The sequence below is a fragment of the Kitasatospora sp. GP82 genome (genome assembly GCF_029892105.1).
Taxonomy (GTDB): domain Bacteria; phylum Actinomycetota; class Actinomycetes; order Streptomycetales; family Streptomycetaceae; genus Kitasatospora.
Genome location: NZ_JARZAJ010000008.1, coordinates 1 through 57,671, shown reverse-complemented (window position 1 = coordinate 57,671; position 57,671 = coordinate 1). Strand labels below are relative to the sequence as shown.

43 protein-coding genes, 2 tRNA genes, 2 rRNA genes, 2 pseudogenes and 1 riboswitch are annotated in these 57,671 nt (G+C 70.0%); of the genes and pseudogenes, 13 read left to right on the top strand and 36 right to left on the bottom strand.

Annotation, left to right across the window (positions count from 1 at the left end; translation table 11 throughout):
• The first annotated feature begins 59 nt into the window (after positions 1-59).
• Positions 60-1,556: a glycosyl hydrolase family 18 protein gene (locus P3T39_RS10435; RefSeq protein ID WP_280697144.1), complete on the top strand. Its 1,497-nt coding sequence runs from the start codon at positions 60-62 to the stop codon at positions 1,554-1,556.
• Positions 1,557-1,596: 40 nt separating this feature from the next.
• Here the strand turns inward: P3T39_RS10435 and P3T39_RS10430 are convergent, their stop codons facing one another.
• The 3 genes and pseudogenes from P3T39_RS10430 to P3T39_RS10420 form a co-directional block, all read right to left on the bottom strand.
• Positions 1,597-2,133 carry a hypothetical protein gene (locus P3T39_RS10430; protein ID WP_280697143.1) on the bottom strand — a complete coding sequence of 179 codons (537 nt, stop codon included), beginning with the start codon at positions 2,131-2,133 and terminating at the stop codon, positions 1,597-1,599.
• Between the two features lie 183 nt (positions 2,134-2,316).
• Positions 2,317-2,538 (bottom strand): annotated as a pseudogene (locus P3T39_RS37535) (hypothetical protein); the annotation flags it as partial.
• A gap of 277 nt (positions 2,539-2,815) precedes the next feature.
• The gene (locus P3T39_RS10420; protein ID WP_280697140.1) at positions 2,816-5,455 is read right to left on the bottom strand and encodes a valine--tRNA ligase; all 2,640 of its coding nucleotides are present in this window, start codon (positions 5,453-5,455) and stop codon (positions 2,816-2,818) included.
• Positions 5,456-5,632: 177 nt separating this feature from the next.
• Here P3T39_RS10420 and P3T39_RS10415 point away from each other — a divergent pair, with 177 nt between their 5' ends.
• Together P3T39_RS10415 and P3T39_RS10410 are read left to right on the top strand one after the other, a co-directional pair.
• Positions 5,633-6,496, top strand: a complete 864-nt coding sequence (locus tag P3T39_RS10415; protein ID WP_280697137.1) for a hypothetical protein — start codon at positions 5,633-5,635, stop codon at positions 6,494-6,496.
• A gap of 43 nt (positions 6,497-6,539) precedes the next feature.
• Positions 6,540-7,373 (top strand): hypothetical protein, encoded by an 834-nt coding sequence (locus P3T39_RS10410; RefSeq protein WP_280697135.1) that lies wholly within the window; start codon positions 6,540-6,542, stop codon positions 7,371-7,373.
• 99 nt (positions 7,374-7,472) lie between these two features.
• On the opposite strand, the gene clpX is transcribed toward P3T39_RS10410, so the two are convergent.
• From clpX to P3T39_RS10380, 6 genes are all read right to left on the bottom strand, one after another.
• Positions 7,473-8,762, bottom strand: coding sequence for an ATP-dependent Clp protease ATP-binding subunit ClpX (gene clpX, locus P3T39_RS10405; RefSeq protein WP_280697133.1), 1,290 nt, complete (start codon positions 8,760-8,762; stop codon positions 7,473-7,475).
• 291 nt (positions 8,763-9,053) lie between these two features.
• The gene (locus tag P3T39_RS10400) at positions 9,054-9,710 is read right to left on the bottom strand and encodes an ATP-dependent Clp protease proteolytic subunit (RefSeq protein WP_280697131.1); all 657 of its coding nucleotides are present in this window, start codon (positions 9,708-9,710) and stop codon (positions 9,054-9,056) included.
• Between the two features lie 56 nt (positions 9,711-9,766).
• A complete protein-coding gene (locus P3T39_RS10395; RefSeq protein ID WP_280697130.1) occupies positions 9,767-10,390 on the bottom strand; it encodes an ATP-dependent Clp protease proteolytic subunit in 624 nt (207 codons plus the stop codon).
• Between the two features lie 274 nt (positions 10,391-10,664).
• Complete coding sequence (tig, locus tag P3T39_RS10390; RefSeq protein WP_280697129.1) at positions 10,665-12,041, bottom strand: trigger factor; 1,377 nt, start codon at positions 12,039-12,041, stop codon at positions 10,665-10,667.
• 224 nt (positions 12,042-12,265) lie between these two features.
• Positions 12,266-13,747: an MDR family MFS transporter gene (locus P3T39_RS10385; protein ID WP_280697127.1), complete on the bottom strand. Its 1,482-nt coding sequence runs from the start codon at positions 13,745-13,747 to the stop codon at positions 12,266-12,268.
• Positions 13,748-13,883: 136 nt separating this feature from the next.
• A tRNA-Pro gene (locus tag P3T39_RS10380) sits at positions 13,884-13,957 on the bottom strand.
• Between the two features lie 175 nt (positions 13,958-14,132).
• Here P3T39_RS10380 and P3T39_RS10375 point away from each other — a divergent pair.
• Positions 14,133-14,206 (top strand) — tRNA-Gly (locus P3T39_RS10375).
• Positions 14,207-14,370: 164 nt separating this feature from the next.
• Here the strand turns inward: P3T39_RS10375 and P3T39_RS10370 are convergent.
• Positions 14,371-14,766, bottom strand: a pseudogene (locus P3T39_RS10370) (M23 family metallopeptidase); the annotation flags it as partial.
• 136 nt (positions 14,767-14,902) lie between these two features.
• A riboswitch (cyclic di-AMP (ydaO/yuaA leader) is annotated at positions 14,903-15,053 on the bottom strand.
• A gap of 426 nt (positions 15,054-15,479) precedes the next feature.
• Between P3T39_RS10370 and P3T39_RS10365 the strand changes: the two are divergent.
• Positions 15,480-16,262, top strand: a complete 783-nt coding sequence (locus P3T39_RS10365; protein ID WP_280697126.1) for a DUF6348 family protein — start codon at positions 15,480-15,482, stop codon at positions 16,260-16,262.
• A gap of 12 nt (positions 16,263-16,274) precedes the next feature.
• Here P3T39_RS10365 and P3T39_RS10360 read toward each other — a convergent pair whose 3' ends face one another.
• Both P3T39_RS10360 and P3T39_RS10355 read right to left on the bottom strand, forming a co-directional pair.
• A complete protein-coding gene (locus tag P3T39_RS10360; RefSeq protein WP_280697125.1) occupies positions 16,275-16,469 on the bottom strand; it encodes a hypothetical protein in 195 nt (64 codons plus the stop codon).
• A gap of 437 nt (positions 16,470-16,906) precedes the next feature.
• Positions 16,907-18,139 carry a PP2C family protein-serine/threonine phosphatase gene (locus P3T39_RS10355; protein ID WP_280697124.1) on the bottom strand — a complete coding sequence of 411 codons (1,233 nt, stop codon included), beginning with the start codon at positions 18,137-18,139 and terminating at the stop codon, positions 16,907-16,909.
• A 212-nt stretch (positions 18,140-18,351) separates the two neighbouring features.
• Between P3T39_RS10355 and P3T39_RS10350 the strand changes: the two genes are divergently transcribed.
• Entirely contained in the window at positions 18,352-19,182 is an 831-nt protein-coding gene (locus P3T39_RS10350) for a sterol carrier protein domain-containing protein (RefSeq protein WP_348534330.1), read from the top strand.
• Positions 19,183-19,214: 32 nt separating this feature from the next.
• On the opposite strand, the gene P3T39_RS10345 is transcribed toward P3T39_RS10350, so the two are convergent.
• Complete coding sequence (locus tag P3T39_RS10345; RefSeq protein WP_280697123.1) at positions 19,215-19,700, bottom strand: ribose-5-phosphate isomerase; 486 nt, start codon at positions 19,698-19,700, stop codon at positions 19,215-19,217.
• Between the two features lie 180 nt (positions 19,701-19,880).
• Positions 19,881-20,483, bottom strand: coding sequence for a biotin transporter BioY (locus tag P3T39_RS10340; RefSeq protein WP_280697122.1), 603 nt, complete (start codon positions 20,481-20,483; stop codon positions 19,881-19,883).
• Positions 20,484-20,888: 405 nt separating this feature from the next.
• On the opposite strand from P3T39_RS10340, the gene P3T39_RS10335 reads away from it, so the two are divergent.
• Complete coding sequence (locus P3T39_RS10335; protein ID WP_280697321.1) at positions 20,889-22,190, top strand: amino acid permease; 1,302 nt, start codon at positions 20,889-20,891, stop codon at positions 22,188-22,190.
• 56 nt (positions 22,191-22,246) lie between these two features.
• On the opposite strand, the gene P3T39_RS10330 is transcribed toward P3T39_RS10335, so the two are convergent.
• Positions 22,247-22,882 (bottom strand): DsbA family protein, encoded by a 636-nt coding sequence (locus tag P3T39_RS10330; protein ID WP_280697121.1) that lies wholly within the window; start codon positions 22,880-22,882, stop codon positions 22,247-22,249.
• Between the two features lie 191 nt (positions 22,883-23,073).
• Between P3T39_RS10330 and pepN the strand changes: the two genes are divergently transcribed.
• Complete coding sequence (pepN, locus tag P3T39_RS10325) at positions 23,074-25,635, top strand: aminopeptidase N (RefSeq protein WP_280697119.1); 2,562 nt, start codon at positions 23,074-23,076, stop codon at positions 25,633-25,635.
• A 46-nt stretch (positions 25,636-25,681) separates the two neighbouring features.
• Here the strand turns inward: pepN and P3T39_RS10320 are convergent, their stop codons facing one another.
• The 4 genes from P3T39_RS10320 to acnA all read right to left on the bottom strand — a co-directional run bounded on the left by P3T39_RS10320 (position 25,682) and on the right by acnA (position 32,174).
• The gene (locus tag P3T39_RS10320; protein ID WP_280697118.1) at positions 25,682-26,632 is read right to left on the bottom strand and encodes a carbohydrate ABC transporter permease; all 951 of its coding nucleotides are present in this window, start codon (positions 26,630-26,632) and stop codon (positions 25,682-25,684) included.
• A gap of 13 nt (positions 26,633-26,645) precedes the next feature.
• Positions 26,646-27,578 carry a sugar ABC transporter permease gene (locus P3T39_RS10315; RefSeq protein WP_280697117.1) on the bottom strand — a complete coding sequence of 311 codons (933 nt, stop codon included), beginning with the start codon at positions 27,576-27,578 and terminating at the stop codon, positions 26,646-26,648.
• A 131-nt stretch (positions 27,579-27,709) separates the two neighbouring features.
• Entirely contained in the window at positions 27,710-29,116 is a 1,407-nt protein-coding gene (ngcE, locus tag P3T39_RS10310; protein ID WP_280697116.1) for an N-acetylglucosamine/diacetylchitobiose ABC transporter substrate-binding protein, read from the bottom strand.
• Between the two features lie 412 nt (positions 29,117-29,528).
• Complete coding sequence (gene acnA / locus P3T39_RS10305) at positions 29,529-32,174, bottom strand: aconitate hydratase AcnA (protein ID WP_280697115.1); 2,646 nt, start codon at positions 32,172-32,174, stop codon at positions 29,529-29,531.
• Positions 32,175-32,598: 424 nt separating this feature from the next.
• Here acnA and P3T39_RS10300 point away from each other — a divergent pair, with 424 nt between their 5' ends.
• A complete protein-coding gene (locus tag P3T39_RS10300; RefSeq protein ID WP_280697113.1) occupies positions 32,599-33,003 on the top strand; it encodes a type II toxin-antitoxin system VapC family toxin in 405 nt (134 codons plus the stop codon).
• A 309-nt stretch (positions 33,004-33,312) separates the two neighbouring features.
• Here the strand turns inward: P3T39_RS10300 and argF are convergent, their stop codons facing one another.
• The 3 genes from argF to P3T39_RS10285 form a co-directional block, all read right to left on the bottom strand.
• Entirely contained in the window at positions 33,313-34,314 is a 1,002-nt protein-coding gene (gene argF, locus P3T39_RS10295; RefSeq protein ID WP_280697112.1) for an ornithine carbamoyltransferase, read from the bottom strand.
• A 94-nt stretch (positions 34,315-34,408) separates the two neighbouring features.
• The gene (locus P3T39_RS10290) at positions 34,409-37,012 is read right to left on the bottom strand and encodes a polynucleotide kinase-phosphatase (protein WP_280697109.1); all 2,604 of its coding nucleotides are present in this window, start codon (positions 37,010-37,012) and stop codon (positions 34,409-34,411) included.
• Entirely contained in the window at positions 37,009-38,643 is a 1,635-nt protein-coding gene (locus P3T39_RS10285) for a 3' terminal RNA ribose 2'-O-methyltransferase Hen1 (protein WP_280697108.1), read from the bottom strand. Before P3T39_RS10285 ends, P3T39_RS10290 begins: the two co-directional genes overlap by 4 nt.
• A gap of 215 nt (positions 38,644-38,858) precedes the next feature.
• Here P3T39_RS10285 and dapD point away from each other — a divergent pair, with 215 nt between their 5' ends.
• Entirely contained in the window at positions 38,859-39,857 is a 999-nt protein-coding gene (dapD, locus tag P3T39_RS10280; RefSeq protein WP_280697107.1) for a 2,3,4,5-tetrahydropyridine-2,6-dicarboxylate N-succinyltransferase, read from the top strand.
• 297 nt (positions 39,858-40,154) lie between these two features.
• Here dapD and P3T39_RS10275 read toward each other — a convergent pair whose 3' ends face one another.
• From P3T39_RS10275 to P3T39_RS10250, 6 genes are all read right to left on the bottom strand, one after another.
• A complete protein-coding gene (locus tag P3T39_RS10275) occupies positions 40,155-41,273 on the bottom strand; it encodes a DUF6099 family protein (protein WP_280697105.1) in 1,119 nt (372 codons plus the stop codon).
• 192 nt (positions 41,274-41,465) lie between these two features.
• Entirely contained in the window at positions 41,466-41,810 is a 345-nt protein-coding gene (locus tag P3T39_RS10270; protein WP_280697104.1) for a nucleotide pyrophosphohydrolase, read from the bottom strand.
• Positions 41,811-41,856: 46 nt separating this feature from the next.
• Complete coding sequence (locus P3T39_RS10265; RefSeq protein WP_280697103.1) at positions 41,857-43,257, bottom strand: ATP-binding protein; 1,401 nt, start codon at positions 43,255-43,257, stop codon at positions 41,857-41,859.
• A 120-nt stretch (positions 43,258-43,377) separates the two neighbouring features.
• Positions 43,378-44,196 (bottom strand): putative RNA methyltransferase, encoded by an 819-nt coding sequence (locus P3T39_RS10260; RefSeq protein ID WP_280697102.1) that lies wholly within the window; start codon positions 44,194-44,196, stop codon positions 43,378-43,380.
• Between the two features lie 89 nt (positions 44,197-44,285).
• Positions 44,286-44,717, bottom strand: coding sequence for a fic family toxin-antitoxin system, toxin component (locus P3T39_RS10255; RefSeq protein ID WP_280697101.1), 432 nt, complete (start codon positions 44,715-44,717; stop codon positions 44,286-44,288).
• The gene (locus P3T39_RS10250) at positions 44,714-44,950 is read right to left on the bottom strand and encodes a toxin-antitoxin system HicB family antitoxin (RefSeq protein ID WP_280697100.1); all 237 of its coding nucleotides are present in this window, start codon (positions 44,948-44,950) and stop codon (positions 44,714-44,716) included. The genes P3T39_RS10255 and P3T39_RS10250 overlap by 4 nt, the downstream gene beginning before the upstream one ends.
• Before the next feature lie 398 nt (positions 44,951-45,348).
• Between P3T39_RS10250 and P3T39_RS10245 the strand changes: the two genes are divergently transcribed.
• Complete coding sequence (locus tag P3T39_RS10245; RefSeq protein ID WP_280697099.1) at positions 45,349-46,827, top strand: hypothetical protein; 1,479 nt, start codon at positions 45,349-45,351, stop codon at positions 46,825-46,827.
• A 227-nt stretch (positions 46,828-47,054) separates the two neighbouring features.
• Here P3T39_RS10245 and P3T39_RS10240 read toward each other — a convergent pair whose 3' ends face one another.
• Both P3T39_RS10240 and P3T39_RS10235 read right to left on the bottom strand, forming a co-directional pair.
• Positions 47,055-48,410, bottom strand: a complete 1,356-nt coding sequence (locus tag P3T39_RS10240; RefSeq protein WP_348534329.1) for a class I SAM-dependent RNA methyltransferase — start codon at positions 48,408-48,410, stop codon at positions 47,055-47,057.
• A gap of 275 nt (positions 48,411-48,685) precedes the next feature.
• Positions 48,686-50,740, bottom strand: a complete 2,055-nt coding sequence (locus P3T39_RS10235) for an APC family permease (protein WP_280697319.1) — start codon at positions 50,738-50,740, stop codon at positions 48,686-48,688.
• Positions 50,741-50,986: 246 nt separating this feature from the next.
• On the opposite strand from P3T39_RS10235, the gene P3T39_RS10230 reads away from it, so the two are divergent.
• Both P3T39_RS10230 and P3T39_RS10225 read left to right on the top strand, forming a co-directional pair.
• The gene (locus P3T39_RS10230) at positions 50,987-51,655 is read left to right on the top strand and encodes a TrkA family potassium uptake protein (protein WP_280697098.1); all 669 of its coding nucleotides are present in this window, start codon (positions 50,987-50,989) and stop codon (positions 51,653-51,655) included.
• Entirely contained in the window at positions 51,655-52,326 is a 672-nt protein-coding gene (locus P3T39_RS10225; protein ID WP_280697097.1) for a TrkA family potassium uptake protein, read from the top strand. Before P3T39_RS10230 ends, P3T39_RS10225 begins: the two co-directional genes overlap by 1 nt.
• A 56-nt stretch (positions 52,327-52,382) precedes the next feature.
• Here P3T39_RS10225 and P3T39_RS10220 read toward each other — a convergent pair whose 3' ends face one another.
• The 6 genes from P3T39_RS10220 to P3T39_RS10195 all read right to left on the bottom strand — a co-directional run.
• On the bottom strand, positions 52,383-53,225 hold the full coding sequence (locus P3T39_RS10220; protein WP_280697095.1) for a DUF3159 domain-containing protein: 843 nt from the start codon (positions 53,223-53,225) through the stop codon (positions 52,383-52,385).
• A 2-nt stretch (positions 53,226-53,227) separates the two neighbouring features.
• The gene (locus P3T39_RS10215) at positions 53,228-53,632 is read right to left on the bottom strand and encodes an OB-fold nucleic acid binding domain-containing protein (protein WP_280697094.1); all 405 of its coding nucleotides are present in this window, start codon (positions 53,630-53,632) and stop codon (positions 53,228-53,230) included.
• A 72-nt stretch (positions 53,633-53,704) separates the two neighbouring features.
• Entirely contained in the window at positions 53,705-54,385 is a 681-nt protein-coding gene (locus tag P3T39_RS10210) for a response regulator (protein ID WP_280697093.1), read from the bottom strand.
• The gene (locus P3T39_RS10205; RefSeq protein WP_280697092.1) at positions 54,382-56,970 is read right to left on the bottom strand and encodes a sensor histidine kinase KdpD; all 2,589 of its coding nucleotides are present in this window, start codon (positions 56,968-56,970) and stop codon (positions 54,382-54,384) included. The genes P3T39_RS10210 and P3T39_RS10205 overlap by 4 nt, the downstream gene beginning before the upstream one ends.
• Positions 56,971-57,377: 407 nt before the next feature.
• Positions 57,378-57,494: ribosomal RNA gene (gene rrf, locus P3T39_RS10200) — 5S ribosomal RNA — on the bottom strand.
• Positions 57,495-57,578: 84 nt separating this feature from the next.
• Positions 57,579-57,671: ribosomal RNA gene (locus P3T39_RS10195) — 23S ribosomal RNA — on the bottom strand; the annotation flags it as partial.

Below are 57,671 nucleotides of genomic sequence, written 5' to 3'. Positions count from 1 at the left end.
TTCAGAACACGGGACTTGACCCTGCACCGCACCCATCGACATCCCCCACTGGAGATGGCATGCGCGCAAGACCCCGTCGTACCGTCAGTGCCCTGGCCGTTCTGGTGGCGGCCGCCCTCGTCCTGGTCGGGCTGTTGCTGGCCACCCCCGGCGCCCAAGCCGCCGATGTCGACCTGATTGCCAACGGCGGCTTCGAGAACGGTCTCACCGGCTGGTCCTGCACGGCCTCCTCCGGCCAGGTGACCGGTACTCAGGCCCGCTCGGGCAGCTCCGCCCTCCAGGCCACGCCCAGCGGCAGTGACAACGCCCAGTGCAGCCAGAGTGTCACCGTCACCCCGTCCTCGACGTACACGCTGAGCGCCTGGGTACAGGGCCCGTACGTCTACCTCGGCGCCACCGGGACGGGCGGCGCCGACCCCAGCACCTGGTCCAGCGGCACCAGTTGGAACCAGCTGACCACCACCTTCACCACCGGCCCCTCGACCACCACGGTCACGGTGTACCTGCACGGCTGGTACGACCAGGGCCCCTACCTCGCCGACGACGTCTCGCTGACCGGCCCCGGCACCCCGCCGCCGAGCCAGTCCCCCACCGGATCCCCCACGCAGTCCCCGTCCCCGTCCCCGTCCCCGTCCCCCACGGTGACGCCGCCCAGCACCGGACTGCCCAAGCACATCCTCACCGGCTACTGGCAGAACTTCGACAACGGCGCCACGGTGCAGCGGATCAGCGACGTCCCGGCCGCGTACGACATCATCGCGGTCTCCTTCGCCGACGCCACCACCACGCCCGGCGCGATCAGCTTCACCCTGGACAGCGCACTGGCGAGCAAGCTCGGCGGCTACACCGACGCCCAGTTCAAGGCCGACATCGCCGCCAAGCACCAGGCCGGCAAGCGGGTGGTGCTCTCCATCGGCGGCCAGAACGGCACCATCTCGGTCGCCGACGCCACCTCCGCCGCAAACTTCGCCAACAGCGCCTACGCCCTGATCCAGAGCTACGGGTTCGACGGCGTGGACATCGACCTGGAGAACGGAGTCAACGCCGCCTACCTGGGCCAGGCCCTGCACTCGCTGGCCGGCAAGGTGGGCAGCGGCTTCGTCCTCACCATGGCACCGCAGACCATCGACATGCAGTCCACCGGCATGGAGTACTTCAAGCTGGCGCTGAATGTGAAGGACATCCTCACCATCGTCAATATGCAGTACTACAACTCGGGTTCGATGAACGGCTGCGACGGCAACGTCTACTCGCAGGGCACCGAGGACTTCCTCACCGCCCTCGCCTGCATCCAGCTGAAGGGCGGACTCGCCCCGAGCCAGGTCGGCCTCGGCGTTCCCGCCTCCACCAGCGCGGCCGGCAGCGGCTACGTCAGCCCGAGCGTGGTCGACGCGGCACTGGACTGCCTTGCCTCCGGCACCGGCTGCGGCTCCTTCAGGCCCGGCCAGACCTGGCCGGGGATCGGTGGCGCGATGACCTGGTCCACCAACTGGGACGCCAAGAACGGCGGTGGCATCGCCGGGACCATCGGCAGCCATCTGCACGCCATGCCGTGATTTTCGAGCGGGCGTGACCCCGAACAGGCCTGTTGAGCCGTCAGTACTGCCGGGCCTCCGGAATACCGGGGGTCCGGCTGCCCGTCCGACTGCTGTGCCGCAGCCGCAACTCGGCCGCCACCTCCTCGGCCTCCCCCTCCGGCAGCAGCGGCAGCATCATCGCCACCGCCTGCAACAGGCCGCCCAGCAGGTAGGTGGTGTCGGCCGTGGAGGCCACCACCGCCCGCACCGCTGCGACATCGCCGGCCCCGACCGCCTCGATGAGCCGGGCCGCGTCCGCCCCCTCCTCGTCCACCGCGACCGCCCCGGTGTCCGTCGGCGCCCGCCTGGCCAGCGCCCGCAGCACCCGGTCGCCCACCTCGGGCGCGTACGCCTTGCGCACCGCCTCGGCGGCGATCCACGCCAGCAGGGTGGTCACCTCACGCTCGGCCCGTTCCTCCAGCAGGCAGTCCAGTTCGTGGTCGAAAGCCAGCTGATTGCCGTGCCGGAAGGCGAGCAGCAGAGTCGCCACACGGGCTTTGGCCGCCTCGACCTCCTCCACAGGCAGCTCGTCGGCCAACTCCTTGGTCACCGCCACGCCATGCCCTCCCGTCAGTCGCAACACCCGCTGCCGAACTTCTGCTCACCGTACACAGTGAAACTGCAAAATTCAGTGACCCGCGCGTACAACAGGCGCGGACGACAACGGGACTTTGACCGGTGGCAATACCCGGGAATGGGCACAGTATCCCGGGTATCGCCGCCAATTCGCTTCAGCAGTTCAGGTGCTGACCGCGAACACCCGCCGCAGCGACTCGATTTCCCCGACGCACATACCGGTACCGACCGCGACGCAGCGCACCACCGCCGGTGGACCGGCCCTGCTCCGGCGAGTGATCGCGACCGGGATCGGCCCTCTGGTGACGATGCTGCCGAGCGAGACCCCGGCCACACCGGTGGTGCCGCCGCCGATGTCGACCGCCATGCCGCCGGTGGGCTCCCATTGGCCCGTCCTTCTGCCGTTTCCATCTCTTCGTGCACATCTGCCTTCGGCAGGGGGTACGTGATGGAATTCGGCCGAACGGGCTATCAGGAACTGTCGCAGCGACTCCGAATGGCGCCCCCGGACCAAATGTCCGCAGTGTTCGGGGCTTTAAGTCCCCGACATCGCCGGCCACCCTGCTATTTCTTCAACTCCCTTTGCCCACAAGCAGTCGAGGGCCGTACCGGCCCGCTCGGTGAGCGGGTGGTACGGCCCTCGGGGAGTGCCGGGTCGGGGATCAGCCCTGCGGCAGCGCCGCCAGCTGGGCGGTGATCCGGACGATGTCGGCCTCGGCCGCGGCCTGGCGGGTGCGGATCTTGGCGACCACGTCGTCCGGGGCCTTGGCCAGGAAGGCCTCGTTGCCGAGCTTGCCGGAGGTCTGCGCCTTCTCCTTCTCGGCCGCCGCAAGGTCCTTGGCCAGGCGCTTGCGCTCGGCCGCGACATCAATGGTGCCGGAGAGGTCGAGTGCGACGGTGGCACCGGCCACCGGCAGCGAGGCGGTGGCGTGGAAGCCGGCCTCCGGCTCGGTCAGGCGCAGCAGCGAGCGGATCGCGTCCTCGTGCGGGACGAGCACGGTACCGGTCAGCTCCAGCTGGGCCGGGACTCGCTGGCCGGGCTTCAGACCCTGGTCCGAGCGGAACCGGCGGACCTCGGTGACCACCTGCTGGAGAATGGCGATCTCCGACTCGGCCGCGGCGTCACGGAAGCCACTGTCCTTGGGCCACTCGGTGACCACCAGCGACTCGGCGCCGGTGAGCGTGGTCCACAGGGTGTCGGTGACGAACGGGACGATCGGGTGGAGCAGTCGCAGGGTGACGTCCAGGACCTCGCCGAGGACGCGGCGGGAGGCGTCGGCCTGCGCGCCGCCCTTGGCCAGCGTGGTCTTGGAGAGCTCGACGTACCAGTCGAAGACCTCGTCCCAGGCGAAGTGGAACAGCAGGTCGGCCAGCTTGGCGAACTGGTAGTCCTCGTAGAGCGCGTCGGCCTCGGCGACCGTCGCGTTCAGCCGGGACAGGATCCAGCGGTCGGCGGCGTTGAGGTCCTCGGCTGCGGGGAGCTCGCCGGAGACCGTCGCTCCGTTCATCAGGGCGAACCGGGTGGCGTTCCAGATCTTGTTGCAGAAGTTGCGCGAGCCCTGGACCCAGTCCTCACCGATCGGCACGTCCGCGCCGGGGTTGGCGCCACGGGCCAGGGTGAAGCGGACGGCGTCCGCGCCGTAGGCGTCCATCCAGTCGAGCGGGTCGACGGCGGTGCCGGAGGACTTGGACATCTTCTTGCCGAACTGGTCGCGGACCAGGCCGGTCAGCGCGATGGTGTGGAACGGCGCCTGGCCGTCCATCGCGTACAGGCCGAACATCATCATCCGGGCGACCCAGAAGAAGATGATGTCGTGGCCGGTGAGCAGGACGTCGGTGGCGTAGAACTTCTCCAGGTCCGGGGTCTGCTCCGGCCAGCCGAGGGTGGAGAACGGCCACAGGCCGCTGGAGAACCAGGTGTCCAGGACGTCCGGGTCCTGGTGCCAGCCCTCGCCGGCGGGCGGCTCCTCGTTCGGGCCGACACAGACGACCTGGCCCTCGGGGCCGTACCAGACCGGGATCCGGTGGCCCCACCAGAGCTGGCGCGAGATGCACCAGTCGTGCATGTTGTCGACCCAGGCGAAGTAGCGGCCCTCCAGCTCCTTCGGGTGGATCTGCACCCGGCCGTCGCGGACGGCGTTGCCGGCTTCCAGGGCCAGCGGCTCGACCTTGACCCACCACTGGAGCGACAGGCGCGGCTCGACGACGGTGTGGCAGCGCGAGCAGTGGCCGACGGCGTGCATGTAGGGGCGCTTCTCGGCGACGATGCGCCCCTGCTCGCGCAGGGCACCGACGACGGCCGAGCGCGCCTCCAGGCGGTCCAGGCCGAGGAACGGGCCGTGGACGGTGATCACGCCGTGCTCGTCCATGACCGTCATGGACGGCAGGCCGTGGCGCTGGCCGATGGCGAAGTCGTTGGGGTCGTGCGCCGGGGTCACCTTGACGGCGCCGGTGCCGAACTCCGGGTCCACGTGGGTGTCGGCCACGACCGGGATCTCCCGGTCGGTGAGCGGCAGCTTGACGGTGCGCCCGACCAGGTGTGCATAGCGCTCGTCGTCCGGGTGGACGGCGATCGCGGTGTCGCCCAGCATCGTCTCGGCGCGGGTGGTGGCGACGACGATGGAGTCCTCGCCCTCGCCGTAGCGGATGGAGACCAGCTCGCCGGGGCTGTCCTCGTGCTCGACCTCGATGTCGGAGAGCGCGGTGAGGCAGCGCGGGCACCAGTTGATGATGCGCTCGGCGCGGTAGATCAGGCCGTCGTCGAAGAGCTTCTTGAAGATGGTCTGGACGGCCTGCGAGAGGCCCTCGTCCATGGTGAAGCGCTCACGCGACCAGTCGACGCCGTCGCCGAGCCGGCGCATCTGGCCGAGGATCCTGCCGCCGTACTGCTCCTTCCACTCCCAGACCTTCTCGACGAAGGCCTCCCGGCCCAGGTCGTGACGGGAGAGGTTGGACTCGGCGAGCTGCTGCTCCACCTTGTTCTGGGTGGCGATACCGGCGTGGTCCATACCGGGCAGCCAGAGCGTCTCGTAGCCCTGCATGCGCTTACGGCGGGTGAGCGCGTCCATCAGCGTGTGCTGGAAGGCGTGGCCCAGGTGCAGGGCACCGGTGACGTTCGGCGGCGGGATGACGATGGTGTACGCGGGCTTGTCGCTCTTGGCGTCGGCGGTGAAGTAACCGCGGTCCACCCAGCGCTCGTACAGCTCGCCCTCTACCTCGGCCGGAGTGTAGGTCGTCGGGAGGGTGGCTGCGTTGTCCCCGGGGTAGGAGGCGTCGGGGCGCTGGTTCGTCGTGTCGGTCACGACGCACAGTTTACGTACGCCGGGGCGCGCCTTACTAACGCGATTCGAGTAGGCCACCCGGACGGGCCGACAGTCCGGTACGGTACCGTGCCCCGATACTCGTGCACCCATTCGTACGAGTGCTGACGATATGTACACAGAGACAGGCCGCGGACGCGGCGGGGGAGATCGAAGCCGATGTACGGCCAGGGTCAGCAGTATCCGCAGGGTCAGCCGCAGCAGCCGCCGCAGTACGGCCAGCCGCCGGCACCGCCCCAGTACGGCGCGCCGCAGCAGCCGCCGCAGTACGGCTACCCGCAGCAGCCGCCCGCCGCGCAGCCGTACGGCGCGCCGCAGCAGCCGCAGTACGGGCAGGCGCAGCCCCAGTTCGGTTACCAGCAGCAGCCCACGCCGCCGCAGAAGAGCAACACCGGGGTGATCGTCGGTGTGGTGGTCGGTGTGCTGGTGCTGGCCGGCGGCGGTCTCGGCGCCTACGCGCTGATGGGCGGCAAGAGCGGCGGCGGCGGCCTCGGGGGCGGTGGCGGTGGCGGCGGCTCCACGGCGGGCCAGTACAAGCTCTCGGCCCCGGCCAGCCTGCCCGGCGGCTACATCCAGAAGTCGGCCAAGGACGCTCCCGGCGACCCCTCCAAGACGGGCCACGGCTTCACCAAGGTCGACGGCGCCCTGTTCGCCATGTACAGCAAGGGCGCGGACAGCACCGACATGATCAGCGTCGGTGGCTCGTACGGGACGATCCCCGACCCGGCGTCGGTCATCGCCGAGACCAGCACCGAGATGACCTCCAACGGCAAGCTGACCTGGAAGACACCGCTGGCCGCCGTGGACGCCAAGGACAGCAAGGACGCGGGCGGCAAGCTCTCCTGCGGTGTCGCCACCAGCAGCGGCATCGACATCCCGGTCTGCGTCTGGGCCAACCACTCGACCCTCGGCTCGGTCACCTTCACCCATATGTCGCTGACCGGCGCGACCCGGCCGCTCGCACCGTCCCAGGCGGCCGAGGAGACCCGCGCCGTCCGTGACGCCTCGGTCGTCTCGAAGTAGCCCGGCCCGCTCCACAGCCCATCTCACCGACTCGAAGGCAACCGTGTCCGAGCAGAACCCTTTCGGCGCGCCCCCGCCGCCGGCCCAGCCCTTCGGCGCCCCGCCCCCGCCGCCTCCGTACGGTGCACCGCAGCAGCAGCAGCCCGGCGGGTACGGCCAACCGCCGCAGTTCGGCGCGCCCCAGCCTCAGGGTGCGCCGCAGCCTCAGTACGGAGCGCCGCAGTACGGAGCACCCCAGTACGGCGCTCCGGCCTACGGGGCACCCCAGTTCGGTGCGCCGCAGCCGCCGAAGTCCCGCAGGACGCTGTGGATCGTGCTGGGCTCGCTGGCCGCCGTACTGCTGATCGGCGGTGGCACGCTGGTGTACTTCATCGCCGACGTGGCGTCAAAGACCGGTAACTACAAGCTTGTTCTGCCCGAGGACTTCCACGGGCTGAAGCGGGACGACAACGACCCGACCGCCAAGCAGCTGGGTACCGAGCTGGCCGCGGACTTCTCCAAGGGCTCCAACGCCTGGACGCCCACTCCCGTGAGCACGATCTACCACAACGGGGACCGCACCAAGGCCCTGATCGTGGCCGGTGGCTGGGGCAATGTGCTGTTCCCCGACAAGCAGGTGGACGCCGCGTTCAGGGGGGCGGCCGGCAGCGACGCCCCGATCAACGACCGCCGCAGCTTCGACCCGGGACCGCTGGGCGGCAAGCTGGACTGCGCCCAGTCCGACACCAGCGGCACCAAGTTCGGCTTCTGCGCCTGGGCCGACGGCAGCACCGTGGTCATGGTGCTGGAGATCGAGGCCAATGCCAGCTCGGTGAACCTGGACCAGCTCGCCGCCGACGCCCGCGAGTTGCGCCAGCTCTCCGAGGTCAAGAAGTAACCACCGCACAGCCGCAGACGCGAAGGGGCCCCGCCGATCAACTCGGCGGGGCCCCTTCGCTGTTGAGCACTGTTGCACCCGGGTTTGCCCGGTTGCGCCTCAGGCGCTCTTCTCGCGGCGCTCACGCTTGATCATGTCGCGCGGGACCAGGGTCGGGATGGCGTGCTTGGAGACCACGTCCCCGGTGACCACCACGCGGGCGACGTCCTGACGCGAGGGCACCTCGTACATCACGGACATCAGCACCTCCTCCATGATGGCCCGAAGCCCTCGGGCACCGGTGCCGCGCAGGATCGCCTGGTCCGCGATGGCCTCCAGCGCGTCCCGGGTGAACTCCAGCTCCACGCCGTCCAGCTCGAAGAGCTTGCGGTACTGCTTGACCAGCGCGTTCTTCGGCTCGGTGAGGATCTGCAGCAGGGCCTCGCGGTCCAGGTTGTGCACGCTGGTGATCACGGGCAGACGACCGATGAACTCGGGGATCATCCCGAACTTCACCAAGTCCTCCGGCATCACCTGGCGGAAGTGGTCGCTGGCGTCCAGCTCCCGCTTGGAGCGGATGTTGGCGCCGAAGCCGATGCCCTTGGCGCCCGCCCGGCCCTCGATGATCCGCTCCAGACCGGCGAAGGCACCGCCCACGATGAACAGCACGTTGGTGGTGTCGATCTGGATGAACTCCTGGTGCGGGTGCTTACGGCCGCCCTGCGGGGGCACCGAGGCCGTCGTACCCTCCAGGATCTTCAGCAGCGCCTGCTGCACACCCTCGCCGGAGACGTCGCGGGTGATCGACGGGTTCTCGCTCTTTCGCGCGACCTTGTCGATCTCGTCGATGTAGATGATCCCCGTCTCGGCCTTCTTGACGTCGTAGTCGGCCGCCTGGATCAGCTTCAGCAGGATGTTCTCGACGTCCTCACCGACGTAACCCGCCTCGGTGAGCGCGGTGGCGTCGGCGATCGCGAACGGCACGTTGAGCATCCGGGCCAGGGTCTGCGCGAGCAGCGTCTTGCCGGAGCCGGTCGGGCCGAGCAGCAGGATGTTGGACTTGGCCAGCTCGATCGCGTCCTCGCGGCCGTTCCCGCCGCTGCGGCCCGCCTCGCCGGCCTGCACCCGCTTGTAGTGGTTGTAGACCGCGACGGACAGTGCCTTCTTCGCCAAGTCCTGGCCGACCACGTACTGGTCGAGGAACTCGTAGATCTCCCGCGGCTTCGGGAGCTCCTCGAAGCGCACCTCGGAGCTCTCCGCGAGCTCCTCCTCGATGATCTCGTTGCACAGGTCGATGCACTCGTCGCAGATGTACACGCCTGGCCCGGCGATCAGCTTCTTCACCTGCTTCTGCGACTTGCCGCAGAACGAGCACTTGAGCAGGTCGCCACCGTCTCCGATGCGTGCCACGAGGTGCTTCCCCTTCGCCAGGGGCCCCGCGAGGGTCCGGGGCCTGGTGCTGTGGACCGGCTGCGCCGTCGGCGGTCGGTCTCGCTATCCGACGGTACTCTGCTGAGCCGGTGAATCCGCCGACTTCGGCAGCTCTGCCCTACGCCGTGGGCGAATTGATACCGAACAGATGCCGTCTGGCGGGCATGAGGCCCGCACTAGATTGTGCCGGGCCAGGGGCCCGTCCGGAACAGAACGAAGGCGGGGCGTACATCACGTGAGTCATGTACGCCCCGCCCGGGGCCGCCGAGGTCAGTCGGTCAGCGAGGTCTTGCGGGTCGAGATGATCTGGTCGATCAGCCCGTACTCCAGGGCCTCCTCGGCCGTCAGGATCTTGTCTCGCTCGATGTCGTCGCGGACCTGCTCGACCGGCTTGTTGGAGTGCTTGGAGAGCATCTCCTCCAGCTGCTCGCGCATCCGGAAGATCTCCTTGGCCTGGATCTCCAGGTCGGACACCTGGCCGCGGCCGGTCTCGGTGTACGGCTGGTGGATCAGGATCCGCGCGTTCGGCAGCGCCATCCGCTTGCCGGGCGTACCGGCGGCCAGCAGCACCGCGGCGGCGGAGGCCGCCTGGCCCATGCAGACCGTGGTGATGTCCGGCTTGACGTACTGCATCGTGTCGTAGATGGCCGTCAGCGCCGTGAAGGAGCCGCCGGGCGAGTTGATGTACATCTGGATCTCGCGGTCCGGGTCCATCGACTCCAGGCACAGCAGCTGGGCCATGATGTCGTTCGCCGAGACGTCGTCCACCTGCGAGCCGAGGAAGATGATGCGCTCCTCGAACAGCTTGGCGTACGGGTCGTACTCGCGGATGCCCTGCGAGGTGCGCTCGACGAAGCGCGGGACGATGTACCGGCCCTCAGCGCGGGCTCCGTAGAACTCGGCGCGGGGCGTCTGGGGGGTGTTCATGGGTGTTCCGGCCTCCGGATGCGTACCGACGGGTGTGGTGGGGTGCTGGCGGGCGCTCAGGCGCCGGTGCCGCCGCCGCCGGGGACATCCGCGGCGCTGTGCATGATCTCGTCGATCAGGCCGTACGCCTTGGCCTCCTCCGGCGTGAACCAGCGGTCGCGGTCGGAGTCCGCGGTGATCTGCTCGAAGGTCTGGCCGCTGTGCTGGGCGATCAGCTCGGACATCCGCTTCTTGGTGCGCAGCAGCTGCTCCGCCTGGATCCGGATGTCGGTGGCCGAACCACCGAGGCCCGCGGAGGGCTGGTGCATCAGGATGTTGGCGTTCGGCAGCGAGAAGCGCTTGCCCGGGGCGCCGGCGGTCAGCAGGAACTGGCCCATCGAGGCCGCCATGCCCATCGCAATGGTGACCACGTCGTTCTTGATGTACTGCATGGTGTCGTAGATCGCCATGCCGGCCGAGATCGAGCCACCCGGAGAGTTGATGTAGAGGAAGATGTCCTTGTCCGGGTCAGCGGCCAGGAGCAGCAGCTGGGCGGTGATCTTGTTGGCGATGTCGTCGTCGACCTGCTGGCCGAGGAAGATGATGCGCTCGTTGAGCAGCCGGTTGTAGACCTGGTCCCCCAGGCCGCCGAGCACGTCACCAGCGGCGGCGTGCGGCGCCATCAGGCCAGGCATCTGCATCTGCGGGAACGTCACTTAGCCACCTGCTCAGTCGAATTGGACGGCCGCCGAGCAGCCGTCGCTTGTCGCACAGCTCTGGAAAATCACTGCGCCCCGCCCGCGAAGCAAGACCGCAGTGTCGCTGTCTAAGGACCCTAACGCGCAGGCCGGGCCTCAGAATCCCCCACGCAGAACTGTTCGCTGTGAGCGCAGGGTCAGCGGGGGAAACCGTGAGCCCGGGTACCAGTTCGGTACCCGGGCTCACGGTCGGAAACTACTGAGGACTACTGAGGACTCAGGCCTCGGTCGTCTCGGCGGCGGCCGCGGCCGACTCCTCGGTCTCGTCCTCGTCCTCGTCGAAGGAGACGACCTCACCGTTGGTGTCCGTGACCTTGGCGGCCTCGACCACGGCGGCCAGCGCCTTGCCGCGGGCGACCTCGCCGACCAGCAGCGGCACCTGGCCACCCTGGACGACCTGCTGGGCGAACTGGTCCGGGGTCAGGCCCGAACCGGCGGCACGGCGGATCAGGTGCTCGGTGAGCTCTTCCTGGTTGACGCCGAGCTCCTCCTTGGCGACGATCTCGTCGAGGACGAACTGGGTCTTGATGCCCTTCTTCGCCTGCTCCTCGGTCTCCGCCTGGAACTCCTCCAGGGTCTTGCCCTGGGTCTCCAGGTAGGTCTCCAGGGTCAGGCCCATGGGCTCCAGCTGGTGGTGCTCGAGGTTGTGGCGACGGGTCTCGATCTCGTCCTTGAGAAGCTTCTCCGGGTACTCCATCTCGACCAGCTTCAGCAGCTCGTCCAGGACGCGCTCCTGAGCCTGGGTGGCCTGGTCGAACTCGCGCATGCGCTCGAGGCGCTTGCGGGAGTCCTCCTTCAGCTCCTCCAGGGTGTCGAACTCGCTCGCCAGCTGGGCGAACTCGTCGTCCAGCTCGGGGAGCTCCTTCTCCTGGACCGCGGTCACGGTGACGGTGACCTCGGAGCTCTTGCCGGCCTGGGTGCCGCCCTTGAGCTCGGTGGTGAAGGTCTTGGTCTCACCGGCGGACAGGCCGACGACGGCCTCGTCGATGCCGTCCAGCAGGCGGCCGGAGCCGATCTCGTAGCTCACACCGGTGGCGGTGCCGTCCTCCGGCACCTCACCGTCGACCTTGGCCTCCAGGTCGACGACGACGACGTCGCCCTCGGCGGCGGCGCGCTCGACGTCCTTGACCGAGGAGAAGCGCTCACGCAGCTGCTCCAGGGACTTCTCGACATCGGCGTCCTCGACCACGATCGGGTCGACGGTCACCTCGATGGTGGAGAAGTCGGGGAGGGTGATCTCCGGGCGGACGTCGACCTCGGCGGTGAACTTCAGGTCGCCACCATCGGCGATCTTCTCGACACCCTCGATGTCGGTGATCTCGGGCTGGCCGAGGACCTCGATCTTGCCCTCGTCGACGGCCTGCGTGTAGAAGCGCGGCAGGGCGTCGTTGACGGCCTCCTCCAGCACGGCCGCACGGCCGAAGCGCTGGTCGATCACCTTGGCCGGGATCTTGCCCTTACGGAAGCCCGGGACCGTGACCTGCTGGTTGATCTTCTTGTACGCCGCGTCGAGGCTGGGCTTGAGCTCCTCGAAGGGCACCTCGACGGTGAGTCGAACCCGGGTCGGGTTCAGAGTCTCGACGGCGCTCTTCACGGTTAGGTCTCCTAGGGGCTTGCGGTCAGGTTGTCTCCGCCCGGCCGGATGGTCCAGCGCGGGCGAGACGGGCGATGGGCGGTTGGAGCTGCATCTCCCGTGCGTGGTGGACGGTGAGCGTGACTCCTCGCCCTCGGGCGGTGGAGCTGTGCATGGCACAGGCACTACCGCCAGCGGCCCATCCTACCGGTACCACGAAAGGCGGACGCCAGGCCCGCCCGCGATCAGTGTGCCGCGGCCTGCGCCCGCTCGACCTGCGGCTCGCCCGCGGGGGCCGGTCGCATGGTGGCCACAGCGTCCGAATCCCGGACGAACAGCGCCGTCACGGCCGCCGCCAGGGCCAGAGCGGCTGCCACCAGGAAGGCGGCGTGATAGGCGGCGAGGTTCGCCGTGGGCGTACCTCCGGACGTGGTCGTGACGGTGCCGATGGCCGCCAGCACGGTGCCGAGCACGGCCACCCCGAGCGCCGAGCCGAGCTGGCGCTGGGCGTTGTAGAGGGTCGAGGCGCCGCCGGTGGAACGGGCGGGGACGGTCGCGAAGGCGGCGGTCTGCGAGGGCATGAAGACGTGCGCCATGGCGAAGCCGGTGGCGAAGAGCAGCACCCGGACCGCCCAGAGGTTGCTGTCCTGACCGATGGTCGCCATCAGTGCCAGGCAGAGGGCGACGGCACCGGCCCCGGTCACCAGCAGCCTGCGCGGGCCGACCCTGGGGTAGAGCCGCCCGGCCACCTGGGAGGCCACCATCACACCGATCGCCTCGGGGAAGACCATCAGTCCGCTGTGCAGGGCGTCCATACCGAGCGCGTCCTGCATCAGCAGCGGGAAGAGGTAGAGCATGCCGAGGAAGGCGGCACCGGAGAAGAGCGAGAGCAGGTTGGCGGTACGGAAGATCCGGTCGTGGAACAGCCGCAGGTCCAACATCGGCTGCGGGAGCCGGAGTTCGACCACCACCAGGGCCGCCAGGGCGAGTGGGCCGAGGACGGCGGAGAGCAGGATGCCGGTACTGCCCCAGCCCTTGCCGGCACCCTCGGAGAGCGCGTACATCAGCAGGCCGAGACCGAGCGCGGCGAGCAGGAACCCGGCCGCGTCGAAGCGGTGGGCGGCGTCCGAGCGGTAGTCGGGGAGAAAGAGCAGACCGAAGACCAGTGCCAGGACGCCGATCGGGACGTTGACGATGAAGACCCAGTGCCAGGACCAGCTGTCCACCAGCCAGCCGCCCAGTACCGGACCGAGCGCGGGCGCGACGGCAGTCGGCAGCATCAGCACCCGGGTGGCCCGCATCCGCTCCTCCTGCGGGAAGGCCCGGAAGAGCATGGTCATCCCGACCGGGGTGAGCAGGCCGCCTGCCGCGCCCTGGAAGATCCGGTAGACGGTCAGCTGGTCGAGGCTGCCAGCGGCGCCGCAGAGCAGCGAGGCGATCGTGAAGAGGGTGAGGGCGGTCAGGAAGACCCGGCGGGTGCCGAAGCGGTCGCCGAGCCAGCCGGAGAGCGGGACGAAGACGGCAAGGCTCACCAGATAGCCGACGTTGACCACGCCGACCGAGGCCGGGTCCACGGAGAACTGCCGTCCGATGGACGGCAGGGCCACATTGACGATCGTGGTGTCCATGATCGACATGAAGAGTGCTGCGACGAAGACGACACCTACGGCGACCTTCGGATCGAGTCCCCTCCGACGGGTGCTGGCGGGCTGGTCGGCGGCAGTCATGGTGTGCGGTCTCGCTGTTCTCGCGACGGGTGCTCTCTGACCGCAACACTTGGTGATCGATCAACATTCCAGGTTGCCCGAAACGCCCCGAAAACGCCAACAGGGCCCCGTCCTTCGACGAGACCCTGCCGCACTGTCGGGGTGACCGGATTCGAACCGACGGCCTTCCGCTCCCAAAGCGGACGCGCTACCAAACTGCGCCACACCCCGTGGTGCCGAGAGGAAGCGTACACGTCGGCCGGACCCCGCTCGCCGCTATATCGACAGCCCGCCGGACATGCCCGAAACCGAAAGCAGTGTGCAAGCAACCGACCGAACCAGGTAGGCTGACCCCGTCCTCGTGACCGACAGAGTCCCGGGGGCGTCGTGTGCGCAGTACCGGCATGCGGGTGTAGCTCAATGGTAGAGCCCCAGTCTTCCAAACTGGTCACGCGAGTTCGATTCTCGTCACCCGCTCCAGCACTTCGGCCCCGGGCCGACGGATCATCCGTCGGCCCGGGGCCGAAGTCGTCTGAGGTGCGGTCAGGGCGGCGGGATTCCGCACCCCGCCCTCGACTCGCCCAGCCACCCCTCCCCCGCCGCAGCGGGGAGTGCTGCGGCGGGGGGATCGGGCTGAACGAGCGTCAGACGCTGACGCCGTGGGCGGCCAGGTAGGCCACCGGGTTGATGTCGGAGCCGTAGGCCGGGCCGGTGCGGACCTCGAAGTGGAGGTGCGGTCCGGTGACGTTGCCGGTGGCGCCCGAGCGGCCGATCTGCTGGCCGGTTGCCACGGACTGGCCGGCCTTGACGGTGATGGCCGAGAGGTGGGCGTACTCGGAGTACTTGCCGTCGGCGTGCTTGATGACGACCTGGTTGCCGTACGAGCCGCCCCAGCCGGTGGTGACCACGGTGCCGGTGGTGACCGCCTTGACGGTGGTGCCGGTGGAGACCAGGAAGTCCACGCCGGTGTGGTAGCCGCTGGCCCAGTTGGAACCGGTGGCGTGGTACGGCGTGCCGAGGTGGGGGTTGACCACCGGGGAGGTGTAGGCGGGGGCCGCCTGGGCGGTCACCGTGGTCGCAGGGATCGCGAGGGAGGCTCCGGCGATACCCGCGACAAGCGCGAGGCGGGCGAATCGGGGCATGCGCGAACGACGGCTGTCCTGTGCGGACATGAGGGAGTCCTCTCCGACGCCTGCGAGGTGAGCTGTCGGGTTCGGGCAGGGAGTAGCCCGGCCGCATGGAAGCGGCTTCACCCCGAGCCGTCCCGGTCATCCGGGCTCGGCGACTTACCTGTGGGTCCCCCGCTCCTGCCGTGCACTGCTGAAGTGCGGCCCCGGGCGGCGGCAGGACTTGGCGTTCCACCCGATGGACCGACCCGGACGGTGGCCGGGCTGGATGAGAACAAAAGCCGATCCGACGTGCACAGAGCAAGTCCGCCCACCTGGTGGGATAAGGAACGCATAAGGACGACAGGGCCTGAGGTCACTCTCCGGTCGGGTCGGACTGCCCAGCGCAGCGCCGACCGTCACACTCGGGCGGACAGATCGGTACACATCGTCATTAATTGCACGCTTTGCGCCCGTCCGACCACGCTCCGGCGCACGCTGGAGAATCTCCGGTGACCTCCGTCACCCCCTCCGTCACAGTGTCCGCACCCCGCGTAACTGACGGTCCGTTTCCCGCCTGGGCCCGGGGCCGATAATCTCGCTCGCGTCCCACGTACCGATCATTTATTCGAGCTAGGAGCCCGCCCGTGCGTCCGCAGGACCGAATGGCCGTGATCCACCGCAGTGTGGTCCGCGAAATGGCGCAGTTCGGCGCGGAGTTCACGGTGGACGGCGAGGTGGTACGCGGTCCGGGCACGACGGCGGTGGCCGTCCGCGAACACCCGGGCGACGGCGGGAACGGCCATGTGGACCTCGGCTTCGTCCTCGATCTCGGGCGCGCGGACTCCCCGGTGGTCTGGGACTGCGCGGCCGGCCTCGGCAAGACCGAGGAGGAGAAGCTCGACAACGCCGTGAAGATGTGGGCCACCACCACGGCCTCGACCATGGTGGAGCTGCTGGAGCACCGGGGTGAGCACGGTGACCACTACCGGCCCGCCGAGCTGGCCGGCTGGCACGCGATCCAGGGCCCGGCGGCCGTCTTCGGCTTCGGCAACGAGCAGCTCGCCGGCTGGCTCGCCGACCACCAGCCGCTGCCGGCGCTCGCCGAGGCGCTCCGCCCCGAGCTCACCGCCCCGCGGCTGAACGGCGTGAAGCTGTTCCTGGGCGGGCGGGCCGGGGACGACATCGCCGAGGTCCGGGTGAACGGGCAGGTCTCGGAGGCCGCTTCGGCCGCGCTGCACGCACTGGACTGGCCGCGCGGCGAACGGCTGTGCTGGGCACGCCTGTTCGTCCTGCTGGTCGCCGAGGGCGGCGTCCAGCCCGAACCGGTACGCCCCGTACCGGCCCTGGTGCCCATGCCCGCCGCGGCGCCCCGGCGCAGACTGCTGGGCCGCGTCCGGCGGGCTCTCCGGGCAGCGGGCAGGCGGTAGTCCGACGAGTCGTCAGCCGGAGAACGACTGAAGGCTCTTGGCCACCGAGGAGAGGAAGTTCTTGATCGGCTCCGCCGCTGTGGACGCACTGAGCATGAATCCGAAGAGGGCCGAGATGACCGCGTGACTGGTCTTCAACTGCTTGTTGCGGATGAAGATGAAGACGATGGCACCGAACAGCACCAGCGCGGAGACGGAGAGCACCACCCGGACTCACTTCCTTATTTCGTTGCGGGATTTCACCTGGAAACCCTGTGGCGACGCCGGAGCCCGGCCTGTCAGGCGGGGCACAGCCGCCGTACGTCGCTGACCGAGCGCCGCATGCAACGCCCCCATCCCCCGAGTACCGACCAGTCCCGCCCCGACTCAGTGTGGTCGGTCGTGCCGACTGCGTAAAGGCATAGCCGGAAGGCCGGCACGAACTTCCTGGGATGTGAGACGAATTTCCGCCGACCGAGACGATAGCCGAGACCCTCTGACGGCACGTCGGCAGGGGCGGGCCTACCAGCCCCGCTGACGGTGATCGACCCGCCACGGGCCTCCCGCCACGCTCCGCCCACGACCCGTCAGGATTGGCCGAAGATCGGCTGCCGGACTTGACACACCACGGCGGCCGCCCGGTTCACTGCTTCCACCCCAGTGCCTCACTGCCGCCAGAGCAGCAGCACCGCCCGGTCGTCGTTGACGTCCTTGGCCACCGTCTCGATGAGCCGGACCGCCGCACCCCGGCTGCCGCCCTGCAGCAGCGACCCGGCGACCAACCGGTCGGCCTCCCCCATCAACCGGTCCATCCCCTCGGCGAGATCGCGCCCCGGCACCTCGACCATTCCGTCGGTGCAGAGCATCAGCAGATCGCCCCGGTTCAACCGGCCGCGTACGCCCTCGAACTTGGCGCCGTCGTAGATCCCGAGCAGCGGCCCCTCGGCGGCCTCCATGACCTCCCACCGCCCGGCACCCGACAGCCGCTGCATACCCGGCAGATGCCCGGCCGAGAGCAGTTCGTACTCTCCGGTGTCCAGGTCGAGCACCAGATGGACGGCGGTGGCGAAGCCCTCCTCCCAGTCCTGCCGGAGCAGATAGCCGTTGGCGGCGGGCAGGAACTCGTGCGCGGGCAGCGAGCCGAGCAGCCCGCCGAAGGCCCCGGAGAGCAGCAGTGCGCGCGAGCCCGCGTCCATGCCCTTGCCGGAGACGTCCGCCAGCACGGCCTCCAGCACCCTGCGGCCGGGGCCCGTCCTGGCCGCCACCACGAAGTCGCCGGAGAAGGACTGGCCGCCGGCCGGGCGCAGCGCCATGTCGGCGTACCAGCCCTCGGGGAGCACGGGCACCTGGCTCTGCACCCGCAGCCGTTCGCGCAGGTCGAAGAGCATGGTGCCGCCGCCACGCCACGGCACGCCGACCCGGCTGCGGAACTGGGCGAGCAGCAGTCCGGCCACCCCGACCGCGCCGACCACCAGGGCCGCACCCGGGGTGACGCCGAAGACGTACGCCTCGGGGTGGTCGCTGGCCACCCGCTCGCCGGTGTGGATCACCGACTCGGTGGAGAGGCCGAGCGCGGCCGCCGCGTACAGCAGGACCAGGGTGCCGGGGCGCAGCAGCAGGGCTCCGGCGAGGATCGGCAGGACCAGGGCGCTGGGCGGTACCCAGGCGGGGATCCAGATGTTGAGCAGGACGAGCAGCGGGATCATCGCCAGAAAGGCGCCGAAGGCGAGCCAGTCGGAGGCATCGCCCCTGAAGTAGTCCACCCCGGTTCGGCGCAGCCTTCGCCGGGCCCGGTACAGCCTGGTGCGCAGCCGGGCCGTCCAGGGGTCCGCAGCCGCTGTCGCGGCGGGCCCCTTCGCAGTCGTCTGGGGCGGTGCGCCCGGCGTGCTGCCAGCCATGGGCTCTGACCTTATCCACCGGTCCGGGGCGGCGTCGATGGGTACGCGGTGTCGGGCGGGTTGCCGGGTGGCCTTCCAACGGGTTTCGGCCGCCTGCCGAGCGGGCCACCGCGCCTGTGTCGGACAGGAGTTGGGCAACATTGCGAAAATCGGTCGCGCCCGGCGAAACCCGGTGATAGCTCTGGCCGTATGGCTCCCGACCTTAGTCCTCTCTGCGGATCGAAAGCCGTCGGATCACGCTGCCCGCGCCGCCCGAGGACGGCGTCCGGCTGCGGCTGACCGACCCTGGGGAGAGCAGCCTTGCCTGCGAGGAGGTGTACGCGGCCGGGGTGCCGCTGCGCCCGGCGATGATGGAGCGCCGTCCTGGCTGGGAGCGGCTGCCGCTGCTGGACGGGCCCGGCATGCGCCAGGGCGCCTCACCGCTCCAGGTGGTGCTGGCCGAGGACGCGCAGAGCGGTCGGCCGCTCGGCTATGCCCGGTACCGGGTCAAGAACGAGTCGACCGGCCAGTCCGCGGCCGGGGTGGTCGTGGTGCGCGACGTCGAGGCACTCTCACCGCAGGTGTACGCCAGGCTCTGGTCGTACCTGCTGGAGATCGACCTGACCGACACCGTCCAGGTCCGCAACCGGCCGGTGGACGACCCACTGCTGCACCTGGTCTCGGACACCCGTCGGCTCTCGCCGACGCTCGGCGACGCGCTCTACGTGCGGTTGGTGGACGTCGGTGCGGCGCTTCGGCTGCGCCGGTACGCGGCACCCCTCGACATGGTGCTCGAAGTGACGGACGGGTTCTGTCCGTGGAACACCGGGCGCTGGAAGCTGCGGGCGGGCGGGCCCGACGAGGACGCCGCCTGCGCACCCACCGCCGAGGCTGCCGACCTGGCCCTGACGGTGCGTGAGCTGGGCTCGGCGTATCTCGGCGGGGTGACGCTGGCGTCGCTCGGCGCGGCCGGGCGGGTCACCGAGCTTCGCGAGGGCGCGCTGGGGGAGGCGTCACGGGCCTTCGCCTCCCAGGTTGCGCCCTGGCTGCCGCACGGGTTCTGACGACCCGTACGGCAGCCGCCGTCTCGGGGCTGTCAGCCCTGCGGGTGGTGGGCCGGGATCGGGGGGAGCTCGCCCGTGGTCTCGTACTCGCTGAGCATGGCGATCCGGCGGGTGTGGCGCGGCTCGCCGCTGTACGGGGTGTTGAGGAAGATCTCGACGAAGCGGGTCGACTCCTCCACGGTGTGCATCCGGCCGCCGATGCTGATCACGTTGGCGTTGTTGTGCTCGCGCCCGAGCTCGGCGGTCTGCTCGCTCCAGGCGAGCGCGGCACGCACGCCCTTCACCTTGTTGGCGGCGATCGCCTCACCGTTGCCCGAGCCACCGATCACGATGCCCAGCGCCTCGGGGTCGGCGGCGGTGCGCTCGGCGGCGCGCAGACAGAACGGCGGGTAGTCGTCCTCGGCGTCGTAGATGTGCGGACCGCAGTCGATCGGCTCGTGGCCGTTCTCCTTCAGCCACTGGACGAGGTGGTTCTTGAGGTCGTATCCGGCATGGTCGGAACCCAGGTACACGCGCATGCGTATGAGTGTGGCATGCGGGCAACCCCGTACCTCCGCAGGGGCGCGGGAAGAACTGCACGTGCAACCGCGCACTCCGCCGAACCTCCGGGAGCGAGGGGCAACCCTTCAGGGGCGCGGGGCTCTGAAGGGTTGCCCCTCGCTCCCGGGATGCGCAGCTCAGCCCCCGGGATGCGCGGCTCAGCCGCGGCGACCGAGCAGCTTCCAGGCGAGCGGGAGGGCGCCCATGGCGAACAGGACCTTGAGGCCGTCCCCGACCAGGTAGGGGTAGAGACCGAGGTCGGCGGCCTTGGCCAGCGGGATGTGCAGCGAGGCGGCCAGGTAAGGGACACCCACCGCATAGATCGTCAGGTTGCCGAGCACCATCGCCAGCGCCGTCCGCAGCGGGCTGCGGTCGGCGCCGCGCCGCGCGAGCGCACCGGTGAGGGCGGCGGCGAGCACGAAGCCGAGGACGTAGCCGAGGCTCGGCATCGCCCAGCCCGAGGTGCCCTCGGCGAACCACGGCATCCCGGCCATGCCTGCCAGCAGGTAGAGGCCGAGCGAGGCGACGCCCCGGCGGGTGCCGAGGGCGGTGCCGACCAGCAGGGCGGCGAAGGTCTGGCCGGTCACCGGTACCGGCGAGCCGGGGACGGACACGGAGAGCTGGGCGGCGAGGCCGGTCAGCGCGGCGCCCCCGGCGACCAGGGCCAGCTCGCGCACCTGGCCGCCGAGGCGGGTGGTCGCGCGCGGGACGAGGTCGGCGAGGACCGTGGCGGACGGTGCGGGCGTGGCGGCAGTGGCCATGGGGCAGGTCTCCAGTTCTGGCACGGCGTGATCCGTCGTGAATGCTTGTGAACAGTTGTGAACCTATGTCCTGCGGCGGACCTCGGGGGCATCAAATCCGACAAGCGTCGACCCCTCGGCTTGTCGGATTCCCTCGCGCTCGGGGCCATCCCATGGTCATTCGAGTAGGAGACAGATCACTTTCGGTCACTCTGGTGTCCGGAATCCGGTCCTTAAGCGCCAGTTCTTGGCATGACCAGCCGCTGTACCGAATAGTGGACGGACTGCTCCATCATCCGCACATGTCTGGACCTGTCTATGCCGACCCCCACCGCCCAGCCGACGCTGGACCCCGCCTCGCAGGCGTCCGGCTCCGGCGACGAGGGCCAGCACCTCTCCCACGGCCTCAAGCAGCGCCATCTGTCGATGATCGCGCTCGGCGGCGTGATCGGCGCCGGGCTGTTCGTCGGCTCGGGCTCCGGTATCGCCGCCGCCGGTCCGTCCATCGTGCTGGCCTTCGCCGGCTCCGGGCTGCTGGTCATGCTGGTGATGCGGATGCTCGGCGAGATGTCGGCGGCCCGCCCCGCCAGCGGTTCCTTCTCCGTGCACGCCGAGCGGGAGATCGGCCCCTGGGCCGGCATGGCCGTCGGCTGGATCTTCTGGACGCTGCTCTGCGTCGGCGTGGGCGCGGAGGCGATAGGCGCCTCGCACGTGATGAGCGGCTGGTTCCCCGGCATACCGCTCTGGGTCTGGGTCGCCGTCTTCATGGGCTTCTTCTGCGCGACCAACCTGGCCGCCGTGAAGAACTTCGGCGAGTTCGAGTTCTGGTTCGCCGCGGTCAAGGTCACCGCCATCGCCGCCTTCCTGGTGATCGGCGTCCTGGCCATCTGCGGCGTACTGCCCGGCACTCCGGCCCCCGGCACCGCCAACCTCACCGGCCACGGCGGCTTCTTCCCCAACGGCTCGACCGGCCTGATCACCGGCCTGCTGGCCTCGGTCTTCGCCTACGGAGGCCTGGAGACCGTGACCATCGCGGCCGCGGAGTCCAAGGACCCCCGGCGCAGCGTGGCCACCGCCGTGCGCACCTCGATGTGGCGGATCGCCCTGTTCTACGTCGGCTCGATGGCCGTGATCGTCACCCTGGTGCCGTGGAACGACCCCTCCGTGAAGGGCTCGGGCCCGTACGTCTCGGTGCTGAACACCCTGGGCATTCCGGGCGCCGGCCAGCTGATGAACGTGGTGGTGCTGATCGCGCTGCTCTCCGCGATGAACGCCAACATCTACGGCGCCTCCCGGATGGCGCACTCGCTGGTCGAGCGCGGCCAGGGCCCGAAGCTGCTGGCCCGGGTGCAGGGCGGGGTGCCGCGGCTCGCGGTGCTGGCCTCCTCGGCCTTCGGCTTCCTCGCCGTGCTGCTCAGCTACTGGTGGCCGACCACCGTCTTCACCTGGCTGCTCAACATGGTCGGCGCGGCCGTGCTGGTGGTCTGGGCGTTCATCGCCGTGGCCCAGCTGCGGATGCGCCGCCGCCTGGAGCGCGAGGCACCCGAGCAGCTCACCGTGCGGATGTGGCTCTTCCCGTACCTGACCTGGGTGGCACTGGCCGCGATCGTGGCGGTGCTGGCCCTGATGACGGCGGACGCCGACAACCGGATCCAGCTGTACTTCACGGCCGGTCTGACCGTGGCACTCTCCGCCCTCGGCTGGCTGAAGCAGCGCCGCAGCGCCTGACCCACGAACACGACGAGAGGCCCGGCACCCAGGTGCCGGGCCTCTCGTCGTCGCCGCTACTCGAAGGACGGCGCGGCCGTACGAGTGCGCTTGATCTCGTAGAAGCCGGGGGTGGAGGCGACCAGGATGGTGCCGTCCCAGAGCCGGGCGGCGGCCTCACCGCGCGGGGCCGGGGTGACCACCGGGCCGAAGAAGGCGACCCGGTCGCCGCCGTCCGGGCCGTCCACCGCGATCACCGGGGTACCGACGTCCTCGCCGACCAGCGAGATGCCCGCCTCGTGCGAGGCGCGCACCTGCTCGTCGTACGCATCGGAGTCGGCCGCGTCGGCCAGGCCGACCGGGAGGCCGGCCGCCTTCAGCGCCGCCTCGATGGTCGAACGCTCGTTGGGCAGGCCCTGGTTGTGGAAGCGGGTGCCGAGCTCGGTGTAGAGCGGGCCGAGCACGTCCTCGCCGTGCGCCTGGGCAGCGGCGATCAGCACCCGGACCGGACGCCACGCGTTGGCCAGGTTCTGCTTGTACTTCTCCGGCAGGTCCTCGCGGTTCTCGTTGAGGACGGCCAGGCTCATCACATGCCAACGGGTCTCCACCGGGCGGAGCTTCTCGACCTCCAGCATCCAGCGTGAGGTCATCCAGGCCCAGGGGCAGATCGGGTCGAACCAGAAGTCGGCGATCTTGCGGTCTGCGGTCGTCACTGGCGGCGTCCTTCGCTCGGCGTAGAAGTGCGGTGGGCACATGGGTGCTTGTGCGGATCACAACGCCGCCGCCCCGGACCTGATTCCGTGTGACCTGTGCAATGGCACGGCGGGGACTGCGTGAAAGGATGCCCCCAAGGAAGACCTCCGAGCACCCCGTGTGCGAGCAGCCGGACAAAGGAGTACCGCCAGTGCCGGGCAAGAACCTGAGCCGCGAGGAAGCCCAGCAGCGGGCCGGCATCCTCAGCGTGGACAGCTACCGGGTCCACCTCGACGTGACCTCCGCCGTGGATCCGACGGCCGCCACGTTCCGCTCCACCACCACGATCTCCTTCCGCAGTTCCGCCCCGGGCGCCGCCACCTTCGTGGACCTGCTGGCCCCCGCGGTACGGTCCGTCACCCTCAACGGCCGTGCCCTGGACCCGGCCACGGCCTTCGACGGCGCCCGGGTCGCCGTGGACGGACTCGCCGAGCAGAACGTCCTGGTGATCGAGGCGGACTGCGCGTACAGCCGGACCGGCGAGGGCCTGCACCGCTTCGTGGACCCGGTGGACGGGGAGACCTACCTCTACACACACTTCGAACCGGCCGACGCCCGGCGGGTGTTCGCGAACTTCGAACAGCCGGACCTGAAGGCGCCGTTCAGCTTCACCGTGACCGCACCGGCCGCCTGGGACGTCTACAACAACGCGGTGCACGAGGACGTCACCGCCGAAGGGGGCGCCCGCGTCTGGCGGTTCGCGCCCACCAAGCCGATCTCCACCTACCTCACCGCCGTGGTGGCCGGCCCCTACCACGTCGAGCGCGACCACTACAGCCGCAAGCTCGCCGACGGCAGCACTCTGGAGATCCCGCTCGCCGCGACCTGCCGCAAGTCGCTGGCCCGCTACTTCGACGCGGACGAGATCTTCACCGTCACCAAGCAGGGCCTGGACTTCTTCCACCAGGAGTTCGACTTCCCCTACCCGTTCGGGAAGTACGACCAGTGCTTCGTGCCCGAGTACAACATCGGCGCCATGGAGAACCCGGGCTGCGTCACCTTCCGCGAGGAGTTCGTCTTCCGCTCGAAGGTCACCGAGGCCGCCTACGAGGGCCGGGCCAACGTCATCCTGCACGAGATGGCGCATATGTGGTTCGGCGACCTGGTCACCATGAGGTGGTGGGACGACCTCTGGCTGAAGGAGTCCTTCGCCGACTTCATGGGGTCGTTCTCGCAGGTCGAAGCCACCAGGTACCGGTCCGCCTGGACCACCTTCGCCAACCGGCGCAAGGCGTGGGCCTACCGGCAGGACCAGTTCCCCACCACCCATCCGATCACCGCGGACATCCGCGACCTCGAAGACGCCAAGCTGAACTTCGACGGCATCACCTACGCCAAGGGCGCCTCGGTGCTCAAGCAGCTGGTCGCCTATGTCGGCCGGGACGCCTTCTTCGAGGGCGCCCGCCAGTACTTCAAGCGGCACGCCTACGGCAACACCGTGCTCGGCGACCTGCTCGGCGTACTGGAGCGGACCAGCGGGCGCGACCTGACCGCCTGGTCCGCCGCCTGGCTGCAGACCGCCGGGGTCAACTCGCTCACCCCGCAGCTCACCACCGATGCCGAGGGGCGGATCACCGAGTTCGCCGTCGCCCAGGACGGCGCGACGCCGCGCCCGCACCGGGTCGCGATCGGCCTCTACGACCGCGACCCGGCCGGTGCGCTCACCCGCACCCACCGGGTCGAGCTGGACGTCCACGGCGCCCGCACCGTCGTCTCCGAGCTCGCCGGACTGCCCCGGCCCGCGCTGGTGCTGCTCAACGACGACGACCTGACGTACTGCAAGATCCGCTTCGACGACCGCTCGCTGGAGACCCTGCGCTCCGGACTCGGCGAGATCACCGACGACCTGTCCCGGGCGCTCGCCTGGTCGGCGGTCTGGAACCTCACCCGGGACGCGCTGATGCCGACCCGCGACTACCTCGCCCTGGTGCTGCGCTTCGCCGGGCAGGAGTCGGACATCGGTGTGCTGCAGTCGCTGCACCAGCAGGCCAAGACCGCGCTCGACGTGTACGCCGACCCGTCCTGGCGCGCCGAGGGCGCACGGCTGCTGGCCGAGGGCGCGCTGCGCGAACTGCGCGCCGCCGCACCGGGCAGCGACCACCAGCTGGCCTGGGCCCGCTTCCTGGCGCAGACCGCCGGCACGGACGAGCACCTCCAGCTGCTGCGCGGCCTGCTGAACGGGAGCGCCAGGATCGACGGCCTGGAGGTGGACCAGGACCTGCGCTGGTCGCTCTGGCTGGCGCTGGCCTCCAACGGCGCCGCGAATGCCGACGAGCTGAACGCCGAGCTGACGGCGGACAACACCGCCAGCGGCAAGCAGCACCTGACGGCGTGCCTGGCCGCACTGCCGACCGCCGAGGCCAAGGCCGCCGCCTGGTCGGCGGTGATCGACTCCGACGAGCTGCCCAACGCCCTGGTGGAGGCCCAGATCTCGGGCTTCAACCAGCCGGGGCAGCGCGAGCTGACGGCCGGCTACACCGACCGCTACTTCGGCCTGCTGGAGGACATCTGGGCCCAGCGCAGCATCGAGATCGCGATGCGCATCGTGGGCGGCTTCTTCCCGCGGTACCAGACCGACGAGCAGACGCTGGCCGACGCCGACGCCTGGCTGACCGGGCACCCCTCGGCGGCACCCGCCCTGCGCCGACTGGTCCTGGAGTGCCGCGACGACCTGGCCCGCGCCCTGCGCGCGCAGGCCTGCGACCGGGGCTGACGCCGGCAGCCGGGCAGCGCCCCCGGGTGGCTGCCCGGCTGAGCTCCTACTTGAGCGTGGCGGACGTGAGTCCGGACTGCACCTGGCGCTGGAAGGACAGGTACACCACCAGTACCGGCAGCATCGCCATCGTCATACCGGCGAACAGTGCCGGTGCGTCGCTCTTGTACCCCGACTGCAGAGCCAGGTTGACCAGGCCCTGGGCGAGCATCGAGTGGTCGGCCTCGCCCGCCGAGGTCGGCTGCATCAGGGTGACCGGCAGGATGTACTGGTTCCACTGGCCGAGCACATTGAAGATGCCGACGCTGATCAGGCCGGGCTTGGCCAATGGCACCATCACCTGGAAGAACGCCCGGGTGTGCGAGCAGCCGTCCAGCATCGCGGCCTCGTGGACGGCGGTCGGCAGCGACCGGAAGAAGGAGTGCAGGAAGAACACGGTGAACGGCAGCGAGTACGCCACGTACACCAGGATCAGGCCCAGATAGCTGTTCAGGCCGAGCAGCGGGGAGATCTCACCGAGGTTCCTGACCATGAAGAACAGCGGGACCAGGGCCAGGTAGACCGGGAACATCGCACCGGCCACGAAGAAGAAGTAGATCAGCCGGTTGCCCTTGAACTCGTACCGGGCGAGCACATAGGCCGCCATCGCACCGAGCAGCATGGTGAGGGTGAGCGAACCGGCCAGCACGATCAGGGTGTTGGCGAAGAATCCGCCGATGTGGCCCTTGGTCCAGGCACTGCCGAAGGCCTTGAAGCTCCAGTGGCTCGGCCAGCTCCAGGCACTGCCGTTGATCTGGGCGTCGGTCTTGAAGGAACCGAGCACGACCCAGAGCAGCGGGAAGACGATCAGCACGGCCCAGAGGGCGAGGAAGCCGTGCGAGAAGACGTTCAGCACTCCCCCGCTGTCGGCGAAGCGCTCCGCCCGGCCGGCCGGCCTGCTGCCGCTGGCCCGTTCGGGGGCCGTGACGGGGGCGGTCTTTTCGATGCTGGTACTCATGCCATGGCCCCGCTCAGTACTCGATCCGCTCGCGCCGGGTGACCCGCAGCGAGACGACGGACAGGATGAGGGTGAAGAAGAAGATCACGACACCCATCGCGCAGGCGTAGCCGGCCTCACCGAAGGCGAGGAAGTTGCGCATCAGATAGGTGGACATCAGCTCGCTGTGGTGGTCGGGGCCACCGCCGTAGGTACGGCCCGGCGTCATACTGGCCACCAGCGCGAAGGCGTCCATCGCCACGATCGCCAGGTAGACCCAGGCGGTCTGCACGGTCTCCCAGAGCAGCGGCAGGGTGATCCTGAAGAAGGTCTGCCCGCGCCCCGCACCGTCCAGCAGGGCGGCCTCGTAGATGTCCCTGGGGACCGACTGCATCGCCGCCGAGAAGAGCACCAGGTAGAAGCCGACACCGCTCCAGACCAGCACCCCGAGGATGCACCAGAGCACCAGGTCGGGGTCGGAGAGCCAGGCCACCGGGTGCTGGGCGTCCGCCAGGCCGAGCTTGATCAGGACGCCGTTGGCCAGTCCGCTGCCGTCCGTGCGGTAGACCGCCTGCCAGAGCACGGCGAGGATGGCGATCGAGAGCACCTGGGGGAAGAAGAAGACCACCTTGTAGAACCCGGCCCCGCGCACACCCTGCACGCCCCCCGTGCCGCCCCTGCCGCCGACGTTGAGCATGAAGGCGAAGAAGAGCGCGATCAGGATGGTCACGATCGGCAGGACGGCGAGCAGGAAGACGTTGTGCCACAGCGCGCCGAGGAAGACGTCGTCATCGAGGAGCTTGCTGTAGTTGTCCAGCCCGACGAAGTCCATCTGCTGGCTCTGCCCCGACCAGTCGGTCAGGGAGTATCCGAAGGTCTGCAGGTAGGGCCAGAGCACCAGGCCCACGTACAGCACGATCGGAAGAATGAGAAACCCCACGATGAAGGGGTACTTGCCGTGACGCATCGCCACATCTCCTGTCCGTCAGGCGCAGACACGCCGGGGGCCGCCATCGGCCGGCCCCCGGGTGCCACCGGTTCCCCCTCCTGCCCGCCGACGGGCGGGAGGGGCCCTTCGCCGGTCTGAGACCGACCGGCCTAGGCGGTCTTGTTCTTGGTCGCCGACTCCTTGGCACGCTTGATCCACTCGTCCGGACCGATGCGCTTGGCCATCAGCTCGCCCGAGGCGTTCTGCAGGTCCTCGTCGAACTTGCTGGCGGTGTTCGGGTACTGGTAGTTGAAGGTGTTGGCACCGGCCGCCTTCAGGGCCACCACGGTGGACTGGGTTCCGGGGCGCAGCTTGACCTCCGGGCCGACGCCGTCCTTGAGGCAGGTGAGGCTGTTGGCGACCTCGGCGAACTTGCCGGAGGCCTCCTTGGTCAGCATCATCCTCAGGAACTCCAGCCCGCCGGACACGTTCTTGGCCTGCCTCGGCACGATGAACGGCTCGCCCGCGCCCGCCCGGATCGCTTCGAACGGCAGCTTGTCGCCGGGCAGCGACGGCATCGGCAGGAAGGTCATGCCGAAGTCGGCCGGGGTGGAGGGCAGTTGCTCGTTCTCCAGCCAGGATCCACTGGGGATGAAGGCGGCCTTGTACTGGTTCCAGGCGGTCTGCGCCTCGATGTGGGTCATGCCGTTGGTGCCGGGGAGCAGGAAGTCCTTGTCGACGACCTGGTAGAACGCGTCGATGGCCGTCTTGACGGCCGGGTCGTCCCAGGCCGACGCGTCGAGGCTGTCGATCCGCTTCATCAGGTCGAGACCGCCCTGCTTGGCGATCATGTCCAGCATGGCGACGTTGATGTAGTACGGGTACTTGCCCTGGTGGGCCAGCGGTGCGATGCCGGCCGCCTTGATCTGACCGCAGAGCGTGATGAAGTCGGGCCAGGTCTTCGGCGCCGTCCAACCGTGGTCCTTGAAGAGCTTGTCGGAGTACCAGAGGCCGAAGACGGTGTAGACGTAGGAGAGGTTGTACACCTTGCCCTTGATGGTGCCCGAGTCGATGGTGCCGGGCATCAGCACGTCGCGGACCTTCTTGGACGGGTCGTCGAGGTACGGGGCGTCCAGCAGCGGCTGGAGATCGGTCAGCTGGTTGGACTCGACCAGCACGTCCAGCTTGATCTGCTTGTTGCCGGAGTCGTCGATGACATCCGGCGGGCTGCCGGCGTTGAAACGCGGCTGGAGCTTGCCGGTGACGTCCTTGTCGGCCTGCTGGTTGATCTTCGCGTCGGGATAGGTCTTGGCGTAGATGGCCGCGAACGCCTTGAGGTACTCGCTGCCGAAGCCGCCGTCGAAGATGAAGGCCTCGAGACCCGCCTTGCTGTCCACGTTGAACGGGTTCTTGGTGTCGGCCAGGTCGTAACCGCCGCTCTTCGCCCCCTTGGTGCCACTGCCGCCGGTGCCACCGGCACAGGCGGCGAGCACGGAGCCGCCACCGGCCACGAGCACGGCGATACCGGCGGCGCGCTTGAAGATGTCACGGCGGTTGTACTCGGTTGCAGAGCCCATAAGTGCCCTAACCCCTCGCTGTCCGGAGATGCAGTCAGGTTATGACGGTTCGTCAATTCCCGCTGTTGGGGCGCGCCCAGCGGCGAAAGTGCCGGTCAGGGGCGGTTGCTTTGATGCGCAAAGGTATAGTCCAGCGTTCACCTGGCGGCAATAGCCCGACCGCCCGATGTGACCTGTGACGGTCAAAGCGTTGTCGGCGGTGCAGCATGTGCAATCCGCAGGGAGCCTGCATATTTGCCCCGGCGCCCCGCCGACACCCGAGAAGTTAGCGCGTTTATGCGCAGTTGACCATAGAAACGAACAGTTTCGCGCAGCAAGCGTCAAATCGTGATGCCTGGGGCCGGAAAGCACAAGAGGCCGGTACCCGCTCGAGTCGAGCGGGTACCGGCCTCCTGGCCTGGCTAGAGCATGCTCAGCCGATGAGGCTGCGCAGCACGTACTGCAGGATGCCGCCGTTGCGGTAGTAGTCCGCCTCGCCGGGGGTGTCGATGCGCACGACCGCGTCGAACTCGATCTCGCCCGCCTTGACCTTGACGGTCGCCGGGGTGCGGCCCTCGTTGAGCTCGGTCACGCCGGTGATGGAGAAGGTCTCCTCGCCGGTCAGGCCGAGGGAGTCGGCGGTCTGGCCCTCGGGGAACTGCAGCGGCAGGACGCCCATGCCGATCAGGTTCGAGCGGTGGATGCGCTCGTACGACTCGGCGATGACGGCCTTGACACCCAGCAGCGCGGTGCCCTTGGCGGCCCAGTCGCGGGACGAGCCGGAGCCGTACTCCTTGCCCGCCAGAACGACCAGCGGGATGCCGGCGCCCTGGTAGTTCTGCGAGGCGTCGTAGATGAACGACACCGGCGCGTCGGCCTGGGTGAAGTCGCGGGTGTAGCCGCCCTCGGTACCCGGCGCGATCTGGTTGCGCAGACGGATGTTGGCGAAGGTGCCGCGGATCATCACCTCGTGGTTGCCACGGCGGGAACCGTACGAGTTGAAGTCGCGCTTCTCCACACCGTGCTCGGTGAGGTACTGCGCCGCCGGGGTGCCCGGCTTGATGTTGCCGGCCGGGGAGATGTGGTCGGTGGTGACCGAGTCGCCCAGCTTGGCGAGGACGCGGGCGCCGGCGATGTCGGTCACCGGGCTCGGGTCCTTGGCCATGCCCTCGAAGTACGGGGGCTTGCGGACGTAGGTGGACTCGGCGTCCCACTCGAAGGTGTTGCCGGTCGGGATCGGGAGCGACTGCCAGCGGTGGTCACCGGCGAAGACATCCGCGTAGTCCTTGGCGAACATCTCCTGGTCGATCGAGCCGGCGACGGTCTCGGCGACCTCCTGCTCGGTCGGCCAGATGTCGGCGAGGAAGACGTCGTTGCCGTCGGCGTCCTGCCCCAGGGCGTCGCGGGTGATGTCGACGTTCATGTTGCCGGCGAGGGCGTAGGCGACCACCAGCGGCGGGGAGGCCAGGTAGTTCATCTTGACGTCGGGGTTGATCCGGCCCTCGAAGTTGCGGTTGCCGGAGAGCACCGAGACGACGGCCAGGTCGGCGTCGTTGACGGCCTTGGAGACCTCCTCGGGCAGCGGGCCCGAGTTGCCGATGCAGGTGACGCAGCCGTAGCCGACCAGGTTGAAGCCCAGCTTCTCCATGTAGGGGAGCAGGCCGGCCTTCTCGTAGTAGTCCATGACGACCTTGGAACCGGGCGCCAGGGTGGTCTTGACCCAGGGCTTGACGTGCAGGCCCTTCTCCACGGCCTTCTTCGCCAGCAGGGCGGCACCCAGCATGACGGAGGGGTTGGAGGTGTTGGTGCAGGAGGTGATCGAGGCGATCACGACCGCGCCGTTGTCGATCTCGTACGAGGTGCCGTTCTCGGCGGTGACCGCGGTCGGCTTGCTGGCCTCGGCCGAGTAGGTCGGCAGCGCCTCGGCGAACCTGTCAGCGGCCTCGGCCAGGACCACGCGGTCCTGCGGGCGCTTCGGGCCGGCGATCGACGGGACGACGGTGGAGACGTCCAGCTCCAGGTACTCGGAGTAGACCGGCTCGACCGACGGGTCGTGCCACAGGCCCTGCTCCTTGGCGTACGCCTCGACCAGGGCGAGCTGCTGCTCGCTGCGGCCGGTGAGCTTGAGGTAGTTCAGGGTCTCGGCATCGATCGGGAAGATCGCGCAGGTCGAGCCGAACTCCGGCGACATGTTGCCGATGGTGGCGCGGTTCGCCAGCGGGATGGAGGTGACACCCTCGCCGTAGAACTCGACGAACTTGCCGACCACACCGTGCTTGCGCAGCATCTCGGTGATGGTGAGCACCAGGTCGGTGGCGGTGGCACCGGCCGGCAGCTGGCCGTTGAGCTTGAAGCCGACCACGCGCGGGATCAGCATGGAGACCGGCTGGCCGAGCATCGCGGCCTCGGCCTCGATGCCGCCGACGCCCCAGCCCAGCACGCCCAGGCCGTTGACCATGGTGGTGTGCGAGTCGGTGCCGACGCAGGTGTCGGGGTACGCCTGGCCGCCACGGACCATGATGGTGCGGGCCAGGTGCTCGATGTTCACCTGGTGCACGATGCCGGTGCCGGGCGGGACGACCTTGAACTCGTCGAAGGCGGTCTGGCCCCAGCGCAGGAACTGGTAGCGCTCCTTGTTGCGGCCGTATTCGATCTCGACGTTCTGGACGAAGGCGTCCGGGGTACCGAACTTGTCGGCGATGACGGAGTGGTCGATGACCAGCTCGGCCGGGGCCAACGGGTTGATCTTGGCCGGGTCGCCGCCCAGCTCCTTGACGGCCTCACGCATGGTGGCGAGGTCGACCACACACGGCACACCGGTGAAGTCCTGCATGATCACGCGGGCCGGGGTGAACTGGATCTCCTGGCTCGGCTGGGCACCGGCGTCCCAGTTGCCGAGCGCGCGGATGTGGTCGGCGGTGATGTTCGCGCCGTCCTCGGTGCGGAGCAGGTTCTCCAGCAGCACCTTGAGGCTGTACGGCAGCCGCTCGGAACCCTCGACGGCGGAGAGCTTGAAGATCTCGTACGACTCGTCGCCCACCTGCAGCGAGCTGCGGGCGTCGAAGCTGTTCGCGGACACGACTGACTCCTTCTAGGTGCTTCGTGCGGTGCGTGGGGTTGGTGTGGACCACACGATCCGAACCGAACGGCCCGTCAATCCCACCCATCGAGCGATACAGTGAGATAAGGTAAGCCTTAGCTAACTCACCCTCGCAAGGATGGGAGGCCTGTGCCTCTCGGCAAGTATCTTGACGTCAAGATAAATCATAGTGCGGAGTTATCTCGATGTCGAGATAAACCATAGTGCATGCCCACGCGAGTCTGACGTACAGGCATGCCCTTGAAGCCGATCCGACGGCGCCACCGCGATACGTCTCCAAAACTTCCCTCGCCGGTCCCGTCGCGCAAGTCCTGAGCGCGCGGGCCCCGGCCCGCCCGACCTGCGACCGGTCCGGTTACGGTGGGCCGAGTCCGCCGATCGCCGCCGCCCAGGGAGCCCGCCCGTGATTGTTGTCGATGCCTCCGCGCTGGTGCTGGCGCTTGCCGACGAAGGCGAGCGGGGCGACGCCGCGCGGGCCGAACTCGCGGCGGACGGCGAGTGGGCGGCCCCGGAGCATGTGGTGATCGAGGTGATGCAGTCGCTGCGCGGGCTGTACCTCGCCCGGGAACTCGACGCGGCGCGGGTGGCCGAACTGGCGGCCGAGCTGCCCGGCCTGGCGATCCGCAAGGTGGAGGTCGCACCGCTGCTCGGGCGGATCTGGGAGCTGAAGGACAACCTGACGCCCGACGACGCGGCCTATGTCGCCGTCGCCGAGCAGCTCGGGGCACCGCTGGTGACGGCCGATCTACGGCTGATGCGAGCGAGCGGTCCGCGCTGCGAGATCCGGGGCATCGCTCCGGCCCGGTGACGCGGCTCGGCGCACTCCGGGCGGTGCGGGGCCGACCCGGCCTCCCCGGGTCCGCGCTACCAGAACATGGCGGACCCGGTGCGACCCTCCGCCGCTCCGGCCCGTCCGGACGACCGCAACGAAGTACGGATCACGGTCCGCACCGACCAGCAGGGCGGCGGAGCGGCGAGCGCCGCCGTCGGGTGGGCCTTTCGGCCGGGGCGAGGCGAAGTCGCTCGTGTTCCACGCCGGCACCCCGGTCGGCCCGCGTACTGCGAGCGACCGGGCAGCCTGCGTGAACGTGGACTTCTGACCGCCCGAAGGCGTCGGTCAGGAGCCCAGAGTGGCGACCAGGACGGCCTTGATGGTGTGCAGCCGGTTCTCCGCCTGGTCGAAGACGATGGAGTGCTCGGACTCGAACACCTCGTCGGTGACCTCCAGTTCGGTCATGCCGGTGACCTCGTGCAGCTGCCGACCGACCTCGGTGCCGAGGTCGTGGAAGGCCGGGAGGCAGTGCAGGAACTTCACGGCCGCGTTGCCCGTCGCCCGGACCGTCTCCATGGACACCTGGTACGGCTTCAGCAGCGCGATCCGCTCGGCCCAGACCTCCTTGGGCTCGCCCATCGAGACCCAGACGTCGGTGTAGAGGAAGTCGGCACCGGCCACCCCGGCGGCGATGTCCTCGGTCAGGGTGATCCGGGCACCCGTGGACTCGGCGAGCGAGCGGGCCGCCTTCTGCACGTCCTCGGCGGGCCACAGCTGCCTGGGCGCGACGATCCGGATGTCCATACCCAGCAGGGCGCCGGTGACCAGCAGCGAGTTGCCCATATTGGAGCGTGCGTCGCCGAGGTAGGCCAGGGCGACCTCCCCGAGCTGCTTGGTGGTGTGCTCCTGGATGGTCAGCACGTCGGCCAGCATCTGGGTGGGGTGCCACTCGTCGGTGAGCCCGTTCCACACCGGGACGCCCGCGTACTCGGCCAGCTCCTCGACGATCTCCTGACCGTGGCCCCGGTATTCGATTCCGTCGAACATCCGGCCGAGAACCCGGGCGGTGTCCCTGACCGACTCCTTGTGGCCGATCTGCGAGCCCGCCGGGTCCAGGTAGGTCGTGCAGGCACCCTGGTCGTGGGCGGCCACCTCGAAGGCGCAGCGGGTGCGGGTCGAGGTCTTCTCGAAGATCAGCGCCAGGTTCTTGCCGCGTAGCCGCTGCTGCTCCGTCCCGGCGTACTTGGCGGCCTTGAGCTGCGCGGAGAGATCGAGCAGGTGGTGGAACTCCTTCGGGGAGAAGTCGAGCTCCTTGAGGAAGTGCCGGTTCCGGAGGTTGAAGGCCATGCCGGGCTCCTGAAGTGACGGGGACACTGAGACGGGAAGTGTATACGACACTATGAATTTCTATGCAGAATAGGTCAGGAGCCCGGCCGGGTCGTCACAGACGCGGGTCCACCGGCTCCGACTCCAGGGCCAGGACGGCGAACACCGGCTCGTGCACCCGCCACAGCGGCTCACCCGCCGCCAGCCGGTCCAGCGCCTCCAGACCGAGGGCGTACTCGCGCAGGGCGAGCGAACGCTTGTGGCCGAGCGAACGCTGCCGCAGCTGATCCAGGTGCTGGGTGTAGTCCGGGCCGTAGATGATCCGCAGATACTCCCGGCCGCGGACCTTGACACCCGGCTGGACCAGCCCGCCGGGCCTGCCCTCGCCGGCTCCGCGCCGGACCAAGGAGGCCAGCGGCTTGACCACCATGCCCTCACCTCCGGCGGCGGTCAGTTCCTCCCACCAGGCGATGCCGGCCGCTGTCGACGCCTCGTCCGAGGTGTCGACCACCAGGCGGCCGGTGCGCTGCAGGATCGGCGCCTTCGGGTCGTCCGCCGCGACCAGCCGGTCGATCCGGGCAAGGTGCTCGTCGTGCGGGCGCACGGCGAGGTTCGCCCCCTCGGCGGCCAGGACCTGGAACGGCGCGAGCCGGATGCCCGCCAGGCCGTCGGTCGGCCAGCAGTAGCGGCGGTACGCCGCGGTGAACGCCTCTGCGTCCACCGCCCGCTGCCGCTGCCGGTCCGTCAGCTCGCCGAGCTCCAGGCCACGGCCGGACGCCTGCTCCAGCGCGGCCAGTACCTTCGGCAGCGTCGCACCCGCCGCCGCGCCGACGGCCGCGTACTGGCGGCGCAGCAGCTCGGCGGCCTTGAGCGACCATGGCATCAACTCGGCGTCCAGCAGCAGCCAGTCACTGGCCAGTTCCTCGAACAGACCAGCCCGCTCGGCGGCGGCGCGGACCCGGTCCAGCACCGCACCGGTCAGCTCCTCGTCGCTGAGGAAGGCCCGCCCCGTCCGGGTCCAGATCGCGCCGGGCCCCTCGACACCGAACCGCTTCTCCAGCGCGGCACCGTCCCTGGCGACCAGGACGACCGCGCGGGAGCCCATGTGCTTCTCCTCGCAGATCACCTGCTGCACCCCGTCGTGGCGGTAGGCGAAGAACGCCTCCTCCGGGTGCTCCAGGTAGCCCTCGCGGCGTGAGGTGGAGCTGGGCGCCATGGTCGGCGGCAGATAGGCGAGCAGCCTGGGGTCGAGCGCGAAGCGGCTCATCACCTCCAGTGCCGCCGCGGCGTTCTCCTCCCGTACGGCGACCCGCCCGTGGTGGGCCGTCTCCACCGCCCGGCGCCCGGCCACGTCGGCCAGGTCCAGCGGGCGGCCCTCCCGCGCGCCGGGGGCATCGCTGTGCATCGGGCGGACGGGGGCGTACCACTGCTGCTCGGCCGGCACGCCGACCAGCTCGCGCTCCGGGTAGCGCAGCGCGGTGAGACTGCCGCCGAAGACGCAGCCGGTGTCCAGGCAGATGGTGTTGTTGAGGAAGCCCGCCGACGGGACCGGGGTGTGTCCGTAGACCACCAGGGCCCGCCCCCGGTACTCCTCGGCCCACGGATAGCGGACCGGCAGACCGTACTCGTCGGTCTCACCGGTGGTGTCGCCGTAGAGGGCGTGCGAGCGCACCCGGCCGGAGTTGCGGCCGTGGTACTTCTCCGGGAGCCCGGCGTGGCATACCACCAGGTTGCCGCCGTCCAGCAGGTAGTGGCTGACCAGGCCGCGCATGAAGGCGCGCACCCGGGTGCGGAACTCCTCGCTCTCCCCCGCCAACTGGTCCAGCGACTCCTGGAGGCCGTGCGAGACGGTGACCTTGCGGCCGTCCATCCAGCGGCCCAGCTTGTTCTCGTGGTTGCCCGGCACGCAGATGGCGTGACCGGCGGCGACCATGCCCATCACCAGACGCAGCACACCCGGGGTGTCCGGGCCGCGGTCCACCAGGTCGCCGACGAAGACCGCCGTCCGTCCTTCGGGGTGCACGGCATCGACCGAGCGCCCCTGCTCGTCCCGGTCGAGGGTGTAGCCGAGGCGCACGAGCAGCGTCTCCAGCTCGGACCGGCAGCCGTGGATGTCTCCGATGATGTCGAACGGACCGGTGAGGTGGCGCAGATCGTTGTAGCGCTTCTCGATGACGATCTCGGCGGCGTCCACCTCGGCCTCACCACGCAGGATGTGGACCTTGCGGAAGCCCTCTCGCTCCAATCCCTTGAGCGAGCGGCGCAGTTCACGCTGCTGGCGGGTGATCACATGCGCGGGCAACCGGCGGTCCGGGCGGCTGCTGTTGCGCTCGGCGCAGACGCCCGGCGGGACGTCGAGGACGATCGCGATCGGGAGCACATCGTGCTCCCTGGCGATCTGGACCAGCCGACGGCGGGACCCCGGCTGGACGTTGGTGGCGTCCACCACGGTCAGCCGTCCGGCGGCCAGCCGCTTGCCGAGGATGTAGTTCAGCACGTCGAAGGCGTCGCCGGAGGCCGACTGGTCGTTCTCGTCATCGGCGACCAGACCGCGGCAGAAGTCGGAGGACACCACCTGGGTCGGCCGGAAGTGCTTACGGGCGAAACTGGACTTGCCCGAACCGGTGGTGCCGACCAGCACGACCATCGAGACATCGGTGACGGGCAGGCGGCGGCTGTGGGCCCCGGTCGTGGCGGGTGCCGCGGTCGTGGCGGTCATCGGGTCACGCTCCCTTCGGTGGTGGCCACGCGCTCGGTTTCCAAGGACCGGCTCTCGGAGACTCCGAGCCGGAAGAGGGCGAGCTGGGTCGGCGCACCGACCTCCTCGTCGTACGGGCCGACGGGACGGACGGTGACGCTGTAGCCGTACGTACGCGCCACCCGCTCCACCCAGGCCAGGAACTGAGCCCTGTCCCACTCGAAGCGGTGGTCCGCGTGCCGGACGTGTCCGGCCGGGAGGGTCTCCCAGCGGACGTTGTACTCGGCGTTGGGCGTGGTCACCACGACCGCACCGGGGCGGGCCGCACCGAACACCGCGTACTCCAGAGCGGGCAGTCTGGGCAGATCGAGGTGCTCGACGACCTCGGAGAGCACCGCCGCGTCGTACCCCTTGAGGCGCGCATCGGTATAGGTGAGCGCCCCCTGGACCAGCCTGACGCGGGACGACTGACGCTCCGGCATGCGCTCGATCCGCAGTTTGCGGGCCGCCGCCGAGAGCGCCCGCGAGGACACGTCCACGCCGAGCACCTCGGTCACCCGGGTGTCCTTGAGCAACTCGCCCACCAACTCGCCCTGTCCGCAGCCGAGATCGAGCACTCGGGCTGCACCTGTCTCGCCCAGGGCGGCCAGGATCGCCGCCCTGCGCCGGACCGCGAGCGGGACGTGCTTCTCGCCCTCCTCGTCCGCTGCCCCCTCGCTGATCGGCCTCTTCCCGCTCTCCGCTCCCTCCTCGGTCTCCGCGCCCTCCTCGGTGCTGTCCTCCACCGCGTTGTCGAGTTCCTCGGCCTCACGGTCGTCGGCCTCGGCGAGCCGGGCGAGTTCCAGTCGTTCCAGCGCCGTCCGGGCCAGCGACCAGCGGCGTGCCAGGTAGCGACGGATGATCAGGTTGAGCTCCGGGTGCTCGGCGAGCCAGCCCTCCCCGGCATCGAGCAGCTTGTCGACCTCGTCCGGCGCGACCCAGTAGTGCTTCGAGCCGTCCAGCACCGGCAGCAGCACATAGAGCTGCTGAAGCGCGTCGGCCAGCCGCACGGTGGCGGTCAACTCGACCCTGACGTAGCGGGACTCGCCCCACTCCGGGAAGGTCTCGTCCAAGGGGATCGCCTCGGCCTCGACCTGCCAGCCGAGCGGCTCGAAGAGCCGACCGACCAGCGCCGCACCGCCCGTCTCGCCCGCACCCGCCGCACCCGCCGCGCCTCGTGCGCCGCTCGCCGGCACGGCCGGCACGGCCGGCAGCGAGATGCGCAGCGGCAACGGTTGATCGGCCAGCCCCGGCCTGGTCTCGCAGACGCCCTTCATCGCCGTACGGAATACCGTCCGCAGGGCCACCGCGAGCAGCGAGGAGGCAGCATAGGGGCGGTCGTTGACGTACTGGGCGAGCGCGCCCGCACCCGAGGCTGCCGTCGGCGAGCCGCCGCGCCCCTTGCCGCGGCCCTTGCGCACCAGCGCGATCGGGTCGACGTCCAGGAGCAGCACCGCCGTGCAGGCTTCCTCGGTCGCCTCGGGGTAGAAGACGTGGGCCTCACCGTGGGAGGTCGAGAACCGCTGCACCTTGTCGGGGTGTTTGTGCAGCAGAAATCCCAGGTCACTGGCGGGGCGCTCGGCCGTTCCTGTGGTGGAGATCGAGATGAACACCCGTGCGAGTATCGCCGACCTCCGGCCGCCTCAGCACGCGGTTTTACCCGTGTCTTCCTTGCAAGTCCCGTCCCAGCCGCTGCCGCGCCACTTTCTGCTCCTCCTTCACTTCCTCCCTTGCTCGGCGATCTCCCGGACGGTCTCCCCGATTCCGTCCGGCCCAGCGCTGTCCGCTCGGTGAGCGCATTCGGCAGCCGGGGCCGGGATTCGTTAACGTGCACGATGTGACTGCTGAAACCTCCACCCTCGCAAGCGGTGCCGTCGCCGTCGGTCTGGCCACCATCGCCACCGACGGGACCGTCCTCGACACCTGGTACCCCGCTCCCGAACTCGTCGCCGAGGCCGGCCCGGCCGGCACCGTCCGGCTGTCCGCCGAGGAGGCCGAGGCGGCTCTCGGCGCAGGCGCCTCGGACGCGCTGCGCAGTGACGCCCGCCGGGGTGTCGAGGTGGTCGCGGTGCGCACCACCATCTCCTCGCTCGACGAAAAGCCGCTGGACGCCCACGACGCGTACCTGCGCCTGCACCTGCTGAGCCACCGCCTGGTCAAGCCGCACGGCCAGAACCTGGACGGGATCTTCGGCCTGCTCGCCAACGTCGCCTGGACCAGCATCGGCCCGGTGCCGGTCGAGAACGTCGAGCAGGCCCGGCTCGCCGTCCGCGTCCAAGGCGGCCAGCTGGCCGTGTACGGGATCGACAAGTTCCCGCGGATGACCGACTACGTCGCCCCGTCGGGTGTCCGGATCGCGCACGCGGACCGAGTCCGCCTCGGCGCGCACCTGGCCGTCGGCACCACCGTGATGCACGAGGGCTTCGTCAACTTCAACGCCGGCACCCTGGGCACCTCCATGGTCGAGGGCCGGATCAGCGCGGGCGTCGTGGTCGGCGACCACAGCGACATCGGCGGCGGCGCCTCGATCATGGGCACCCTCTCCGGCGGCGGCAAGCAGGTCGTCGCGGTCGGCGAGCGTTGCCTGCTCGGTGCCAACGCCGGCATCGGCATCTCGCTGGGCAGCGACTGCGTGGTCGAGGCCGGTCTGTACGTGACCGCCGGCACCCGGGTCACCACCCCCGACGGCAAGATTGCCAAGGCGGTCGAGCTCTCCGGCCAGGACAACCTGCTGTTCCGCCGCAACTCGCAGAGCGGCGCGGTCGAGGTGATCGCCCGGTCCGGCTCGTGGGGCGGTCTCAACGCGGAACTGCACGCGCACAACTGATCTCCTCCTCCTGCCGGGCCCTCGGCGCCGTCTCCGCGACGGCACCGGGGGCCCGGTGTCATTTCCTGGACGGGGCTCTCACCGCAGCCACAACCGCAGGCCCAGCCCCAGCCCCTGTGCACACCCGTGCTCCCGGCGGCCACGCCACGCGCATGCCCTAGCCGAGCCCGCCGCCGTGCCGCAAACCGCTCTCACCCCTGCGGCTTACGGGAGGCGGGGGTTGGACCTCATCGAGTGGTCGGGGGTGACCGTGCACCACAGCCGCTCGTTCAACCGACGGCGTCGACATCCGCCGCCTCACACCGCACTACCGAGCTGGAGGGGTCCCCTCATGTCCGAGATCTGGTCCGAGGCGCCCGTCGCACCGCAGACAGCAGCCGACACAGGCGTGCCCGCCGCCACCGCCGCTTCCGCCCCCACGCCCAAGAGCCTGCTGGAGCAGATGCAGGAGCTGCTGGCCTCCGTCAACGACTCCCTGGCCGGGCTCGGCGCCGATCTGCGTTCCTCCGGGACGCAGTCGGCCGGTGACCGGCCCTCCGGCTCCCAGCCGATCGGTGCCCAGCCCGTCGATGCCCAGTTCTCCGGCGGCCGGGCCGTGGACAGCGTCGGGGCCGCCGAGGAACCGGCCTCGGCCGACAGCTCCACCGATTCGTCCGGCCCGGGCCGGTAGCCGCACGCCGCTCCCGGCGGGGCCAGCGGGATGACCAGGGTCGGCAGGCTCCCTTCCGAGTACCGGTCGATGACCGGCCCGGTCCCCGCAGCACCCGGCTCCGCAACCAGGCCCAGTCCCCCGCCCGCTGCGGCACCGTGCCGGTGCCTGTCACGGCGCTCGTGGTCCTGCCGCTGTCGGCGGTGGTCCCAGTCCTCGCCGTCGTCGTCCTCGTACCAGTCCTGCCCTTCGTCCGGGGACTCCGCTCCGCCGTCCTCCGACTGCTTGCGCACCGTCCTGAGCAGCTCGGCCACCAAGTCCTTGCACTCGGCCCCGGCGTCCACCCCGTCGATGCACCGCCAGTAGAGGCTTTCGGCGTCCGCGCCGCAGGCCAGCACCACCAGCGTCTCGGCGACCTCGTGCAGGAGCCGGCCGAGCTCGTCGAGCACCGGTTCCAACTCGCCCAGCTCATCCAGCCGGGCCGCCCGCCCGGTGCCGCCCCACTCGCCCCGGCTCCACTCCTGGTCGGCACCGTCGTCGGCAGCTGCCTCCGTGGTCGGCTGCTCCAGGCAGCCGACCGTATGGGCCCCGGCATCGCAGAGCAGCTGGCCCAGCGCGCCGGTCTCCCCGGACTCGCGTTCGGCGATCCGCGCCCCGACGGCCTCGGTGAGCAGCCCCGCCTGCCAGGCTTCGGCGAGTGCGTCCGGCACACTTCTGGCCTCCGCCAGCGCATGTCGAGCCGTCTTGATCAATCGCAGCGCGTCCATAACCCGGCCGCTCCCCTCGCTTGCGTCGAACCGCCATTCCGACGGTGGGTCACGGCGCAAGCGTGCTGCGGGCATCGGCTCCGCGCAGCACTCCCTCAGAACCTGTGGACAACTCGGCCCTGTGGAAAACTCATGTCACCCACGGGAGTGAAAATCACTGCGCTCCAGCAGGTCATTCCGATGATCCGACAACTATCCGACCCGATCGTCGCCCGCCCGCGGACCCCGTTCCGCCACCGGAAAACGCACTTCGTTCCGCTCGATCTTCGCCGCCAGCGCATCCAGCGGATCCACTCCCACCGCCGTGCAGAACTGCAACAGGTACGCCATCACATCGGCGACCTCGTCCCTGACCCGGTGCGCACGATCGGGCTCGGCCATGACCGTCGACGCCTCCTCGGTCGTCAACCACTGGAAGATCTCCAGCAGTTCGCCCGCCTCCACGCTCAGCGCGGCCGCGAGGTTCTTCGGTGTGTGGAACGGCTGCCAGCCACGGGCAGCCGCGAAATCCGTGAGCCGCTGCTGCAGCTCTCCCAAGGTCGGGCCCGCCGGGCCCGTCGTCTGATCACTCACGCACTCAGGTCTACCCCATCGCCGAAGCCTCGGCGGCACCGTCCGCTGCGGTCCCGTCGGCCACCGCCTTCGCAGCACCCGACGCACCCGACGCAGCACACCCGTCGGCCCCGTCCCCACGCGCCGACTGCACCGGCACCCTGGACGGTTCGGGCCGCAGCACGCTGTGCCCGGTGGCCGGATCCCGGCGGCACTCGACCAGCTCAGCACCGCCGACCTCCCGCGCGGCCGCGGGATCATGCAGGGCGGCGAGCAGTCGGACATCCCCCTTCTCGCACACCTCGCGCGCCACCCGCAGCAGGGCGGCGATCTGATCGTTCGCCAGCCCGGCACCCAGGTCCTCTGCCAGTACGGTGAGTTGGCGGTGTGCCAGTGGAACCTCGGCGGCCGGTTCCACATCCAGCACCCCCGCCCCGGTGAGCAGCACGGCGGCGAAAGCGAGCAGCCGCAGCATGCCGTCCGAGGCCTGGTCCGCGCCCGTCCGCCCGAGCACGCCCTCGTCGAAGACGGCGAGCAGCCGCTCCTGCGCCTCGGGACCGCGACGGGCCACGTCGAGGCCGAGCAGCGGGTGTGGAGCCGCCGCCTGGACGGCCTTGAGCAGCCTTCCGTAGCGGCGGGTGCAGTCGCTCTTGACCCTGGCCAGGACGGGGGAGATGTTGGCGGCCGAACCGAGCAGTCTGGCGTCCGGATCCGGCTGGGCCCAGTCGCGCATCAGGGCCGGTACGGGGTGCAGCGGGAAGACCTCGCGCAGGGCGGTGAGAAGTTGCTCGGCGGCCGCGAGCACCTTGCACTCCCCCGCGGAGGAACCGGCCACCCGGAGCGGAATCTGGGTGACGATCAGACTGTCGCTGGGGAACGGCGCCCGGATGTCGCCCTGCCGAGTGTCGTTGTGCCACGTGACGTTGACCTTTCCGTGGGCCACGTCCTGCTCGCCGGTCTCGACCAGCGTCTGCCCGGCGCAGGTGAGCCACTCCCGGGCGACCCTGACCCGGCCGTCGGTGCGCACCACCAGCTCCAGCCTGATCGGCCCAGCGCAGGAGCGGACCGTGCAGCCGAGGATGATCGCGTTGCGGCCGTGCGGCACACAGCCGAGCAGCCCGCCCCTCACGGGCAGGGCCAGCGGTCCCGCAGTGCCGCCGAGACCGTCCAGCGACGGTCCGACCGGCTCCCCCAGCGCCAGCCGGGAGAGCACGGCCAGCGCGTCCAGCGCATTCGACTTGCCGACCCCCGATGGCCCGTACAGAACGGTGAACGGGGAGAGCGCGAGCGTCGTCCGGCGGTACGACTTGAAGGAGGTGAGCCGGAGCTCCTCGACGGCGGGGCGGGCCGAGGGCTTCCCTGCCGGGATTCCGACCCCCTGAACGGCTTTTCCGACCGGCTGGACGGCGGACTTGACGGCATCGCTGGTCACCCGGGGCACCTTAGCCCGCAGCGGGAGAGGCGAAACGTCCCTGCGCGCACCATTCATCCCAATGGGGTGTCAGGTCAGTCCGTCGCGACCAGCCGGACGGCCTCACCGGCACGTCCGGCCTCACCGATACGTCGTCACCTGGACCGAGCCGGTGACCTCGACCGGCTCCGGCAACTCGGCCAGGGCGGCGGTGAGGGCATCGGGGTCGGTGTGCCAGGCGTTGGGGCCCATCGCCACGACGGCTGCCGCGTCGGCCCGGGACAGGCTGAGCCGGAACTCGACCTCGACGCGATCGGTCCTGTCCAGCCAGGGGCTCAGCTTCTCGTCGATCCGGCGTTCCTTCTCCTCGTCCACCGACAGCAGGCCCAGGGCTGCGACCAGTTCGCGCAGGTGCCGGGAGGTCGGCGAGACGAGCAGCAGCCGGCCGCCCGGGCGCAGCACCCGCCGGATCTCCGGCCCGTTACGGGGCGCGAAGACGTTGAGTACCAGATCGGCGCAGGCGTCCTGGAGCGGAAGCGGCCGCCAGGCGTCGCAGACCACCGCACCGATCCTGAGGTGCGCCTTGGCGGCCCGGCGCAGTGCGTACTTGGAGATGTCGAGGGCGGCGCCCACGCCCTGGACCTGCTCCAGGACGTGCGCGAGGTAGTAGCCCGTACCTGCTCCGAGGTCCACCACAAGGCCGTCGGTGGGGCCTGCCGCCGTGGCGAGGGCCTCCGCGATCGGACGGTAGTGGCCGGCGGTCAGGAAGTCGCCGCGGGCCGCGACCATGGCGGCGGTGTCCCCGGTGCCGGTGTGCGCGTCACCTGCCAGCAGGCTGACGTATCCCTGCTTGGCCTGGTCGAAGCTGTGACCTGCGGGGCAGCGCAGGGTGCGCCCGTCGAGAGCCAGCTGCTGTGCGCAGTGCGGGCAGGCCAGATAGCGCTCGATGTCCTGCAGCAACGTCCGTGGTTCCTCGCCGTGTGGGGTGAAACCCCCAGCCTAGTCGGCTGCCGTCGCCACCCCGCGCGCGGAGCGAGCGCGGGGTTGGCTCAGTCGGCGTCGCCCTCGTCGCCGTCGTCGTCCCCCCGGACCTCTTCCCCCTCGGCCTCGTCCACCACCCAGGCGGCCAGCCGCTCGGACACCCCGCCGACGCCGAGCTTGCCCTCCCGGATCGCCCGCGCGAGGCTGCGCACCTCGCGCGCCGTGGTGGCGACGCTGCAACCGCTGGCCACCAGGTACGCATAGGCGACGGCGGTGGCGAAGAGCTCATTGCTCCGCTCCAGCGCCGGGACGCGGATCAGCTGGTGCATCAGCGCGGCCGCCCGGTCCTGCGGCTCGGGATAGACGGCGATGTCGAAGATCTGGGCCTGGTGGCGGGCTACCGCCGCGAGCAACGATCCGTAGTCGGTGACCTGCGGATCGCCGGGGGTGTACTGCTCGGCCGTCATGAGCAGCCACGAGAGGTCCACCTCCAGGTTCAACGGTGCACATCCTGAAGGTCGCCGCCGGACCCGAATTCGGCGAGGAAGGCCGACTCGTACTCCTTCATGAACTGCGCGGCGGCGTCGACGAACGTGCGCCCGCTCTCGCCCATGTCCTGCCTGACGAGCCGTTCGATGTACTGGTTCATGCTGATCCCCTGCTGCTCGGCGCGCTCACGCGCGATCTCGGCGGTGGCCGCATCCACCCGAACGTTCAGCTGCTTCTTCGCCATGGACTCAAGCTAGCGCTCAGGTGCTAGCACAACAAGGGCGCATTCCAGCCTCCCCGCGCCCCCCAGCGCCGGACGGCGCGAAGGAACCTCCCCTCCGAATCACCTGCCGAGACCGGATTCCGGCCAACGCCGGACGCACTCGGGAGGTCTCATACCCATGGCCACCGAAGATCAGCCGCCCGACCGCGAGGGCCCGCCCCACCGGAACGACGGCCGACGCCCCGTCGGACACACAGGGCCGCAGCCGAGCCGACAACGCGCTTCCGGCCGATGGACTTTGCATGTCTTCGACAGATTGATGACCCGTCAGTAACATCGCCTCAGCGGCCGTCCCACGCCGCCTGCCTCTACTGATCTCGCGCGGTCGTGTCCTGGTCCGCCGCGCCGGAGGGCTCTTGTTGAACAGTTCCGCACGTACCGTCGTCCTGCCTGCCCTCGCGGCCATGGTCCTGCTCGGAAGCGCCGCCTGCGCGGCTCCGGCCACCGCTCCGGGGGCGACGGGCCCGGCCGGGGTTTCGGCCTCCGCCCCGGTCTCCGCCCCGGCCACCGCCGCGCTCCGCACCAGCACGGATGCCCTGGTGGTGGCCGCAGCCCAACCGGGCGACCAGCAGATAGCCGTCGGCACCCCGGGGGCCGCCAAGCCCGCGCCCTCGTCGGCGGCGCACAGCCTCCGCCTCACCGCCTATGATCCCGCCACCGGGACGGCCGTCCTCACCGCCACCGGAACGGCACCGGCGAGCAAGTCGCCCAGCCCGACAGCCTCCAGCCCCGCAGCACCCACCTCGACGCCGCCGAGCCCGACACCGTCCAGCCCGACACCGTCCAGCCCGGCACCGGCCGCCACCGCCGACCTGGTCCAGCCCGGCCAGCTCATCGCCAGCCCGCCGACCCCTGCGGCCCCCCAGGGCGCGCTCATCGCCGTCACCTCGGCGCACCAGGCCGCCGACGGCACGGTCAGGGCCACCACCCGCCCGGCCAGCCTGGCCGAGCTGCTCGGCGGTGCCGACGCGGACGGAAAGGTCGCCGTCGATCCGCACGCGATCACCGTCAAACCGCTGGTCAAGGACCTGAAGCTGTCCTTCGGCCAGGACAGCGGCACCACCAGGGCCGAGGCGTCGGGCACCCTCCAGCTGGACCTGCAAACCCCGATCCCACTGCCGGGCGGCGCCACGGCGGACGCCTCGGGCTCGCTCCAGCTGCACCCCACCGTGCACTTCGCCTACCACGGCGCGGCCCAGGGCAGCCCGCGCACCGCGGCCATCGGTTTCGACCTGGGTGCCCACGCCCAGTGGCGGATCAGCGGCGAGCTCGCACGCACCACGGACGGCCCGGTGCGCATCCCCGTCGCCGAACTGCACGCCAACCCCGTGCTCACCGTCGCCGGTCTGCCGGTCGTCGTCAACCTCGGCCTGACCTGCTTCCTCGACATCAGCGCCGACGGCAAGGTGTCGATGGACACCGAGCAGGAGTACACCGGCGCCTGGACCGTGCACGCCGACTACGCCGGCGGCCACGGCTGGAGCCCGGTCACCGACACGGCCGACACCAAGGTCTCTCCGCTCCGGGCGCACCTGTCCGGCAAGGCTTCGGTCCGCGCGGGGTTCGGCGCCGATGTGAGCGTCGGACTGTACGACGCGGTGGGCGTGGACGTGACGCTGGAGCCCTACCTCCGCGCCCAGGTCGACGGCTCGGTCGTGCTCGACACCTCGGCGGGCGCCCCGAAGGTCCACGGCACCTGGGCGCTGTACGGCGGCATCGACCTCACCGGCGCACTGCTCGCCCACCTCAAGATCTTCGGAACCCCGGTTCTGGACAAGCGGCTGCCGCTGCCGGGCCTGCACCGCGAGTGGCCGCTCAAGACGACCGCGGATCGCTAGAGCAGCAGCCCGAACGGGCCGCCGTCCCCCGGGATACGCGCGGGACGGGGCCGCCCCGGCTGAAGCCGACCCGCCGACCGGCCACGACGCCGCCGCAGCCGGCGAACACGGGAGACGACGCAGGGGCGCGGGGAACTGCGCGACCCACCTCCGTGGAGGTGGTTCTCGCGCGGTTCCCCGCGCCCCTGCTGATTGCCGAGAAGGCCGCCGCCGAGCGGCGGCCCCGATTACTCCGCGACCGGCTCCAGGATGGCCACGCACTCGAAGTGGTGGGTCATCGGGAAGAGGTCGAAGGCCCGCAGCGAGACCGGGCGGTAGCCGCCCTCGCGGAAGAAGGCCAGGTCACGGGCGAGTGCAGCCGGGTCGCAGGCGACGTAGGCGATCCGGCGGGCCTCCAGGCCGACCAGGTGCGCCACCGTCTCGCGACCCGCCCCCGCGCGCGGCGGGTCGAGGACGATCAGGTCGGTCGAGGTGATCCCGGTGCGCGGGAGCAGCGACTCCACCTTGTCGCACTCGATCCGGACGTTGTCCACGGCGGCCAGGTTGTGCCGGGCGTCGTCGACGGCCTGCTTGCTGGACTCGATGCCGAGCACCGCGCCGTCGTCCCCGACCCGGTCGGCCAGCGCCCCGGCGAAGAGGCCGACGCCGCAGTACAGGTCCAGGGCCATCTCGCCCCACTGCGGGTCGAGGCCCTCGAGAACGGCGTCCACCAGGGTCTCGGGCGCCTCGGGGTGGATCTGCCAGAAGCCGCCGTTGCTCACCCGCCAGGTGCGGCCGGCGGCCCGCTCGCGGACGAAGGTACGGCCGTGCACCCGGTGGAAGAGCCCCTGCTCGTCGACCCGGGAGATGGAGACCGGCTGGTCCAGCTCGACGAGCGGCAGCTGGGAGCCCGGCGTCGGCCTCAGGACGACCTGGCGGTCCGAGGAGCCGCTGGAGGCGATCGCGTCGATCGAGTCGACACCCGGCCAGTCACGCGCCTCGATGCCCAGCTCGCTCACCCCGGAGGAGGCGATCAGGCAGCGGTCGATCGGCTGGATGTCGTGCGACCGGTGGCGGCGCAGCCCGGCCTTGCCGGTCGCCGGGTCCACCGCGTACTGGATCCGGGTGCGCCAGGCGGGCACCTCGCCGGCCGGGAGCTTGCCGCCGACCGGCTCGACGCTGCCGTCCCAGCCCGCCTCGGCAGGGGTCAGCCCGGCGAGCTTGGCCAGCTGCTCGGTGAGCACCTGCCCCTTGAGCTTGCGCTGGCCGCCGGGGGTGACGTGCTGCCAGTCGCAGCCGCCGCACTTGCCGGGGCCCGAGAACGGACACGGCGCGGGGATGCGCTCCTTGGCGGCCTCCAGGATCTCCACCGCGTCCGCGCGCAGGAAGCGGGAGGTGGTGGTGCCCTCGGTGACCTGGGCGATCACCCGCTCACCCGGGAGCGTGTGCCGGACGAAGAGCACCCGGCCCTCGTGCCGGGCCACGCAGTGGCCGCCACCGTGCGCGACCGGGCCGACCTCGACCTCGTAGCGCTCACCGACCAGCGGGTCACCGGTCGGGGCCTTGGGCGTGCGCTCCGTCCTGACCGGCTTGGCGGTGCGCAGCGCCTTGGGCGGCCGAACGGCCTGCTTGCGCGGGCGCTCGCCCTGTGCACTCTTCTTCGCGGCGGCCGGCCTGGCCTGCGCGGGCTTGGCCGGAGCGGCCTCGGGGGCCGGTTCGGCTGGGACGATCGGGGCGGTCTGGGCCGTGAAGCCCTCGCGGTCGGTGGCGGCCGGGCGAACCGGCTTGGCCCCCCAGCGCGGACGGGCGACCTGCCCCGGCTTGGAGGACTTCCCGGCCTTGCCGGACTTCCCCGAGGAGCGGGACGGGTTGTTGCGGGTCACGAAGGCGAGTCCTTGCTGGCGTCGGTGAGGGCGGTGCTTGAGCTACCCGACTCTACGCGCTCGTGCCGGGGCTCGCCGCGACGGACGGCGCCCGGCGCGGACCACGCGCGCTGCGGCCTGCGCCGCTCGGAGGATTCCAGCTGCCAGGGCACGGAGGTCACCATCACGCCCGGCTTGAAGAGCAGGCGGCCCTTGAGCCGCAGCGCGCTCTGGTTGTGCAGCAGGTGCTCGTACCAGTGGCCGACCACGTACTCCGGGATGTACACCGAGACGACATCGCGCGGGCTGCTGCGCCGCAGGTTCTTGACGTAGTCCAGGACCGGCCCGGTGATCTCGCGGTACGGCGAGTCCAGGACCTTGAGCGGCACCTCGATGCCGCGCTCGTCCCACTCCTTGCGCAGTGCCTCGGTGTCGGCCGGGTCCACGTTGACGGTGACGGCCTCCAGGGAGTGCGCGCGGGCCAGGCGGGCGTAGGCGAGGGCGCGCAGGGCGGGCTTGTGCAGCTTGGAGACCAGCACGATGCCGTGCACCCGGGTGGGCAGCACGACGTCGTCCGCCTCCTCCGCGGCCTTCAGCTCCTGGGAGACCCGGTCGTAGTGGCGGCGGATCGCCTTCATCATCACGAACAGCACCACCATGGTGGCGATCGCGATCCAGGCGTGGCCGATCTTGGTGACCAGGACCACGATCAGCACCGCCGCGGTCATCACCAGACCGAAGGTGTTGATCGCCCGGCTGCGCTGCATGTGGCGTCGCCTGGCCGGGTCGGTCTCGGTTCGCAGCAGACGGGTCCAGTGCCGGATCATCCCGGACTGGCTCATGTTGAAGGAGACGAAGACGCCGACGATGTAGAGCTGGATCAGCCGGTTGGGGTCCGCGCCGAAGGCGACTATGAAGATGATCGCGGCGGTGGCCAGCAGGATGATGCCGTTGGAGAAGGCCAGCCGGTCACCGCGGGTGTGCAGCTGACGGGGCAGGTAGCGGTCCTGGGCGAGGATCGAGCCGAGTACCGGGAACCCGTTGAAGGCCGTGTTGGCGGCCAGCACGAGGATGAGTCCGGTGACACCCGCGATGAAGTAGAAGCCCGGGGTGAAGTTGGAGAACACGGCCTCGCTGATCTGGGCCAGTGCCGTCTTCTGGTGGTAGTCCGCGGGGACACCGGCCAGCTGGGTCGCCGGGTCCTCCGCCATCTGGGTGCCGGTCAGGTGGGCGAGGTAGATGATGCCCATGAACATCGTCACGGCGACGGTGGCCATCATCAGCAGCGTGGTCGCGGCGTTCTTGCTCTTGGGCTTGCGGAAGGCCGGCACACCGTTGGAGATGGCCTCGACACCGGTCAGCGCGGCACAGCCGGAGGAGAACGCCTTGAGCAGCAGGAAGACCATCGCGAAGCCGGCCAGTGAGGCGTTGCCCGGAGTCGGCTCCAGATGGAAGCCCGCACTCTCGGCAGGCATCTGCGCCCCGAAGGCGAAGTGGCGCACCATCCCGTAGATCACCATGCCCAGCACGCCGATCATGAAGGCGTACGTGGGTATGGCGAAGGCGGTGCCCGACTCTCGGACACCGCGCAGGTTCATGCCCATCAGGACGATCACCAGGATGACCGAGAGCGCCATCTCGTGCCCGCGCAGCGCGGGTACCGCCGAGACCACGTTGGCCACGCCCGAGGTGGTGGAGACCGCCACCGTGAGGATGTAGTCCACCAGCAGCGCGCTGGCCACCACCAGACCCGACTTCGGCCCGTGGTTGACCGTGGCGACCTCGTAGTCGCCACCGCCGCTGGGGTAGGCGTGCACGTTCTGCCGGTACGAGGCGACCACCGCGAGCATCACGATGGCGACCACGACGCCGATCTGCCACGAGAAGTGGATCGCAGACGCCCCGGCCAGCGAGAGGGTGAGGAGGATCTCCTCAGGGGCGTAGGCGACGGAGGAGAGCGCGTCCGAGGCGAAGACCGGCAGCGCGATCCGCTTGGGGAGGAGGGTCTCCCCCAGCTTGTCGCTTCGCAGGGCGCGTCCGATCAGGATGCGTTTCGGGAGATCAGCAGGCATAGGCACGTTAAGGAATCGTAAGGGCTCTTGACGCGGGGGCTCCCGCCTGGTGGCCACCTCCGTCGAGACTGCATTCGGTGGACCGGATAGCGTGTCGGATGATGAGCTTGGGAGCAGCAAGCACGCTGCCCCGCCGCGCCGTACCGAAGGCACGGCCCGAAGATCTCCCCCAACCGTCGGGGGCGAAAGGATGATGAGCGGTGTTTGCGCAGGTCATGACCCCAACGGACTGGGTGAGGTAGTCCCGTGCACATCGTCATCATGGGCTGCGGGCGCGTGGGCTCGGCCCTCGCGAGAGCGCTGGAGAAACAGGGTCACTCGGTGGCCGTCGTCGATCAGGACCCGACCGCGTTCCGGCGCCTGGGCGCCGGGTTCAACGGACGCCGGGTGACCGGGGTCGGCTTCGACCAGGACACCCTCAAGGAGGCCGGCATCGAGGAGGCGGGTGCCTTCGCCGCCGTCTCCAGCGGTGACAACTCCAACATCATCGCGGCCCGCGTGGCCCGGGAGAACTTCGGCGTCGAGCACGTCGCGGCCCGGATCTACGACCCCCGCCGCGCCGAGGTCTACCAGCGCCTGGGGATCCCGACGGTCGCCACCGTGCGCTGGACCGCCGACCAGATGCTGCGCCGACTGCTGCCGAGCGGCGCCGAGCCGCTGTGGCAGGACCCGAGCGGCAGCATCCAGCTGGCCGAGGTGGCCTACGCCCCGTCCTGGGTCGGCCAGCGGTTCGCCGCCCTCGAGAAGGCCGCCGGAGTGCGCGTCGCCTTCATCACCCGCTTGGGCGAGGGAATGCTGCCCACGCCTCAGATGGTGGTCCAGGAGGGCGACCTGGTGCACGTCACGCTGCACCGGGCGGATCTGCCCGCCGTCGAGGCCGCGTTCGCGCAGGGTCCGCAGGAGGGTGAGCACTGATGCGAGTCGCCATTGCCGGGGCCGGTGCAGTCGGCCGCTCGATCGCGGGCGAGCTGCTGGAGAACGGCCACGAGGTCCTGCTGGTAGACAAGAACCCCGGCTCCATCTCGGTGGAGCGGGTGCCCATGGCGGAGTGGCTGCTGGCCGATGCCTGCGAGATCACCTCGCTGGACGAGGCCGCCCTTCAGCGCTGCCACGTGGTGATCGCCGCGACCGGTGACGACAAGGTCAACCTCGTCGTGTCGCTGCTCGCCAAGACCGAGTACGGCGTGCCGCGCGTGGTCGCCCGGGTGAACAACCCGAGGAACGAATGGCTGTTCAACGAGTCCTGGGGCGTCGATGTCGCGGTCTCCACGCCGCGCCTGATGTCGGCCCTGGTCGAGGAGGCGGTCAGCGTCGGTGACCTGGTCCGGCTGATGCGCTTCAGCCAGGGCAACGCCAACCTGGTCGAGCTGACCCTGGCCCCCGACACCGACCTGGTCGGCACCCGGGTCGGGGACGTGCACTGGCCCGTCGACACCGCGCTGGTCGCCATCATCCGCGAGGGCCGAGTACTGGCACCGGGCAAGGACGACACCCTGGAGGCCGGCGACGAACTGCTGTTCGTGGCGGCCCAGGAGCGCGAGGAGGAGCTGGAGGACCTGCTCTCCGCCGGATCCGGCGCGCAGTAGCCCCCAGCACGAAGAGGGCCGTACCCGGTGTCGGGTACGGCCCTCTCGGTCTTCGCCTACTCCTCCTCGACCTGCGCCTTGATCGGCGGCGGGGCCTTGAGCAGGATCTGCCAGGTCACATACATCGCCAGCAGCATCGGCGGGATGCCGAGGGCCACCTTGAGCCAGCCGAGCAGGTTGACGTTGCCGGTGAAGTACAGCGGGAAGAGGATCACCGGCTTGACGCCCATGATCACCACCCAGGCCCAGGTCGCCTTGGTGTACGCGGCCAGTCGGCCCGGGTTCTGCCTGCGCCAGGTGAACATCTCGCCCGTGATCGGGCCGAGCATCACCCCGATCAACGGCCAGCGGACCAACGCGGAGACGGCGAGCGCGATGCAGTAGCCGACGCTGTAGAGCAGGCCGGGAAGGTAGAAGTTCTCCGCCTTTCCGGTCTTCATCGAGATCCAGGCACCGATCGCGACACCGAAGACACCGCTGAACGCATGCTGGATGGTCTCCCGCTTGAACAGCCGGACCACCACGAAGAGCGCGCTGAGACCGAGCGCCGCCCAGGCCGCCGGGGCAACCTGGTGGGTGAGGTTGAAGGTGATGATGAAGAGCAGACCCGGGAGGGTCATGTCGATCATGCCCCGGACACCGCCGAAGGCCTGCATGACCGTCTCGGCAGCCTCCTTGGACGCAGCGGCCTCACGGGCCGCCGCCTCCTCCCGCGTCTCTCCCCGGGGCTCCTCGTTCTCCGCGGCCTCGGCGGCGCCGTTACGAGCCGTCTCGTAGGCGGCGAACTCCTTGGCGCCTGACTCCACCAGCGCCTCGGTCAGCGTGTGATCGACGTAGCCCTCGAAGCCGTCGGGCGCAGCGGTGCGGGCGGCGGGGTCGCCGCCTGGCAGGTTGGTCACGCTCACTCGCTCCCGTGTCCGGCCGGACGCAGTTCGTAGCGGGGGTTGAAGAGGACACGGCGTCCCCGGGCATGGCTGATCCGGCCGGTGGCGATGAGCCGCCGACCCGGCTCTATCCCGACGATCGACCGCCGCCCCAGCCACACCACGTCCAGGGCGTCACTGCCGTCGAAGAGCTCGGCCTCCAAGGCGGGCACACCGGCCCGGGGGCGGAGGGTAACAGTGCGCAGGGTGCCTGCCACGGTGACCACCTCGCGGTCCCCGCAGCTGGCGATCGGAGTGCAGCCCGACTCCGCCGTGTCCTGGCGCAGCTCCTGCGCCTCCAGCTCCTCGGAGGAGGAGGTCAGACGGCTGAGCATGCGCCGGAAACGGCCCTGCGGCTGCGCGCTGCTGTTGTCACCACTCATGCCCGAAGGGTACCGGTTTCAAGTGTTCGAACGGCAGGGTCGACGGACCCCACCCTGCCCCGAACGGCCCGGTCAGGCTTCGAAGCGGTAGCCCATGCCCGGCTCGGTGATGAAGTGGCGCGGGTGCGAGGGGTCGGTCTCCAGCTTGCGGCGGAGCTGGGCGAGGTAGACCCGCAGGTAGTTGGTCTCGGTGCGGTAGGCGGGGCCCCAGACCTCCTGGAGCAGCTGGGTCTGGCTGACCAGCCGCCCGGCGTTGCGGACCAGGACCTCCAGCAGATGCCACTCGGTCGGGGTGAGGCGGATGTCCTGACCGTCCCGGTTGACCTTCTTGGCGGCCAGGTCGACGGTGAAGCTGTCGGTGGCCACCACCGAGTCGTCCTCGCCCGCGACCGGCTCGGCGCGGCGCACGGCGGCCCGCATCCGGGCCAGCAGTTCGTCCATGCCGAACGGCTTGGTGACGTAGTCGTCGGCACCGGCGTCCAGCGCCTCGACCTTCTCGTCGGATGCGTGCCGCGCGGAGAGCACGATGATCGGGACACGGGTCCAGCCGCGCAGGCCCTTGATCACCTCGACGCCGTCCATATCGGGCAGGCCGAGGTCGAGTACGACCACATCGGGGTGGCGGGCAGCGGCGAGCTCCAGGGCACTCGCCCCGTCGTGGGCCGCATCGACTTCGTACTTACGGGCCTTGAGGTTGATCACCAGGGCGCGGACGATCTGCGGTTCGTCGTCCACGACAAGAACCCGGGTCATACGGGCTCCGCCTTTCGGTTCGGTGGCTGCTGTGGCTTTTCGGGGAAGTTGGCGTCCGGCAGGTCGACGGCGGGCAGGGTGACCACCATGGTCAGCCCACCGCCGGGGGTGTCCTCGGCGGCGACGGTGCCGCCCATCGCCTCGACGAAGCCGCGGGCGACGGCCAGGCCCAGGCCGACGCCCGCGCCGCGCGGGGCGTCGCCGTAGCGCTGGAAGGGCGCGAAGATCCGTTCCTTGGCCTCCTCGGGCACACCGGGGCCACGGTCCACCACCCTCAGCTCGACCCGTCCCGGGGAGTCGGGTGGATACAGCGCACCCGCCTTGACCAGCACCTTCACCCCGTCGGGGCTGTACTTGACGGCATTCTCGATCAGGTTTGCCAATGAGCGCTCCAGCAGCCCGGCATCGGCGTGGATCATCGGCAGGGACTCCGGTACGTCCAGTTTGACGGCGTTCAGCGGGACGCCGCCCAGCGCGAACGGCACCACCTCGTCCAGGTCCGTCTCCTGGATCAGCGGGGTGACCGTTCCGGTCTGCAGCCGGCTCATGTCGAGCAGGTTGTTGATCAGGTGGTCCAGGCGGTCGGCTCCGGCCTCGATCCCTGCCAGCAGCTCGGCCTCATCGGCCTCGTCCCACTCCACGTCGTCCGCACGCAGCGAGGTGACCGCGGCCTTGATACCCGCGAGCGGAGTGCGCAGGTCGTGCGAGACGGCCGCCAGCAGAGCGGTGCGGATCCGGTTGCCCTCGGCCTCGCGGCGGGCAGCGGCAGCCTCCCCGGCCAGACGGCGGCGCTCCAGCAGGACGGCGGCCTGAGCGGCGAAAGCACCGAGCAGGCGCCGGTCCTCGGCAGGGAGCACCCGGCCGCGCAGCACCAGCGCGAGCTCGCCGCCGACCGGGACGTCCACATCGCTGACCTCCGGCCGCTCCGGCGGGTACGGCCCGGCGCAGGCGGCCGTACGCCACGGCGAGTGCTCGTCGGCCCGCTCCAGCAGCGCGGCGGAGTCCTGCTGGAAGGTCTCCCTGACCTGGTCGAGCAGGACGGTGAGCAGACTGTCACCGGTGGGTGCGCCGCGCAGCACCGTGCCGGCGAGGGCGCTGAGCGTCTGGGCCTCGGCCTGACTGCGGGCGGCCTGATGGGTGCGACGGGCGGCAAGATCGACGACCGAGGCCACGGCTATACCGACGGCGGTGAAGATACCCACCGCCAGGATGTTCTCCGGCTGGGAGATGGTGAACGTGTGCACCGGGGGCGTGAAGTAGTAGTTCAGCGCCGTGGAGCCGACCAGAGCGGAGGCGATCGCCGGGAACAGCCCGCCGATCAGAGCTGCGCAGACCGTCAACGACAGGAAGAGCAGCATGTCGGTGGAGAGACCGAGCCCGTGGACGGCCGTGAGGAGCACGGCCAGCAGCGGCGGCCCGGCCACACCGATCAGCCAGCCTGCCACGGTGCGTGTCCGCCCGAGGTCGGTGACCTTGCGGATCGGGATCCGGCCCCGGCCCTTGGCGGCGTGCTCATGGGTGACGATGTGTACGTCGATGTCGCCCGAGTCGCGGGTCACGGTGGCGCTGACGCCCGGGCCGTAGATGTACTGCCAGGCACGGCGACGGCTGGAGCCGAGCACGATCTGGGTCGCGTTGACGCCCCGGGCGAAGTCCAGCAGCGCGGCGGCGGGATCATCGCCGAGCACCGTGTGGAAGCTGCCGCCGAGGCTCTCCACCAGTGCCCGCTGCTCGATCAGCGCCTGCGGGGAGCCACTGCCGGTCAGACCGTCCGAGCGGGAGATGTGCACGGCCAGGATCTCGCCGCCGGAGCCCTTGGCGGCGATTCTGGCCGCGCGGCGGATCAGGGTGGCGCCCTCCGGTCCACCGGTGAGCCCGACCACGATCCGTTCGCGGGCCTGCCAGGTGCCCTTGATCCCCTGTTCCTCGCGGTAGCGCTGCAGGTACTCGTCGACCCGGTCGGCCGTCCAGAGCAGGGCGAGCTCGCGCAGGGCGGTCAGGTTGCCGAGGCGGAAGTAGTTGGCACGTGCGGCGTCGATCTTCTCCGGCGCGTACACATTGCCGTGCGCCAGGCGGCGTCGCAGTGCCTGCGGAGACATGTCGACCAGCTCGATCTGGTCGGCCCGGCGGACCACCGCGTCCGGCACCGTCTCGCGCTGCCGGACACCCGTGATCCCCTCGACCACGTCCCCCAGCGACTCCAGGTGCTGGATGTTCACCGTGGAGACCACGTCGATGCCCGCCGAGAGCAGCTCCTCGACGTCCTGCCAACGCTTGGCATTGCGGCTGCCGGGGACATTGGTGTGCGCGAGTTCGTCGACCAGGGCGACGGCCGGCCTGCGGGCGAGGACCGCGTCCAGGTCCATCTCGGTGAAGACGGCGCCCCGGTGGGTCAGCTCGCGCCGAGGCACGGACTCCAGCCCCGCGATCAGGTCGGCGGTCAACTGCCGGTTGTGGTGCTCGACGAACCCGACCACCACGTCGGTGCCCCGGACCTGGCGCCGGTGAGCCTCCGCGAGCATGGCATACGTCTTACCCACCCCGGGCGCCGCCCCGAGGTAGATCCGCAGCCTGCCGCGTGCCATACATCCCATTTTCGTGCCGCCCGAGGGCTAGGCCCCCGGACACCTGTTCGCCGGTTTCGAGACTACGGGTTTTCGGCTGGATTTCCGCTGATCATCCCGGTGAATCGGCAGATTTAGCAGCTTTTTGACGGCATCAGGGGGCGCAGCAGCGACCAGCACGGAGTAGCGCACCGTACGGCGCGGGACCAGCGTGGGGTCGACGCGGGGCTCGACGCGGGGCTCGACGCAGTCGGCGTCGGACGGCCTCTGCCGGGCCCTCGGGCGCAAGCTCGCCTCGACCGATCCTCGTCGTGGTCGGCCGTGCCGGCTACCCACATGTGGTCCCTGCGGGCGGGCGGAGCTCCACAATGCCCGGAAATGCGAGAAGCCCCTCCCGGTATCCCCGGGAGGGGCTTCTCTGAAAAATTGTTCGGCGGCGTCCTACTCTCCCACAGGGTCCCCCCTGCAGTACCATCGGCGCTACGAGGCTTAGCTTCCGGGTTCGGAATGTAACCGGGCGTTTCCCTCACGCTATGACCACCGAAACACTATGAAACTATCGGCCGCACCACACCATGGCCACGGTGTGGGGTCGTTGTTTCAGAACAACACAGTGGACGCGAGCAACTGAGGACAAGCCCTCGGCCTATTAGTACCGGTCAACTCCACCCCTCACGAGGCTTCCATATCCGGCCTATCAACCCAGTCGTCTACTGGGAGCC

Bases quoted from the DNA above. Each gene is read 5' to 3' on its own strand.
- P3T39_RS10435 (WP_280697144.1), top strand. From the start codon at position 60: ATGCGCGCAAGACCCCGTCGTACCGTCAGTGCCCTGGCCGTTCTGGTG.
- P3T39_RS10415 (WP_280697137.1), top strand. From the start codon at position 5,633: ATGTACGGCCAGGGTCAGCAGTATCCGCAGGGTCAGCCGCAGCAGCCG.
- P3T39_RS10400 (WP_280697131.1), bottom strand. From the start codon at position 9,710: ATGAACACCCCCCAGACGCCCCGCGCCGAGTTCTACGGAGCCCGCGCT.
- P3T39_RS10395 (WP_280697130.1), bottom strand. From the start codon at position 10,390: ATGCAGATGCCTGGCCTGATGGCGCCGCACGCCGCCGCTGGTGACGTG.
- P3T39_RS10385 (WP_280697127.1), bottom strand. From the start codon at position 13,747: ATGACTGCCGCCGACCAGCCCGCCAGCACCCGTCGGAGGGGACTCGAT.
- P3T39_RS10355 (WP_280697124.1), bottom strand. From the start codon at position 18,139: ATGGCTGGCAGCACGCCGGGCGCACCGCCCCAGACGACTGCGAAGGGG.
- P3T39_RS10345 (WP_280697123.1), bottom strand. From the start codon at position 19,700: ATGCGCGTGTACCTGGGTTCCGACCATGCCGGATACGACCTCAAGAAC.
- P3T39_RS10340 (WP_280697122.1), bottom strand. From the start codon at position 20,483: ATGGCCACTGCCGCCACGCCCGCACCGTCCGCCACGGTCCTCGCCGAC.
- P3T39_RS10335 (WP_280697321.1), top strand. From the start codon at position 20,889: ATGATCGCGCTCGGCGGCGTGATCGGCGCCGGGCTGTTCGTCGGCTCG.
- P3T39_RS10320 (WP_280697118.1), bottom strand. From the start codon at position 26,632: ATGAGTACCAGCATCGAAAAGACCGCCCCCGTCACGGCCCCCGAACGG.
- P3T39_RS10315 (WP_280697117.1), bottom strand. From the start codon at position 27,578: ATGCGTCACGGCAAGTACCCCTTCATCGTGGGGTTTCTCATTCTTCCG.
- ngcE (WP_280697116.1), bottom strand. From the start codon at position 29,116: ATGGGCTCTGCAACCGAGTACAACCGCCGTGACATCTTCAAGCGCGCC.
- argF (WP_280697112.1), bottom strand. From the start codon at position 34,314: ATGGCCTTCAACCTCCGGAACCGGCACTTCCTCAAGGAGCTCGACTTC.
- P3T39_RS10290 (WP_280697109.1), bottom strand. From the start codon at position 37,012: ATGACCGCCACGACCGCGGCACCCGCCACGACCGGGGCCCACAGCCGC.
- P3T39_RS10275 (WP_280697105.1), bottom strand. From the start codon at position 41,273: ATGGACGCGCTGCGATTGATCAAGACGGCTCGACATGCGCTGGCGGAG.
- P3T39_RS10250 (WP_280697100.1), bottom strand. From the start codon at position 44,950: ATGGCGAAGAAGCAGCTGAACGTTCGGGTGGATGCGGCCACCGCCGAG.
- P3T39_RS10235 (WP_280697319.1), bottom strand. From the start codon at position 50,740: ATGCCTGCTGATCTCCCGAAACGCATCCTGATCGGACGCGCCCTGCGA.
- P3T39_RS10225 (WP_280697097.1), top strand. From the start codon at position 51,655: ATGCGAGTCGCCATTGCCGGGGCCGGTGCAGTCGGCCGCTCGATCGCG.
- P3T39_RS10215 (WP_280697094.1), bottom strand. From the start codon at position 53,632: ATGAGTGGTGACAACAGCAGCGCGCAGCCGCAGGGCCGTTTCCGGCGC.
- P3T39_RS10210 (WP_280697093.1), bottom strand. From the start codon at position 54,385: ATGACCCGGGTTCTTGTCGTGGACGACGAACCGCAGATCGTCCGCGCC.
- P3T39_RS10205 (WP_280697092.1), bottom strand. From the start codon at position 56,970: ATGGCACGCGGCAGGCTGCGGATCTACCTCGGGGCGGCGCCCGGGGTG.